Source organism: Nitrospira sp. (assembly GCA_024760525.1).
Taxonomy (GTDB): Bacteria; Nitrospirota; Nitrospiria; order Nitrospirales; family Nitrospiraceae; genus Nitrospira_D.
This window is the reverse complement of record CP060499.1, coordinates 1,672,164-1,729,834: the sequence shown is the minus strand read 5'-3', so window position 1 is coordinate 1,729,834 and position 57,671 is coordinate 1,672,164. Positions and strand designations below refer to the sequence as shown.

Genomic DNA, 57,671 nt, shown 5'->3' with positions numbered 1-57,671 from the left:
GAAGACGTGACGATCGCAGCGAGGCGGGCCGTCGCCTGCTCGGCGCGTTTGCGTTCCGTCACGTCGCGGATGACGACGGCGTAGGCCTGCAATGCTGCCCTTTCGTCCCTGAGGGCGGTCACCATGACATTCGCGATGAACCGCGCGCCGCTTTTCTTCACCATTTGGCGATCGATCTCCACCCGCGCCGCTTGTCCCGTCACCGCATCCATCGCCTTATTCAAGTCGTGCTCAGGTTGACGCGAGAGGACATCTTCGGACGGATAAAAGCAAGAGTACGGCTGACCAAGAATCTCTTCGCCTTGATAGCCCGTCAGGCGCTCGGCTCCCCGATTCCAGGTGGCGACCTTGCCGTCTGGGTCCAGCAGGACAATCGCGTAATCCTCTATACCCTCGACCAACAGGCGAAATCGTTCCTCGCTCTGCCGCTCGACCTGTTGTTTGGCCCATTCACGAAGCTGAAACAACTCGACGAACGCGTCCACTTTGTGCCGAAGAATCTCGGGCAAGACCGGCTTGACCAAATAGTCCACGGCTCCGCTTGAAAGTCCTCGCACCACATCCGCATCCATGGTGTCGACGCCCGAAAGAAAGATGATGGGCGTGAAGCGCAACCGCTCCCGCTGCCTGATCAACTTGGCCAATTCCAGACCATCCATCTGAGGCATCCGCACATCGAGAATAATGACCGCACAATCATGGCGTAACAGCCGCCGCAAGGCATCTTGGCCCGTTTGTGCCGTGAGGATGGTGCGGCCGGGGCCTTCAAGAAGCGCTTCCATGGCGATCAGGATGCTCGGGTCGTCATCGACGAGAAGAATATTGGCGGGGATCTCCGTCAGCGCCGTGACATCGGGCACATCCCCAATCGGCTTGATCGTTTTCATGGATCAGTTTACCGGTGTCTCACACACACGGGTGTCAGCGCACCACTTTTTTCTTTCCAAAGAGCCAAATGCGCATGAGCGACAACAACTCGTCCGTGTTGACCGGCTTGGCGATGTAATCGGAGGCTCCCGCGTGCAAACAGCGCTCCCGATCTCCCTTCATGGCCTTCGCCGTCAAGGCCAGGATCGGGAGCAATCGATGGGCGGGATTGCTCCGTATCGTGCGCATGGTTTCATAGCCGTCCATCTCAGGCATCATGATATCCATGAGCACCATGTCGAGATCGGAATCCGATTCGACCCGTTGGATGGCCTCACGACCCGTTTCACAACTCGTGACCGCCATGCCGTGCAACTCGAGCAGACTCGTCAGGGCGAAAATGTTCCGCACATCGTCATCCACGACTAAAATCTTTTTTCCAATGAGGGAGTCGTCGCTCCGGCGGACCCGTTCGAGCATCTCCCTCTTTTCAGGCGGCAATTGTGCCGTGAGGAGATGCAGAAAGAGCGTGGCTTCGTCCAAGAGCCGTTCAGGCGACTGAACGCCTTTGAGCACGATGCTTTGGGAGAGGTCTCGAAGGCGCAGTTCTTCATCCTGGCTCAGTTCCTTCCCGGTAAACACGATGACCGGCATATTCTGCAATGAGGCTTCCTGGCGGATCCGCTCAAGGATATCGAATCCCGACATGTCCGGCAGCCGTAAATCGAGCACGACGCAGTCGAACGATTGTTGGGTGAGCGCCTCCCATGCCTGAGCTCCATTGGCGGCCGTCGTGATATCCACATCGTCGTGCCCGAGGAGCAGCGCCAAACTCTTCCGCTCGATCTCATTGTCCTCCACCAGCAACAACTTCTTGCGGCGCAACTGCGCAAACGTCACCAACCGATCGAAGGCATCCCCCAAGCCTTGCGTCGTGAGCGGTTTCAGAATATAGGCATAGGCGCCATGGCCCAGGCCGTGTATCCGTTCTTCCTCGACACTCAGAATCTGAACCGGGATATGACGCGTCTCCGGATCCTGTTTCAGATGGCTCAGCACCGTCCACCCCAACATGTCGGGAAGAAAGATATCGAGCGTGACGGCGACCGGATTGTACTGGCGCGCTAACGAGAGCGCCAACCGTCCGTGGGCGGTGACGATACCCTTGAAGCCTTTCTCTCGGGCCAAACCGAGCAAGACTCTCGCGTAGTGCGCGTCGTCTTCTACGATCAGGATGGTCGGTTCGCCGGGCACCAGGGTTTCGCGGTCATCGGGGATGTCGTCGAATCGCTCGGCCTGTTGGACCAAGACTTGTTGTACCAGCGAGGCGGCCGGTTGATTCATTCGGGGAGTCACACGGACCGAGCTTACCGCATCTCCCATGTACATTTCCGGCAGGTACAACGTAAAGGTGCTGCCTTCATCGGGCACACTGTTGAGTCTGATTTCACCCCCAAGGAGCATGGCCAATTCACGGCTGATCGCAAGACCGAGACCGGTGCCTCCGTACCGCCGGCTCGTGCCGGCTTCGGCTTGCTGAAAGGCCTCAAAGACGATCTTTTGTTTTTCTTGCGGGATGCCGATGCCGGTGTCTTGCACCTCGAACGCGATTACGGAAGGAACGCTCGTGAGAATATGATGATCGAGGGTCCACCCCGTTGTCGCCCGCCTGATTCGGAAGGTCACATTTCCCTGCGAAGTGAATTTGAACGCATTGGACAGCAGATTCTTCAACACCTGCTGCAACCGTTTGAAATCGGTGACCATGCCCCGCGGTAGCGTCGAGTCGATGTCCACATTGAACGCCAAATGCCGGGACTCCGCCACGTGCCTGAAGCTCCGCTCCACGGCTTCGCGAACTTTCACGAACGACACCTGTTCGGGCTCCACCGTGACGGTGCCCGATTCGATCTTCGAGAGGTCGAGAATATCACTGATGAGGTTGAGCAAATCGGCGCCGGCCGCATGAATATTCTTTGAAAATTCCACCTGCTTCATCGTGAGATTGTGCTGAGGATTGTCGCCGAGCTGCTGCGCCAGGATGAGGATGCTGTTAAGGGGCGTTCTCAACTCATGCGACATATTGGCAAGAAACTCCGACTTATACTTCGAGGCGAGGGCAAGTTCGCCCGCTTTTTCCTCCAGCGCGTGCCTGGCTTGTTCAATCTCGCGGTTCTTGCGCTCCACTTCGGCGTTCTGCTCAGCCAATTGTTGTGCCTTATTGGCCAGCTCCTCGTTGGTCTGCTGCAACTCGCGCTGCTGCGTCTGCAGCTCACCTGCCAACTTTTGCGATTGTTGCAGCAATCCCTCGGTTCTCATCGTGGCTTCGATCGTATTCACGACTACCCCGATGGTCTCCGTCAATTGTCCGATCAGCGCCAGGTGGGTCGGCGTAAACTCCGAAAGGGATGCCAACTCGATCACCGCCTTGGTCTGCCCCTCGAACAACACAGGCAACACGACCAACGTCCGTGGTACCGCCTCCCCCAACCCGGAACGGATGGTCACATAGTTTGGGGGAATATCCGTCAGCAGCAACCGTCGTTTTTCAAGGGCGCACTGGCCCACCAGTCCATTCCCCTCGGAGGCGTCGCAGACCGATTTCAGCGGGCGATCGGACGCGAAACTCGCCAACGGTTTCAGCACCGACGCGCCGTCTATTGTTTGCATCTGATACACGACGCCGTACTGGGCGTTCACCAATTGAGTCAACTCCGACAATAACATCTGCCCGACCGTCACCAGATCCCGTTGTCCTTGCATCATGCGGGTAAACTTGGCCAAATTGGTTTTCAGCCAATCTTGCTCCGTATTTTGATCGGTGGTGGCGCGCAACGTTCGAATCATCGCGTTGATATTGTCCTTCAACTCCGCCACTTCTCCACGGGCCTGAACTTGGATGGACCGACTGAGGTCTCCTTGCGTCACCGCAGTTGCGACTTCCGCAATGGCTCGGACCTGCGTCGTCAGATTGGCGGCCAGAAGGTTGACGCTTTCCGTTAAGTCCTTCCACGTGCCGGCCACGCCGGGAACAGCCGCTTGCCCGCCCAACTTGCCTTCCGTGCCGACCTCGCGCGCCACCCGCGTGACTTCCGAGGCGAATCCGCCGAGCTGATCGACCATGCGATTGATGACGTCCTTGATCTGCAGAATTTCTCCCCGCACCTCAACGGTGACCTTGCGGGTCAGGTCGCCGTTGGCGATCGCCGTCGCGACTTTGGACATGTCCCTCAGCTGCACGGTCAAGTTGCTGGCCATCGCGTTGACGTTATCGGTCAAGTCCTTCCAGGTGCCGGCCACGCCCGGCACCACCGCCTGCCCGCCCAACTTGCCTTCTGTCCCGACTTCCCTGGCGACGCGGGTCACTTCCGCCCCGAAGCTCCGCAGCTGGTCCACCATCGTGTTGATCGCTTCTTTGAGCTGGAGAATTTCCCCGCGCACGTCGGCTGTGATCTTTTTCGACAGGTCGCCGCTGGCGACGGCAAAAGTCACCTCGGCGATGTTCCGCACCTGCCCGGTCAGATTGCTGGCCATCGAATTCACGCTGTCGGTCAAATCCTTCCATGTGCCGGCGACCCCCGGAACGGTCGCCTGCCCGCCCAACTTGCCTTCCGTGCCGACCTCCCGCGCCACCCGCGTGACTTCCGCGGCGAAGCTGCGCAGCTGGTCCACCATCGTGTTGATCGCTTCTTTGAGCTGGAGAATTTCCCCGTGAACGTCGACGGTGATCTTTTTCGACAGGTCGCCGTTGGCCACGGCAATCGTCACCTCGGCGATGTTCCGCACCTGCCCGGTCAGATTGCTGGCCATCGAATTCACGCCTTCGGTCAAATCCTTCCACGTGCCGGCCACACCCGGCACGGTCGCCTGCCCGCCCAGCTTGCCTTCCGTGCCGACCTCCCGCGCCACCCGCGTGACTTCCGCGGCGAAGCTGCGCAGCTGGTCCACCATCGTGTTGATCGCTTCTTTGAGCTGGAGAATTTCTCCGCGCACGTCGACGGTAATCTTTTTGGACAGATCGCCATTGGCCACCGCAATCGTCACGTCCGCGATATTTCTGACCTGCGCGGTGAGATTTCCTCCCATCAGATTGACGCTTTCGGTCAGGTCCTTCCACACACCGCTCACGTCGCGAACCTGCGCCTGCCCGCCCAATTTCCCTTCCGTGCCGACCTCCCGCGCCACCCGGGTGACTTCCGCCCCGAAACTGCGCAACTGGTCCACCATCGTGTTGATCGCTTCTTTGAGCTGGAGGATCTCCCCCCGCACGTCGGCCGTGATCTTTTTCGACAAGTCGCCGTTCGCCACCGCCGTGGTGACGTCCGCGATATTCCGCACCTGGTTCGTCAGATTGCTCGCCATCGAATTGACGTTTTCCGTCAGGTCCTTCCAGGTCCCGGCGACACCCGGCACAGTCGCCTGTCCGCCCAATTTCCCTTCCGTGCCGACCTCCCGCGCCACCCGCGTGACTTCCGCGGCGAAGCTCCGCAACTGGTCCACCATCGTGTTGATCGTGTCCTTGAGCTGAAGAATTTCCCCGCGCACATCGACGGTGATCTTTTTCGACAAGTCGCCGTTCGCCACCGCCGTGGTGACGTCCGCAATATTCCGCACTTGACCGGTGAGGTTGCTGGCCATGGCATTGACACTGTCGGTCAAGTCCTTCCACGTTCCGGCGACGCCCGGCACGACCGCCTGTCCGCCCAATTTCCCTTCCGTGCCGACCTCCCGCGCCACTCGGGTGACTTCCGCCCCGAAACTGCGCAACTGGTCCACCATCGTGTTGATCGCTTCTTTGAGCTGGAGGATCTCCCCCCGCACGTCGGCCGTGATCTTTTTCGACAGGTCGCCGCTGGCTACCGCGATCGTGACGTCTGCGATATTCCGCACCTGGTTCGTCAGATTGCTCGCCATCGAATTGACGTTCTCCGTCAGGTCCTTCCAGGTCCCGGCGACGCCCGGCACGACCGCCTGCCCACCCAATTTCCCTTCCGTGCCGACCTCCCGCGCCACCCGCGTGACTTCCGCGGCGAAGGCATCGAGCTGACGGACCATTTCATTGACGGTTCTGGCGGTCTTGAGGAATTCGCCTTTAAGATGATGATCTTCCGTTTCTAACGCGACAGTTTGTGTCAGATCTCCCTTTGCCACACCACCGATCACGCGCGCCATTTCATTCATGGGGCGAACAAGGTCGTTGATCAGCCCGTTGAAGGCTTCGATCTCCGACTTCCACGCACCGGTCGCGTCAGGAATAGACACCCGTTCGGAAAGTCGGCCCTTTTTACCGACGACATGACTGACTCGCTTGATCTCGTCGATGATTTTTCCGTTATGCTCAATGATGGCGTTCAGTTCGTCGGCTATCTTACCGCCGATCCCTGTCCACTCAACGGGCACCTGCGCCGTGAAATCTCCTCTTCTCACGGACTTCAAGACCTGCAAAAGGACTTTCGGGTCCAGATCTTCCTTAACGAGTGAGCGTTTCACCATGGACATTCTGCTTCTCCTCTATGGCGAGGTGGCGATGAATGGCGTATTGAAGCGTGCACAGCTCTACCTCCAAAATCGCGGCACTGGCGTTGTAGTCGACTGCGGGACGGAATAAAACTAGGGTAATCCCCAGCTTACGGCGTTGGGCCGGGGATTCTAGAGTAAACAATCTCCCGGGATCGATCAACGGCCTCTTTCGGCGTTCAGAATTCGGAGCCGCACAGTATTTTAGCGAACCAGCGGAAGCACCAGAGTCGCCTTGGTGCCCCGGCCTCGAGCTGAGTGGATCTCAAAACTTCCACCAAGCGCTTTCATTCGCTCTCGCACACTGAACAGCCCGAACTTTGACGATGCATGGCCATGTGATGTGTCGGCAGCCGGCTCGAAACCCGCCCCCTCGTCGCTGACCGTAATCGTCAGCGCTCCGTCGCTGTCCTCTAGCAAGACGGTCGCCTTTCCCGTCCCGGCATATTTCCAGGAATTGAACAGCAGCTCGCGAACCGACTGGAACAACAGCAGCATCTGATCTTGCGACAACCGGAGGGGATTGTTGTTGGGCACAGCGACCGTCACCGTCAGGCCGTGTTTCTCTCGCATGGATTCTCCCAGCCACTTCAGACCGGCCGCGAATCCATTATCGCGCAGCACCGGCGGACTCAGTTCCGTGACGAGAGTCCGGGTATAGCGCAGCGAGTCGGAAAACACGGCGTCCGTTTCTTCCATGATCTTCGCGAGAGCCGGCATCCCGAGTGTCAACCGTTTGGCTTGCCCGACTTTCAACTTCCCCAGCACCAACGTCTGCTGCAAATGGTCGTGAAGTTCCTCCGCCACCCTCTTCCGCTCGCGTTGCTCTGTAAGGTTCAACTCCGTGGCCAGCGCACGCAGCCGTTCTTGCGAGGCTTCCAGCTCCTTCGTGCGTTCCCGTACGCGGACCTCCAGCTCGGTATTCAATCGATGGAACTCCTCTTCGACCAGCTTCCGCTCAGTGATGTCCATGACCGAGCCGACATGGCCGAGAAACGTACCCTGATCATCGAAGCGCGGCCGGCCGGTGTCGATGCACCAGCGATATTCGCCATCGGACCGGCGGAGCCGATAATCCAGGGTGAACGGCACGTGCCTGCGAATCGCGTCCAGAAAGATACGCTCGGATTCTTCACGATCGCCGGGATGTACGGCCTTCAACCAGCCGGCTCCGAGTCCTTCCGTTTCGGTTTGTCCCGTATATTCGTACCATCCACGCGAAAGGAACGAACAGCAGCCGTCGGATTCGGTGACCCACAGCATGGCCGGCGCGGTATCGGCGAAATTTCGAAAACGCACTTCGCTTTCGTGAAACAACGCCATGGCTTGCCGCCGCATGCGGGCCAGTTTGACATGCGTCTCGACGCGCGCTACTAACTCTCCGGCGCTGAAAGGTTTGATGAGATAGTCGTCCGCGCCCTGCTCTAAACCCTCAACACGGGATTCCTCGCCGGCTCTCGCCGACAGAAGAATGACCGGAATGGTCTTGGTCGCCGGATCATCGCGCAACGCACGGAGCAAACCGAAGCCATCGAGCCGAGGCATCATAATGTCGGTAAGGACCAGCTCCGGCGGATTGGCACGCGCCGCCTCCAATGCGGCCTGTCCATCGGCAACCGTTTGTACTTCGAATCGGCTCTGCAGCAATCGGCTCACGTACTCCCGCATGTCGGCATTGTCGTCGGCCAGAAGGACGCGCGAACGAGCGATGAGTGATGAGGGAGAGAAGTCAGACCCGATCGCGAGCTCAGCATTCTGAACTCCAGACTCAGGCACTTCCTCGGATGGCAGCCAGCGCACGGCTTCTTCCACGAAAGGCGTGGCGCCCAACGCAGTCGATGTCTTGCCTCGAGCGGCGACGATATGTTTGTACGGCAGATGGCTCTTGCCCAGGGGAATGAACACCCGGAACGTGCTTCCCTTCCCATAGGCGCTGTCTACAGAGACGGAGCCGCCATGAAGTCGCGCCAGCTCCTGCACGAGCGCCAGACCGATACCCGTGCCTTCGTGGGTACGGCCTTGTGAGCCCGCGACGCGATGGAACCGTTCGAAGATCTTTCCGAGTTGGTCGTCCGGAATGCCTGTTCCTGTATCGCGAATGGAAAGTTCCACATGTTTTCCGCTTGGTCGCAGCGCGATCTCGATCTCGCCGCTGAACGTGAACTTGAAGGCATTCGACAAGAGGTTCAGGACGATCTTTTCCCACATGTCGCGATCCACAAACACAGGCTCCGGTAGGGGAAGACAATCGACAATCAGCGATAAACCGGCCTTCTCGATGGTGGAGCGAAACACGCTCGCCAGGTCGATCGTGAACGCGGCGAGGTCCGTCTCTTCATACACCACCTGCGCCCGGCCGGCTTCGATGCGTGAAAAATCCAGCAGGGTGTTGACCAGTTTGAGGAGACGCAGGCCGTTGCGATGAACCAAATCAATCTGTTGATACTGCGAGGCGTCGAGCGAGGACGTTGAGCGGCCAAACTGAGCTTTCAAATCTTCCAGTGGTCCGAGCATCAGCGTGAGCGGCGTGCGCAATTCGTGGCTCACGTTCGAAAAGAATGCGGTCTTGGCGCGGTCGATCTCGGCCAATGCTTCGGCGCGTTTCTTCTCATCTTCGTAGGCGCGGCCGTTGGCGAGCATGGTTGCGACGTGGCCCGCGACCAGTTCGAAATACCGCTGATACGACTCATCGAGCCGCCGTCGCGGGCTGACGCCGAGGATGAGCAGCCCCGCACACTCCGATTGTCCTGATTTTTCAAGCGGCCACACCATGGCGGTATGCGAAGGTTCAGGCCATGGTCGCCCCGGCAGCGGACCGAATCGCCGGGCCAAGTCCGTCACAATCGTCGGCGCGCCGGCCGTGACGGCCAGCGCCAACGGCCACGTACCGGCATCGTCGATGGCCATATCCACGACCGGCGGCGCAGCACAACTGTTGGACGGAATTCCGGTGTGGGCGGCGAGCCGCGCAGTTCGGCCCTCTTGCTCCAATAGATAGACCAATGCAAATGGGATGTCGACCTGTCCGTCGAGGATCTGCGCAGCCAGCGTAGCAGCCTCCTGCGGGCTTTTCGCATCAGCGGTCAACTCTCTCAAAACGGCGAGACGGCGTTCATGGAGCACGCGCTGCGTCGTCTCGGCCACGGCGCAAAAGATACCGGCGACCTCCCCTTGTTCGTCTCGACCTGCCCCAAAGGAAAAGGTGAAATAGGTCTCTTCTACATAGCCATGTCTCTGCATGACGAGCAGTTGATCGTCGGACCAGGACGGAATCCCGGTCTCCATGACTCTTCTGAGCATGGGCCCCAATGCGTCCCAGATGTCGGCCCAAGCCACTTCAAACGGCTTACCCAGCGCCCACGGATGCTTTTCTCCCCAAATGGATATATAGGCATCGTTGTAGAGCGAGACGAATTCTTTGCCCCAATAAAGGACGATGGGAAAACGGCTGTTCAGGCAGATACTCACGGCGGAGCGCAAGCTTTGAGGCCAAGCAGAGACAGGTCCCAATGGCGTCGTAGAGAAGTCGAAGGCGCGCATCCGCTCGCCCATCTCACCGCCGCCGATGAGAAAATCTTTTGAGTGTTGTGTCGATGGCTGGGGCCTGTCAGTCACAAGATCGCCTCTGTGATTTGAGCTTTGAAACGAAACGTTCGGCCGGAGCGTGGCTGGTCGCACTACCCTTTCTTCACCGCTTCCTGGATCACATCATGGAGTTGTCCGACCGCCGCCTCCTTGGTCATGAGCAGCGAGGCGCCGGCCTGTGTCATGGCTTCGTGATTTCCGTTGTCGGCATTGACGGACAAGCCGATGACCGCGACCTCAGGATAGCGGCTCTTGATGAGTCTCGTCGCCTCGACGCCGTTCATCTTCGGCATGTTGATGTCCATCACGACCACCGCCGGCTGCAGTTGGTCCACCAGCCGTAGCGCCTCCTCCCCGTTCCCGGCTTCACCGATCAATTCCACATCGGCATACGCATCCAGCACCGCTCGGAGGCCTTGGCGAACCATGACGTGGTCGTCAACCAGAAGCACGCGAATGCGGGCGTTTTTTCGTGGTAACGAATGATGAATTGCGAACGGCGGATTGCCGGCATCTGCTGCGTCCATGATTTGCGCGCTCTTCACCGCCAGCTGTTCGCTTTGCCTGTCGCAGGGAGCCAGCGGCAAGCTGAGCGTCGCCTTGGTCCCCTGTCCCGGAGCCGATTGCAGGTCGAAGGACCCCCCCAGCGCCAGCATCCGTTCCCGGATGCTGAACAGGCCGAACTTGGACGAAATGCCTGCGGGGGAAATTTCACCACCACCGTCGGCGGCAAGATTGAACCCTACGCCTTCATCGCAGACTTCGATCCGCAAGCGAGCATTGTGCTGTTCCATTCGTACAGTGGCTTTGCCGGTGCCGGCATGTTTGGCCGAGTTGATCAGCAACTCTCGCACCGATTGGAACAATAATATGACTTGGTCTTCAGGAAGTCGAAGGCCCTCACTCACATGTCCCGTCACCGTGACGGTCAAATTGTGCTTTTGCATATAGTCGCCGAGCCACTCGAGCGCCGCCGCCAGTCCCTGATCCCGGAGGACGGTGGGACTGAGGTCAGCGACGAGTGTGCGCGTATAGGTGAGTGCCTCGGAAAAGATGTCGTTTATCTTCTTGAAAACCTGTTCACAGGCAGGCAACCCGACTGCTGCGCGACTTCCCCGTCCGATCGTGAGCTTCCCCAATACCAAGATCTGTTGTAGATGATCATGCAGCTCGGTCGCCAAGCGTTTGCGCTCTCGTTGCTCGGCGAGGTTCACCTCTGCGGTCAGCGCGCGGAGCCGTTCCTGAGATTGCAGCAACTCAATCGTCTTAATGTTCACCGCCTGTTCCAGCTCCACATTCCACCGTTGCAAGCGCACCTGTGCCTCCTGCAACGCCTCGTCCGCCTGCTTGCGTTCAATAAGATCGGCGGCATAGCGCGCGACCACGTCCATCATGCGCCAATCGCGATCGGTCGGCTCATGCGGCTTTCGCCAGTGTGTCGAAATCATGCCGATGAGACGACCGGCTCGCGACTTCAGCGGAGTGGATTGCACGGCGCGAATGCCCGTTTGCAAGGATATCGCCCGATCCGGTGTTTCTTGCATAAACGCACAAGTTTCGAGGTCGGACACAAGCGTGCGCTCTCCATTGTGCAGGGCCACGCCGCACGCGCATGTCGAATCGGCGCGCACCCATTCCCAGAACTCCGCCGCCTTGGGATTGAATCCTCGGAATGCCAGGAGGCGGAGCTCGCCGCCCTTGCCGCGTTCCGAGTAGAGCATTTGCATGCTCGCGAAGTCGGAATGCATGATCTCGACTGCCGCGTCCATGATAATTTGGTACAGTTCGACGGTCTTCTGCGGATTCGCCAGATCGGCGCTGAGGCGCTGGAGCAGCTTCGTGTCGTCGAGTTCCTGTTGAAGCCTTACTTCGCTGTGCCACAGCGCGTCTTCGGCCCGCTTGCGCTCGGTGATGTCCCGCGCAATTTTAGACGCGCCGATGACCCGTCCATTCGCATCGATAATAGGGGAAACGGTCAGTGAAATGTTGAGCAAGGTACCGTCCTTGCGGCGACGGATCGTTTCGTAATGGTCAATCTTTTCACCACGGCGGATGCGCTGCAGAATGCCCGGCTCTTCATCCACCCGGTCCGGAGGCATGAGCATAGTTACGGGCTGCCCGATCGCTTCTTGTGCTGCGTAGCCAAAGATACGCTCAGCTCCACGATTCCAACTGGTGATGATGCCATTGAGATTTTTGCTCACGATGGCATCGTCGGACGATTCGATGATCGCTGCGAGGTTGGCTTTCACATCCTCGGCCAGTGTTCGCTCGGTCATGTCCACACGCATGTCGCTTTTGCTCAGCTCTTCTGCAACCAGCACGTGCTCGGTCTCTTCCTCACTCCCGTTCAATTCGGGTGGATTGTGCTCCCCTTTAAAGCCTTCGGCTTGGATTTCATTGCCGTTCATAGATTGCTCCAGTGTCCAGCGGTGTATTACTTCGTCGTTCGTATCGCCTTTCCCATTTCACCGTCGTTCATACACCAGCTGACACTGCCACAGATCAGACGCTCGGTTTGGCATCGTCACCTACCCGCCGAAGGACACGTTCCGCTGACAGCCTGAAGAAGAGAGACTGATGATCGAACAAGACCCCTCTAGTCAGGGGGTACAGCTTACTGCTCGCGTAAGGTCCAGTAAAGTCCAACGCTACGAAACTGGGTGTTTCCCTAGGCCGAGGTGTTTACGAGGGAATCGAGATCTGTTTGGCATCAACGAGGGATCTTCGCATCCAGATGCGGAAGAACATGCGGTTGTAGAGTGAGTGTGTTTGGAATGGAGAAGTTTGCGCGTAGGGGCTATTGTTCAAAGACCCCTCAGTAACGGTATTCTGACGCTGTTTATGGGCGTTTTATGCCGTTTTACGTCGAGATCGAACCGTGTGCTCCCTCGCTCGTCGATGGTTGGAAGGCAATCGGCGTCCCATCGACTTAGTCTGTACGCTTCGCTTGAGCAACGCCATCAAATCCACGACATCCCCGCGCTTCGGCTCTTCCTCTGTTTCTTCGCCCTCCGAGGCGGCGATGACTTCGGTCTGTCCCGCCTTGATCCGTTTGTCGATCAGCTTGAGCAGGTCTTCATGATAGGTATCGTGATAGTCTTTCGGATCCCAATCTCCCGTCATTTCTTCGACGAGTTTCATAGCCATGTCGGCTTCTTTGGGCGTCACTCCGACGGTTTTGAGACTTTTCGGCAGCGCGTCCAATTTCCCGGCAGGCTTGACCTCATCGGCATAGCGAAGCGTATTCAGCACAATCACGTCGTCCACCGGAAGCAGCGCCGCCACGTACTGGCGCGTCCGGATCACGACATTGGCGATCCCGACCTTACGCGTCTGCTTCAACGTTTGCCGCAACAGAGCGTAGCCTTTTTCTCCCCGCCGTTCAGGCGCCAAATAGTAGGGCGTGTCGAAGTACATCGGAGCGATCTCGCTTTCGTCGACAAATCGCAGAATGTCCACGGTCTGCGTGGCCTCGATATTGGCGCGCCGGAAATCTTCATCAGTCAGCACGACATATCGCTCCTTCTCATATTCGTACCCTTTCACGATTTGGTCCCAGGGCACCTCTTCTTCCGTCTCTTTGTTGTATCGCATGAATCCAACGGGCTTCATATCGCGGCGATCCAGAAGGGTCAGATCGAAGCTGTTCCGCTCTTCCGCGGAATAGAGCCCGACGGGAATATGGACCAGTCCGAAGCTGATGGCGCCTTTCCACAGAACTCGTGACATCATGTGCCTCCCAGACCTATCGGCGGGATATTCGAGACCTCGTCTGCAGAGAGCCGAGGAGCGCCGGGACGATCTGTTTGGCCGCATCCCGGGCAAATGCCCGAAGACTGTACATGACGGCTTTTTGTGAGTGCCGGATCTCGGATCGAAAACTATGTTTGATTTCACTCCAGGCGCCTGCTGGAAATGAAGACCGGTCCCTTCGCTCCGGGAAATACGGATAGACACCGGATTTCATCTGTTCGCCCTCTTTCGATCCCGAGGGCATGATCGGCACGCCTTGCGTTTCCGGCGGATAGTAGGGGTAGACTTTCGGCCTCCGCAATCTCTTCCCCAACATGCTGATGGCGTAACCGAACAGCACCACTCCCGCGAGCACGGCCATGGGCCGTTGGTCCAACTGTCGCACAGGATTCAACAACCTCGTGGCGGCAAGGCCGGCGTCTTTGGCGATCGTCGCGGCAATCGTCGCAATTTCCGACGACGTCACTGTTATCCCTTTCACTTGCGCCCGGACTTCCTCATCGAGCAAATCAAGTTTGCGGCTGATCTCCGCCCGTGTTTCAGCAATGTCCTTCAGATCTTGTTCGATGGCATATGATCTTTGATCCATTGAGCGTCTTCCTTCATTGAATGGAGGGTTCGGCGCGGGATGAGATTGAAATCCTGCAAGGCTTGCGTTGCCCTGACCAGGAGCGCCGAGCCGACGGCTAAGAGGATGACCCCGATCGCTCCATAGCAGGCCCACAATGGAAGATCGGCGAACTGGTGCAGCATCTGAGCTATCATGATGAGAGCGAATACACCGCCGATGAGGGTCAACCCAATTCCAACCCCGATTGAAACCGCCGCTTGACAAGCCTTTCTCGTCTCGGCATGGAACTCGTCCCGCATAAGCTGGAGCTCTTGACGGAACAAGGTCCGAACATCTCCGATCAGACCCATAAAAAGCCCGATCAGTCCGTTCCTTGACGAGCGCGTCTCTTCTTGAGCCGTCACGTGTGCCTCCAACTCCTCATGTGGCAGCTATTCTAGCAAGTCCGTTCAGAAGGACCACTCGGTAACGCCCTAGCATACGGCGTTCTGGATCGATCATGACAGCGAGCCCAGTCGGGATGGTTCCGGTAGATCCCCCTCCAATAACCCTATAGGACAGACAGCGAATAGATCCGCGGCACGCACCACGGAGCGGTCTCCCTTGCGCAGGCAATCGATCGAACGACCGCTGAGAAGTTCCTGGAGCTGCTGGGGTCTCCACTCCGGAGGCATGACGACGCAGGTCTCATCCCATACCGAATCGGCTGATTCGGCCAACCGCATTGAGATGAGCCGCGGCACCACCGCCATCACCACCTTGGTCCCATGATGGCGCATGAATGCCACGAGATGGTTTGCGGCAGGCCCTTCTGACTCAAGCGGGACATATCGGCCATGCACGAACACGTCAGGATGTATCCGCCGGCAATGAAGTCCCATCATGATGAGATACAGCTTGATACGGCCGTCATTGGCATGGTCCATGAGTCCGCGCACCAATTCCGCGCGGTCGTCCCGGAGTCGGATAGCATGGAGCTCTTCCAGCAATTTTCCTCGAAGCGCATAGTCGACGGGCCGTCGATTGTCCGGATCGACCAGATTCCAATCCCAGAGTTCAGTTCCTTGGTACACATCCGGAGTGCCGGGTGCGGCCAGCTTGATCGTCGTCTGCGCAAGCGAGTTGATGAACCCCGCGCGCGCCACCTGCTCCTTGAACCCGAGAAAATCAGGCAAAAATTTGTTGGTGTGGCTCGGGGACAGGACGGCTTGCACAAAACGGCGCACGCCTTCCTCATAGGCCTTGTTCGGATTGACCCAGCTGGTATGGACTTTCGCTTCACGTGTGGCCTTCTCCATATATTGTTCGATCCGGCGGCACACATCGCCGTGCTCGTGCTCCGTGAGTTCACCGGGCGGCCAGACGCCCATGCAAGTTTGATAGAACAGATATTCGTCGTTGGCATCCGGGACCGCCTCGCCGTCGACTTCGATGCGATGCCTGGCATTCCATTTTGCCCACCGGTTCACTTTTGCTTTCCATTGGTCCGGAATCTCGGACAGGGCGTTCAGCCGTGCGCGCGCATCTTCGCCGCGCTTGGTGTCATGCGTGGCCGTGGCGGACAGTCCCTTGGGCCATCTGGCCTGTCGCTCGCTCATCCGGCGGTGGAAGTGGTCCGGAGAAAGGCCGAATTGCTGCGGCTCGCCCCCGACCTCATTGAGAGGCAGAAAGCGATTGTACCGATAGAACGCCGTGTCCTCGATGCCTTTGGCCGTCACCGGGCTGGTCGCCTGCTGAAATTTCATGATGAAACGCGTGACTTCGTCGCTGTCCCGCACGCAGAGATCATGCTGCTTCAGCAGCAACTCGCGAATGAAGCTGAATACCTCGCTTCCGATGGCGGGATTGCGGCGTTTGGCGTGAGCCACGGCCTTCTGGATGCACACCCGATCCCGCTCGCTCACCGGCTCGGCTCCTTCCCTGACGTAGGTGCGATAGACCGGGAAGCTGGCGATGATTTCCCGGATCGCGTTCGTCAAACTGTTCAGCGTGAAGTCTCTCGACCCCCGATCCCGTTCCGAGATCACGTTCAGTTGATGGCCGAGGACGTTGATCTCGCTGGCCATGGAAGCCCGCATGATCAGCTGTTTCGCTTCATAGGCCACTTCGGCGTAACCTTGCCGCCGCCCGGTCATCCGGTGATAGAGGTCGGTGAACGCCCGCTCATGCGCCTGGTTGACGAACAGGCCGTTGACGGTATTGAGAAACTCGTACCCGGTCGTGCCCTCCACAGGCCAAGCCTCGGACAGTGTTTCATCATTCGCCAGGATTTTTTCGACGACGATAAAGAGCGGAAGGTGTGTCGTGTCGTGCCCCCATTCGCGACGGGCCCAGGATTGGAGCTGCTCCAAATACACCTGTGGATCATAGAGCCCATCGACATGGTCGATGCGCAGGCCGACCACGGTCCCATCCCGTAGGAGCTGAAACACCATCTGATGCGAATCATGGAAGACTGAGGGCTCTTCCATGCGAATGGCGGCCAACTCGTTGATGTCGAAGAACCGCCGATAGTTGATTTCCTCGGATGCGACTTCCCACGAAGCCAATCGGTAGGACTGTTCATTCAACAGTTCGTCGAGCAAGTCAAAGCTCTGGGGTATTCCCCGCGTGCCATTGAAGAGGCGGACGTTTTCCCCCACAAACGCAGCGACGGCCGGACTATCCCGCATCAAGGTGGCCAGACGTCTACGGATAACCCCTGTCTCGCGTTCCCGCTCTTCCAGCTTCGGCTCGCTGGTGTCATCAACTCCCGGAAGATTGCGAATAGCCGTCAAAATGCTCTGCAACTCCATGGCCGCCTCGCCATGCTCGGATTGGCCGTGGTCCTGCACCCACTGGTCGAGCCTGTATGCCAGCACCTTTTCCCAGGTTCTGGTCGCCAAGGGCAGACGGCATGCTCCACACCGGACCACCAGGTGTTCATCTTCATAGGCCAACGCAATGTGTTCACGCTCAAGCACCTTTCCGTATTGGTCCGGCAGGATCGGCAGCAGAACCTTATTCTTAAGTTCTTTTTTGAGCGGCTGCCAATTGATATCGAACACGCGCGCATGACGGGACGCCGGCCCATTTTCCAGCACGTCGTACCATCTTTGATTCAACGCTTGGGAAATGCCCATGTGATTCGGCACGACATCCAGGATCAGGCCCATGCCCAGCGCGCGGAGATCTACGCTCCAGTCACGAAAATCCTCTTCAGTTCCAAGTTCGGGATTCAACCGCGACGGATCGATGATGTCATAGCCGTGCATGCTGCCCGGCACGGCGGCCAATATCGACGAACTATAACAATGGGTAATCCCGAGATCGTTCAGGTACGACGTTACGGATTGCGCGTGCCGGAATCCGAATTCTCCGTTGAGTTGAAGTCGGTACGTGGCGAGCACGGGAAGGTCTGTCATCATGACCCTCGGCGTGTCATGCGAGCGGCTGCATCGCTCTTGCCGGCACGGTTGTGTTGCGCGGAATGACGACGAGGCCTGTCGGGGAAATATGACAACCCGGAACGTGAGAGGGTTCGCGATGATCGATATCGCTTTCGGCAGGGATGCTGCTGAAACGATCCGCAATCACCCGGGACAGGCGTGCCTGCGCTCCGATATGGACCCCGTCCATGATGACGCATTCGTCCAAGCACGCTCCGGGCTCAATGCGGACCCCACGTCCGATGACCGACCGCTTGATCTGGGCATCCACGATCTGACTCCCCTCTCCGATCATTGATTCGTCGGCCCGGGTTTGGACCACCGACGCCGAGGGGCCGTCATATCCCGCAGCGAGAATCGGCCACTCTTTGTTCCGCAAATCAAACCTCGGCGTTTGCCCCAAGAGATCCATATTCGCCTGCCAGTAGGCATCGATGGTTCCGACATCACGCCAATACCCCTTTTCTTCGTAGGACCGCAGGCCCGGCACGTCATTCCGTAGAAAGTCATACACATACGCTTTTTGGCGTCCGATCAGGTCGGGAATGATATTCCGGCCGAAGTCGTGTCCTCCGGACCGGGCGGCATCTTGCTCGAGAATGCGCAACAAGACCGACATGTCGAAAATATAGTTGCCCATCGAGGACAGCGCCATCGTCGGTTGCCCCGGAAGAGGCTTCGCGCGATGAGGTTTCTCATCGAATCCGATCATTCGATTATTCGCATCGACCTCGATGATGCCGAACTGAGAGGCTTGTCCGATCGGTACCGGCAGGGCCGCCACCGTGACCTCCGCCCCGCAGTCCCGATGAAATTGGATCATGTGCGAAACATCCATCCGATAGATATGGTCGGCCCCGAATACCGCCACCACATCGGGCCGAAAGTCCGCGATCAAGTTGAGATTGTGATACACCGCATCGGCAGTCCCCTCGTACCATCCGCCGCGCGCGCGCATCTGAGGAGGCACAACGGTAATGAAATGATCTCTGATCCGCCCGGCGATGCGCCAGGACTCGCGGAGATGTTCGATCAGCGATTGCGAACGATATTGGACAAGCACATAGTTTGCGGTGATGCCGCTATTGAGCATGTTGCTGAGGACAAAGTCGACGATTCGATACTTACCTCCAAAAGGAATGGCCGGCTTCGTGCGTACCGAGGTGAGCGGCATCAGGCGCTCGCCCTTGCCTCCCGCCATAATCATCGCCAGCGTCCGGACTCGTCTCATGACGAGCTCAATCTAGACTTCCGCTCATCCATTCGATACTGGGAGAATCCCGAGCTTGCCAATCCAGCGGGATCGTCATTGGTGTCTGTCAGAGTGGAGGCGAACTAGGTTGGACCCTAGTCCCCTTTTCCTCGACAAGAGCGCACCTTCGATGCAGTCCGGATTGGCGCCATCGCATAACAAGAATTCAGGGATCTACATGACCGTGGCCGAGCTACTCGTGAGGTGTCTCGAAAATGAAGGGGTCCGGTTCTTGTTCACCATCCCCGGCGAAGAGACCCTCGGGCTGATGGATGCACTCACCGGTTCGTCGATCCGGGTGATTGCAACTCGGCACGAACAAGGGGCCGCGTTCATGGCGGATGTGTATGGGCGGCTCAGTGGGAAAACCGGTGTCTGCCTTTCCACGCTGGGACCGGGCGCCACGAATCTCGCGACAGGTATCGGGGATGCGTTCCTGGATCGAGCGCCGTTGCTGGCCATCACCGGGCAGGCGTCATTGAACCGGCGCCACAAGGAATCTCATCAGTACATCGATGTGATGTCGATGTTCAAACCCGTGACCAAATGGAGCACCTCCATCTCGAAACCCGAGGTCATTCCCGAAGCAGTTCGCAAAGCGTTCAAGATCGCCCAAACTGAAAAGCCGGGCCCGACCCATCTCGAGTTGCCTGAGGATGTCGCCGATGAACACATTGGGAACGCCGGTGCCGTCGCCCCTCTCTTCGTACAAGCGCCGGTCATGCCTGAGCCGGCTCCCAGTCAGGTTGCCCGAGCCGTTCGGACTATCGCCGAAGCCAAGCGCCCGGTGATTCTTGCGGGGAACGGCGTCATCCGTGGAGGAGCGTCCGATGAAGTCCGCCGGTTCGCGCGGCGGCTCCAGATTCCTGTTCTCCACACCTTCATGGCCAAGGGCGTCCTGCCGGACAGCGAGCCCCTCTCGCTCTATACCCTCGGCCTTCAAATGCGGGACTACACCGCGATCGTTATGGAGCAGGCCGACGTCGTGCTCGCCCTCGGCTATGACTTCGTAGAATACGCACCCTGCTTCTGGAATCCTCGGCGGGACAAGCGGATTGTGCATATGGATGTGTCGCCCGCGGAAGTGGATGAACATTACATTGCCGAAGTCGGCGTATTGGGAGATTTGCGCCTGTCGTTGGACTTGCTCGGCTCAAAGTTGGCAACGTTTCAATCCTCCTGGGTCCGCGATGCCCGCGCAATCGTCCTCGAGGGTTTCGAAGCGGAACTTTCCGAAGCCACGTCATGGCCCATTCGTCCACAACATCTTATCCGGGAACTGCGGGCGGCGCTTGGGCCGGATGATATTGTGATATGCGACGTCGGCGCCCACAAGCTTTGGATGGCTCGCATGTTTCCGTGCGACGCGCCGAACTCCTGCATCATCTCAAACGGGTTTGCCGCCATGGGGATCGGTGTGCCGGGAGCCATCGCCGCCAAATTACTGTTCCCCCAGCGTCGGATCGTGGCCGTCACCGGCGACGGAGGCTTTCTGATGAATTCGCAAGAGCTGGAAACCGCGGTGCGTCTCGAATTGCCGATCGTCATCCTTGTATGGCGAGACGACGGATACGGCGTGATCCGTTGGAAGCAACAGCTCCGGTATGGCCGAACGTCGGGCGTCGAGTTCACTAATCCCGACTTTGTGCGCTTCGCGCAAAGTTTCGGCGCAGCCGGGTACCGGGTCAAGGATCTCTCGGAATTACGATCAATTCTTCGCGAAGCCCTTGAGGCGAATGTGCCTGCCGTCATCGATTGTCCCATTGATTATCAGGAGAATCTCAAGCTGGCCGAACGCCTGAGTCGACTTGGGTAACGCCGGCTTTTGATCATGGCTCGACGCACGTCATGGAATATCTTCCGGCCGAACACACGTTCTCCTCCTTACGCTTTTCAATTGCTCCCACCTGACTAGGGGTTTGCCTAGGAGCTATCTCTGGAGCAAACCCGGTAATGTACGTTATTGGTAAAACAGCAGGAAGTTGGAACAAATTGTGACCATCAACACTACGGAACGTGATCAATCGCAGGTCCGGATTCCTGCTCCGCATGACCAGCTGACTCAATCTCTCATCGTGATGCGCATGAAGCTCCGCCCGGCGGTGCCGTTGGTACCTGACAAGAGAGCCGCAGGACTTCTGAATGATCTCGATCAGGCTCTCATAGAAGCGCTGAACTACACACGGTCCTTGGTCGTTGAACTGCAGCCGCCGACAGATTGCGCGACGGTATCCCTGTCGATCACGCCAAGTCATGATCTGTACGCGCCTGCGCATGCCCAAGGCAAGAGCCATGCGCGCTCAACGCCCGGCGACGAACAAAACAGGACGCCCTCAAATACTCAGCCTGCCACATCACCGAGCAATTCTGAATTCAGCACTGACGTACACCATCAGAAATTACCCATCCGTGTTTTGTTGGTGGACGATCACTCGATGGTGCGGCAAGGTTTACGCAGCCTTTTGGAGGGCTATTCCGATATTGAAGTGGTGGGTGAAGCGGCCGACGGTCAGGAATCGCTTGCTTGTGTCGAACACCTGCGGCCTTCGGTCGTCGTCATGGACCTGAATATGCCAAAAATGAACGGGGTCGATGCGACCGCGGCCATCAAATCACAATATCCCGAGACGATCGTTCTTGGATTGTCGGTGAACGCGGGTCATGACAACTATGCGGCGATGACTCAGGCAGGCGCGTCGGCCCTCTTGACGAAAGAAGCCGCGGTAGATCAACTGTACGACCTGATTCATCAAGCCCTGACAGCCAAACCATGACTCTAGGCATTCGATGAGCTGTCGTTTGTACGTGATCATCCAGCGGTCTAGACAAACCGTTTCAGTGATCAGGAGTTGATTCGCCGTCCTCCCAGAATACAAGCGAGAGTGACGGTGGGCGTTTCCCGAAAGGACCGGAAGTGTGTCTCATGCATCGATCACCGCTTTCTTACAAAATTCCGAATACGTACAGGAGGACCAGCAAGCTGGCCGGCACCCCTAATAGCCAAAGAATGAAATATCGCATGTCGTCCTCCCTTCAACAACGGTGGCCCAACACTGTATGATGTATGGCGTTCTGATACCGTTTTCCCTGATCATCGATGCCGGTCGCCGTCCGGATTTCTGGAATTGGAGGGCGAGCCGGCGGCACAGGCGTAGGACATGGGGGCGGTAATGGAGGCTGTGGAGACGGAAACGGATTGGGATCCGGGGGAATAGGATCAGGACCGGGTCCTGGATCGTGCCTGCGCTGTTGTAGATCAGTGATCCGACAATCAATCGATATCATGATTGCACTGTAGCAATCTTATCTTTTTCATTCATCTAGGAGAGTCCCTTGCACATCGACCGCATAGGTTCTGTGAAGCATCAAACCATCATTGACGAGGTACAACAATGAATACACGGCCAACCATCCTGCTGGCGGATGATCACGTCCTTGTCGCGGAAGGCCTTCAGAAACTGTTGGAGCCTGAATTTACACTGTTAGGCATCCTTGCGGACGGCCGAGCGCTGCTGAAAGCCATCGAAGAATGTCCGCCGGACATCGCGATCGTGGACATTTCCCTACCGTTGCTCAATGGATTGGATGCGTCTCGCCAAATCCGCAAACACAACCCATCCATCAAAGTCATCGTTCTCACGATGCACTCGGAGTCGAGTTATGTGATGGAAGCGTTACGCATCGGGGTGTCAGGCTATGTGCTCAAGCAGTCGGTCGGAGATGAGCTGGTACAGGCCATCAAGGAGGTGCTCAAAGGCAATACCTACATCTCTCCCATCGTCCCGCAAAGCGTAGTCGAACAAGCGATGCATCCACTCCCCACGGAAAGCGAGGCAGAAGAGGGAGGTTTCTCGCATACCCTCAGCCTGCGACAGCGGGAAGTGCTGCAGCTCGTGGCCGAAGGCAAGTCCATCAAGGAAGTTGCGGCGGTGCTGAACCTGTCGACCAAGACTGTCGAGTTTCACAAGACACGGATCATGAGACAGCTTGGTATGCGGTCCGCCGCTCAGCTGACGAAGTATGCCATTGCAAACGGCCTCATCACCATTCACTAATGTCACTGATATGAACGATTCGAGATCGGTAGGATCTCACACGTGACGACGGAATGCCGGATCACAACTCCGTTATTCCCGAGGCGAGCGCAAAGCGAATCAAATCGGATGTGGTACGGACACCAAGTTTGCGGGTAATATTGGCTTTGTGAAACTCGACGGTCTTCATCGAAATATTAAGGTCTTTGGCGATATTCTTAGTGCTGCACCCATTGGCAAGCAGGACAAGAATTTGCCGTTGCCGCTGGGTTAAGTCGGTCGTATACCCTTCCGGCCTCGACCATTCGCACTCCATGGCTTCGCGAATTTCCACGTTGAGCTTGGTAGACACGTACCGCCGATTCATCATCGCGCTCTTGACCGCCTCGTGCAGTTCATCCGAGGCCGACTGCTTCAGCACATAGCCCGCCGCTCCCGCGCGAAATGCTTCGCTCACATACACAGCTTCGGTAAGCATCGTCACAAATATGACCTTCACGGTGGGAAGCAGGGATTTGAGCTTTCGCGCCGCTTCAAATCCGCTCATTCCCGGCATATTCGCGTCGAGGAGCACGATATCCGGTCGCAACTCCTTGGCGGCATCGAGCACCTCCTGTCCTGTCCTCGCGGTTCCCACCACTGAAAAGGCCGGCTCGAGCAATTGCTTCATGCTCTCCAGTACAAGGGGGTGATCGTCAGCGAGCAAAATATGTGCACTATACATTGGAACTCCTTCGATCTATCCGGACGGTCAGTGCAAACTCGCCTTGTCCATCATCGTACATCCAGGGCTCATATTCAACAGTGAGGACTCGTTCGAGCTCTGCGGCAAATGCTGGTGCCGATTATGGCATCACTGATGAAACCATCAGACTAGCGATGTCCCTAGCTTGATCCCATCCGCCTACCCGGCCTGACAGCGAGTCGTTGGTTTAGATTCCACCCTCACCCGCTCGTGAGTCAGGATATCGGAGCGATACAACTTTCGAAGCATTCCCTCCCGCAGAAAGCATGAATTGTCATGTTTCTGTCCGCATGGATTTCCCTCGATTCAATGATACTCAACCCCGTTTTGCGTGTGTATTCATCGCTTTATCGGATTCTCACTAGGGAACAAGCTAGTCGATCCACAGCGTGCCGTTCGATATGAACTGACAAGGCGCGACGAAATTGGAGGGAGCGATTTCAGTTCAGTCCATCACTGTTCATCAAATCACAAGGAGGGTCCTGACATGAATGCGGACATATTCAAAGGCAAATGGAATCAATTCAAGGGAGAGCTCAAGCGGCAGTGGGGGCAATTTACCGACGACGATCTCATGCAAATCGAAGGGAATTACGACAAATTCAAAGGGAAAGTCCAGGAACGTTATGGCGACCGCAAGGAGGCTCTCGAGGCTTGGACAGATAAATGGTACGGCGGTCAATCAACCCCTACCGGAGGATCGTCCGCAACCAATCTTCGAAAATAACCGGCACGCAAAGTCATGGCCCCTGACAGCAATACAACTGCCCTACTTATAGCCAAGGAGCACCACGTATGTATACACTTTTTGGTAAAGCCTTCGCGGCCGCCACGCTATTCGTCAGCCTCACTGTCCTTCCATTCATCGGTGCGGCGCAAGCCGAAGACGGCACGGTGAACTGGGCCGGCATGCCCCAAGTCGATATCGGTTTCTTTTCTGTGGGCGGCCGTGCAACCTACTTTGATCCCAAAGAAGGCGATGCGAAGTGGTTCGGCGGCGCGCAACTTCGCATTCATCCCTTGCGGTACCTCGCGATCGAGGGCTCGGCAGATTATCGACGGGAGGAGTTCGCCGGGGGGACTAAGTCCCACACGTATCCCGTGCAGGGATCGTTGCTGATTTATCCATTGGGGACGACACGTATCGCTCCTTTCCTATTGGGCGGCGGTGGTTGGTACTATTCGACGATTGACGGCCCCGGAGGTTTTTCAGACACGCAACATCGCTTTGGAGGGCATGTGGGTGGAGGCTTACAGTTTTTTGTCACCAACCACTTATCCATCGACAGTACCTATCGCCACATTTGGCTGGAACGGATCGAATCCAAGGGAGCGAACCTCGAGGACAAGAAATTCAACGATAATGGTCACATGGTTACGATCGGCCTCAACGTCCACTTCTAGCATTCATGTCGGCCTTGATGGCGACCGGGCAACGACGACGGGTAGACTGTGCCAGTCTCCCGTCGTCCATAGCAAGCCAAGCCTTTTGCCCAAGGGGTCTTCCGAGTTCCGGCTCTATCAGAAGCACGGTAGCGTGATCATTATGATTCGCACCTTACTCTCACTACAACTTGGGGCGATAATCACGGTCTTCAACTGCAGTCCCGGCTGGGCGCAAGTGACGCTCTGGGAAAGCTATCAGTCGTCCGGGAATCAAGCCATTCAGGAGCAGCGAGCCGCGGATGCCGAACGGCTATTGCTTGCAGCCGTCAGACATATCGAGGTGTTGAACCCCGAGGATCCTCGATTGGCCAAGAGCCTGAACAACCTGGCTGTCCTATACGGCACACAAAACCGGGAAGTAGAGGCCGAGCCGCTGCTTCAGCGCGCATTGGCTATCAATGAACACGCATTCGGATGGCAGCATCCCGCCGTGGCATTGACGCTTCAGAATCTGGGAATCATCTACGCCGCACAAGGCAATTTCTCAGAAGCACATGATGTCCTGAGCAAAAGTCTCGGAATCTCGCTGCTCGTTTTTGGCAGTACTCATCCGCGTATCGGTTCAACTCTTCGAACGTTCGCGACAGTGTACGCCCTGGAGGGGGACTTTCAGGAAGCGAAACGATTCGCGGCCAACTCAATCTCCGTATTCGAGCGCGCGCTTGGAGAACGGCATCCGGAAACTACCTTGAGCATGGAAATGATGATTAAGCTCCTATCGATCATGCATCGCGAACCTGAAGCCGAACAACTCGTGTCGCGCCTCAGCAGAATACGCCAAAAACCGACTGCTCCAATTGACGTGCCCGAAGACGCCGATTCGAACCGGGATAGTGCCCTGTTGAAATGACATTCCACCACTGACCTGAAGGAGGTCTACCATGCTGAGCTGGGCCGTAACTTTTCTCGTCATCGCTATCATAGCCGGAGTCCTGGGGCTCTCAGGGGTCGCAGGAACGGCCACCTCCATCGCCTATGTCCTCTTCGTCGTTTTTCTGATTTTTGCCTTGATCGGGTTGATCATGGGACGTAGACCGCCTGTCACATAGTCGGTGCTGTTCACACCGGAGGGGGGCCGCTCCCCCTCCGAAATGCTGATTAATACCTCGCCGCCATGGCGACGCCTGCTTCAACCTCGACGGCCGACGAATCACCTTGTTTCGCCTGACACGTGCCCATCCGTCGACTGACTAGCGGTTATTGTCCTCCGGAAGAAGATGGAGGGTTCGGCAGTTCGACCGGCGGGGTTTCGATGACTTTCACCGCTTGCCCCTGTTCATTGATCCCAATCGTCACTCGCTGACCGACTGAAAAACGCTTGAACAATTCGGGGCGCACCATTTCAAAAAAGACCGGTTTGCCAAGATCTGTTTTTATCAGCCCCTTCCTCGTCTCGTAATCCAACTGGTCCAATGTGCCCGACACCACATGGTCGACCCGAGGATCATCAGTGTCTCGTGACGCTTCGACCGTCTCCACGGCAAGGCCATATCCCGCGTAACCGGTGTTTCCCGCGAGAAAAGCGAGACAGACACAGATTATTTTCCATGACGAGTGCAACCGCCTGTCGAACGACTCAAGCGATCTGAAACGACGCAACGAGTCTAAGTTCCGGTCATAGATCGACCAGTCAACCGGATTGACTCGATTATTGGAGTTCATCTCGCTCACATGCATTGTTGCTTCCTCCTCGGGGTACACCCGATCCAATGCTGACGTACTCTAGTCAAAATGCGGCATTGTGATACTAGGAAGGGCTCTAGGATTCCGCCGTTGGAGATAGCTGACGTAGGAGCATTTGCCCGAGGACACGGATGATTGCAGCGCTCTCAGAAGGGCCATGGTGGGTTACCCTCGAAGAGTGAATCATGGAAAGGATGAGCCATTATTCAGCAGCGCCGCACGGCTTGACGTGCTCTCTCGTAAACCGATTGCACTCCATCGCGACTGTGGACATTCGCTAGGGAATCCACCAGTAGGCGATCGCGATATCTTCGATCACACTATCGCGTAAATGCGGTGGGCCGGCGGTGAGACATACTATGCGCAGCGATAAGGTCACGACATTGAGCTCGTGGTTGTTGATGGCCGGTGTGCTCGTCCCCTGGTGTCGCTACCGCCCGGTTAATCACAAGGCCATAAAGACGGTAAACGACACCTGTTTGCGCGCACTCGTGCGTGGGCGCGGATAGCACACCGCCACGCGCCGTTAGACTCTTGCATTGACTTGACGTGTCCGCTTTGTCGCTTGCCTGGCGCTAGGGTCGCTGGAGTTCATAGGGTGAATCTTGGTGATCGCCCCACAATTGATACACCGCAGGCCGTGACATTGCCACGCAAAGTAGTCTGTGGCCCCGTAGAAATAATCATGGACCTTAAATCCACCGCATCGTTCGCATACCATGAGAGGACTCCTTCTTTTGATTGTGGTAAGGCCGGATTCGGGATCCATTCCCCGACGTACTTCATGCTAAGCACAAAAACTGCCACGCAGAGCGTCGGGCGCAACTCATTGACAAATCAGCAATCTGACGATGAGAGGGATCAACAACACCGGTTGAGCAAAGTGGACAACTTGTCCTTCGCGAGATAGAGAGGAACCGGAAAGGTCACAGAAGTGGTGGAATGAGAACTTTATGGCCATCCATCGAGCCGATTTCCGGAGGGCGTCCAGCCATGCGATATGTAGTCGCTATATCCAGGGAGGTCGAGACATGCATAATCCGAATATCCTGATCGTCGACGACGACGCCGAGGCCCAAACTCAGCTTCGAGGAATCCTGTCAAAAGAAGGGTACGAAGTCGATACTGCCTCCAACGGACAGGCCGCCCTAGGTGCTGTCAGCAGACAGACGCCTGATCTTGTTCTGTCCGATATCAACATGCCGAAACTCGATGGCCTCTCTCTGCTTGGAGAGTTGCGATCCCGTGGACTTGAGATGCCGGTCATCCTGATGACGGCCTACGGCAGCCTCAAAACCGCGGTAGACGGCATTCGAGCGGGCGCGTTCGACTACATCAGCAAACCGTTTCTCCAGGAGGATGTACGGCTGGTGGTCCGCCGGGCGCTCGAACATACTCAATTATCCCGCCAAGACCATGAATTGAAAGAGCAGCTTCACAATCTCTCCCATTCCGATCATCTGGTGGGTAGCAGTCCTGCCGTCGTGTCCGTCTACAAATCCGTTGCCCGAGTGGCGCAGACGGATAGCACCGTGTTGCTCGAGGGGGAAAGCGGAACCGGCAAAGAGCTCATTGCCCGCGCCATTCATGCCAACAGCGCACGCAGCGCGGGGCCTTTCGTCACGGTGGATGGAGGAGCGTTGACCGAAACCCTGCTCGAGTCCGAACTGTTCGGCCACGAACGCGGCTCGTTCACCGGCGCAATCGGGGTGAAGAAGGGGCTGCTGGAGAAAGCCCATCTTGGCACATGTTTTCTTGATGAAGTAGCCGATCTCTCGCCGGCACTGCAAGGAAAGCTGCTTCGCGTAATCCAAGAACGGGAATTCCGGCGCGTCGGCGGTACTGCGACCCTGACGGTCGACGTTCGCATTATCGCCGCATCAAAAAAGAACTTAAGTTCTCTTGTTCAGGCCGGAACGTTTCGCGAGGACCTGTACTACCGACTCAACGTGGTAGCGATCGGCATTCCTCCGTTGCGAGAACGCATGGAAGACATCCCGCTCCTGGCTCAGTACTTTGTACGGATGTACGGGGCGACCAAATCAAAGCCCGTCACGGGGTTCTCCACCGAAGCCATGAACGTGCTGACCCGCTACTGGTGGCCGGGAAACGTGCGTGAGTTGGAGAATGCCATCGAGCGGGCAGTGGCCCTGACTCCACATCCAATCATCTGTCCTCAGGATCTGCCTCAGGTCGTCCAAGCCGCCCCCGTACAGTCCGTGGCTCATGCCCGAGGATGGGTGACCTTGGCCGAATTGGAACGGGAACATATCGTGCGCGTGTTGAAACACCACCGTCAAGACCTCGGCCGATCTGCCACAATCTTGGGAATCCACCGCAAGACACTTCTACGGAAGCTCAGGCAGTTTGGCCTTGCAGATCAACCGCGGACAACCTATCTGACTCCGGACATGTTGTCTGAGACGTTATCGACGGAATCTTTGTCGACAAATCACAACCCGCATGAATTCGATTATTCACCTTCATAAGCGAGTGGACCGTTCTTTGCTAATGTTCTATTTCTCAGTGAGTCAGCTCAACGTGGGACACGCGACATGGATGGGTACGGCAAACGGGTGCTGATCATCGATGACGATCAAGATATTCGCTTCGTGACAGGAATGGCATTGATGGATGCCGGGTATAATGTCTACTCGGCATGCGACGGCATCGAAGGATCCGAGGAAATGAAAAAACGCCGCTACGATGTGGTGCTCGTGGATTACCACATGCCACGATTGAACGGCTTACAGTTCATCCAACTCTGCCGTGCCATGTGGCCGGCGACGCCCATCATTCTGATGTCCGGTGATAGGTATCTGACGGAGCATTTCGATAAGGTTGACGGCGCGTACACGTGCATGGCCAAGCCCTTTGAGTTGTCGAAGCTGCTGACGCTCGTCAACCAAGCCTGTGGAGAACCGCAGCCGATCGTCGGAACAGCGCAACCCTTCTGAACGATACGGCTCGGCATTCACTCAACAGTCGCTCAATCCTGCGATTCGCTGAGATCCGGATCTGTGAGCATCTGGTGGCCACTCCATCCATTACAGACCCGTTGCGGGAACAGTGTACCTCTCCTCGATCACCGACCGTATCAATCGGCGGCTGCGTTCGGCGCTGAGAGATGGCTGCTGTTCAATCCGCCGAGCGGCATCGGCCAACTGGGGATCCTTAATGCCTTCCGACATCCATGTGCTGTAATCCCCCCGTCGAAGATGATGCAACCACGTGTTTTCATCCACACCCTCCGCCAGCTGCATGAATTGGATCAGGTTATGCGCGCGCAGGTTCAGCGCATTTTCAGGACCCCGAAAGTAGAAGCTTCGATCGGCGGGCAACTCGCCTTCGGCATATTTCCGGCGATGACGTTGACGGTCTGCTTCGCACGGAGCAATGCGTACCCGGTGGGGTGGCTCGGTGGATCGTCGATCCCAAAACACCGCTTCACCATGATTCAGTGCCGCAAGTTCCTCCTCGGGTATAGCCAAATCAAGCGTCTCACAAAACCTCCTGATTGTACCCGCCGGATCCTCTCCCAAAGACACGACTATATCCACCGTACGCAGCACCGCTTTCGCAACCTGGTCCGGATGCACCGTGACATAGACCATACCGGTCAAGTCTTGCGCCAGGACTGCCTGAACCGGTTGCCATTCGCGGGGCAGCAAATGGTGCGCTTCATCGACGAGTATCCAATGAGGACGTCCGAACTTCGCTCGACGCTCCTGAAGGGCAGGCAAGAGGGCCAAGAAGAAGGCCGGACGATCATGCAGCGGTACACCCACAAGATTGACGACCACATTCGTGCTTGAGCCTTCAAGGGCAGTGAGAATTTCAGCGACGCTGGGACCTCGTTGAGGAGTTCCAAACATGACCGCTCCGGCAAAGCCCTCATAATCTCCCTCCGGATCGATAATACAAAACTGATAGCCCTGTTCCATCACTCGCTCAAGAATCCCGATGGCCAAGGTCGATTTTCCGCTTCCGGAAGAGCCCGCCAGCAAGAGGTTTAATCCGGTGGCGGGAATGGCGACTTCTGCGCCGTTCTGCCGTGTACCGATCAGGACATTGCGGCGGCTTGTGTTGAACGGTGACACCTGCATGTCGTGCTTGACGAGTTCATCGATGATTTCGGAAACCCCACATCCTTCCGCACCGATGGTGACCCAATCGGCGCTTTCCTTGAGCATCGGCACAGCATTGGCCACCGCCACCGCATATTCACACTGATTCAGCAAGGCATGGTCGTTTTCCGCATCCCCGATCGCAACGACGTTGCGCGGCGACAACGCCATCTCACTCAAGGCGGCCACGAGACCGCTGGCTTTGTTGATGCCGGCCGGAACGACCATGACCGCATCTCGATTGAAGATGACTTGCAGCTCAAGTCCCAAATCGCGAATGGCCGCAAGGAGCGTCAGCTCATGCGGTCGAACCGTGCTCACGATCGACTCCGCAACCGAGAGTTCCGGCACCTTCCGGCGCCGCAGCTCGTCGACGAACGCCGCAGGAATCTGAGGAGCCAACGACAGCTGTTCGCGTGTCGCGGGCCGATAGAGCACGGCACCATTGTCAGCGACGACTCGTTCGCACAGCGCGACTTCAGGAAAGATATTGAGAATATCCGGCAGCAAACGTCCGGTGACCAGAACGAGTTTCCGCCCGGATTGGATAAGCCGTTCGAGTGCCGCGATCGTCTCAGGTTTCACCCGTCCGGCACTTGCCAGCGTGCTGTCATAATCAGTTGCGAGTGCCACATATTTCATAGGAATTGCACCATGCAAACAGGATTTTCTCTGAGATAGATATGAATAGTCGTGAAGGAGTACTGATGCGAGACACGCACGGGAATCGAATTGCAGCTCAGAGCGCCGGTCGAAACGTGCGACCCATCACCGCGACGCGAGGGTCCGTACTTCCTCAGAGCCAAACCCTAATAACTCTATGGAACTCAACTCCCCGAAACACGAGTTCCCTCCCAAAATGTATATGGCCGGTTTCCATAGTAGCCGTATCCGTAATAACTGTAATAGCCGGCGAATGGATAGTTCGACTTGGTACGTCCATCCCAGACGGTCATGTCACGTATGACGATCACCGGATAGTCATACATCGCCTTTTCACGCGTTTCTGTCCGGGAGCCTACGATCTCACCAATCACGGTGATTCGTGAGCCTTCCTCAAAGATTGCGGGATCGATGATTTCACCACGACTGTCCACTGCGAGAAATCGTCCTCGTGACGAGGCCCGGTTATCAAGCGGAATGTGATCCTTGTTCAGCGGCAACTGGAGCACTTCGACTTTTGTACGATCCGTCTCACGCGCCGCAGTGAGTACTTCCCCGCCCCATACCACTATCTGCCCTTTATATGCATCGGGAGAAGCTTTTACTTCCTCATACGTCAACTTGTGATTGACCTGGGCCGCCAACCGCTCCGGAATGACCTGATACCGGTTACATCCGCCAAGGAAGACTGAGAGAACCGCATATGCGACACACAATCCAGGCGTGACTTTCATAGATCACCTTTCCAGTTTACTGCTCGGTTGATCACCCTTCTAACGAGCGCCGCCGGGCAGAAGTGCCGACGATCATTTCACCACACGGTACTTTATTAGGTCTGCAAAACGCAGACCCGTTTTTACCTAGCGCATCCCATACGACCTCAGCGGCAAGGGTATATATCACCTGCTTGCTGTAGAAATCCCACGTGAGGATGAGCGACTTGAAACATGAGATGGGGCACTGCCGGACAAGATGTCTGCGCCAAGACAACTCATCCTAGGAAAAGAGCTACGAACTTCATTACGGGGATATGTGCTGCAGATATGCGGGCACTGTGCTTGCAGACCATGAGTCATAAGTATGGGAGTGGAGCGAACGTGATGAATCAAATTACCTTCGCAGAAGCCGGAGACGCATTGACTCCATGAGTTCTCTTCATCACGCACCGGCACCCCGGACTCCCCTGGCACCCACTCCACCACCGGCTGAGTCCGCTCCACGCACGTCCGGCATCGACAGACACCTGTGGGAAATCCGCCCGATTCGCGACCTTTTTATCCTCGGCGCGATGGTCGCTCTGCTCTGGTTTGTCTTCGCGCTACACCAGGTCTTTTTACCCGTGTTTGTCGCGCTCCTATTGGCCTATTTGGTCAATCCGTTTGTGGACTACGCATTCACGCGGTGGAAGACTCCGCGCCCCGTCACGGTGGGAGTACTGATGCTGTTCCTGGCTCTTGCCGGGGTCGGCATTGGTCTTTGGCTCATTCCGCTTTTGGTGGAGCAAGCCGAGACGTTGATACAGAAAATCCCCGTCTATGCCAGGAACTTCTCACAGCGCTATGAGACACTGTTCGGCGGCTGGTCGATCAGTCTAGGAGACTTTCTCGGCCGTCTGCACGATGATCCCCTAGCGACGATCCAACCGCTTCTCTCAGGAACCGGTCAGGCATTTGGCCTCTTGGGGCAGCTGCTAGGGATCACTGCCAATGTCGCGCTTTATGCGATCTTGATTCCAGTCTACTTTTTCTTTTTTGCATGGAATTTCGAAAGCATGAGCCGGACCATCGTTCGCCTCGTCCCCGTCTCGCATCGACCGCACACACTGCACGTCTTGCGTCGAATGGATACGGTCGTGCGAGGCTTCTTTTTTGAGCGGCTTCTTATCGCGGTGATCACCGGGGTGCTGTATGCGGGAGGCTGGTCGTTTGCCGGGGTCCCCTATTGGTTCCTTCTCGGCGTTGTCACAGGTTTGGCGTCCCTCGTCCCATATCTTTCCGCCATCGGATGGCCGGTGGCGGTGGCACTCAAATATGCCGATGCCCTCACGACCGGCCAATGGGCCACCACCGATTGGATGACGATCGTGTTATGGCCGAGCGTGGCCTACCTGATTGTGCAATTTGTCGAAGGCTGGGTCCTGACTCCCTGGTTGCAACGTCACTCCACCGACATGAGCGCCGCGACCATTCTGATCGTCGTCTTCTTGGGGGGCGCCGTCGGCGGACTGTTCGGACTGATCTTTGCGATTCCCGTCGCGGCATGTCTCAAGATTGTGGTCGATGAATTTGTCAGACCGCGGTGGCTTCGATGGGTGCACGAGGCCTAGGGTCATGATAGTGACCGCCAGCTGATCTCTCTAGGGACTATCCGAGTACAGGGACGGTGAGGAATCGGCGTAGAGTCATGGATAAGACGTGGTTGCATTCGATTGAAACGAAACGGAAGCGAATGCACTGATCCTTCAAGCAAGGAGACGATGATATGCAAAAAACACAGCCCATAGCAGACCAACAAGACTGTATCAATGCCTGCTTCTCCTGCGCCCAAATGTGCGAGAGATGCGCGGACGACATGATCGGCATGACTCATCACGGCCACGATGATTTAATGACACGCTGCATCCGGCTTTGCCGCGATTGCGCAAGTATCTGCATGCTTGCCGCCCAATGGATGAGCCGATCTTCCCAGCACGCTGAGTCTCTTTGTCGTCTCTGCGCGGAAATCTGCGATCAATGCGCCGAGGTATGCGAACGTCATGCGCCCGATCATCCATTGTGCGGTCCTTGCGCGGAGGCGTGCCGGCGATGCGCGGAAAGCTGCCGTGAGATGGTAGGAAGTGGGGTCCACACGACATGATGACCGATCGTCGGGAAGAGCGGAAACGCATTGAAGCCTCGGCCTTCCCACTCCACTGGATACGGGATTTCTGCTTGGTTATGGGAGTGCTGGCCATTGCTGTGAGTGCTTTACCGACCGATTCACCAGCCATGACTCCGATCCAGACCGCTCTCAACGCCGAACAGGCAAATCCGGATCCGAAGCCGTCCGGCCCCATGCCGGCTCCGCCGACGGATCCAAGCCCGGGGCCGACCGACCCGACTCCGAAACCCTCAGGACCGATTCCGGTTCCTCAGCCTCCCGTTCCAACTCCGAACCCATCGCATCCGCCACCATCATCTGGCCATGGTTCCCAGTAAAATTCATGATTGGAGGGCTTCGATGACACCATTATATGAGCATCAATCCAGATGGGACGAATCATTCTTCGGCGCGGGATTATGAGTGCCTTCTTGCGCTCCTTGATATCAGACGCGTCGCAGCAACCTGGATGTCTATACCACTATCAACCTTATTGATGGAGTTTCCCCATGTATGCGCCACTGCCGGAACGGATCTATGAACCACGACCCTACGATCTCCATGGTCTCCACGGAATTTCAGATCGCACGCTCGATGCACACGTCCATCTCTACGAAGGTTATGTCAAAGAAACCAATACGCTGACCGCGCAAATACGAGACATTCTTGAGAGCGGCAGGGCGGATCAGGAGGGAATGCCGGCGTATTCGGAACTCAAGCGTCAATGCGGCTTTGAATACAACGGCATGGTGCTGCACGAATACTACTTCGACAATCTCACGATCCAGGGATCGCCCGATCCCGGTGCGCATTCACCGTTCAGAGAGGCGACGGAAGAGAGCTTCGGAACGTATGACGCGTGGAAACTCGACTTTGTGAGTGTCGGGAAGATGCGCGGGGTCGGCTGGGCCATATGTTATTTGAATCCACATCATGGCAGGCTCTCCAACCACTGGATTACCCTCCACGAGACAGGCCATATCGCCGGCTTCGTTCCGGTCTTGGTCATGGACGTCTGGGAGCATGCTTTTCTATTAGACTACAAACCGGCTGAGCGCCCCTCATATATCGAGGCATTCTTCTCCAATATCAATTGGAAGACGGTGGAGCAGAGGTTGAATCGCGCCTATGTGCCGACGCCCGTTTCACGATGAGTCAACCAAAGAGAGGGCTCACCGCACCTGCTTAGAGTTGAACTTAAGCCAATATTCTGCGCAGCGCGTTTGAGAGGTAGGGTTGTATCGATGCCGTAGGACCTACACTCTATGCGGTACCTCGGGCTAAGTGAATCATAATGCCCAAGTAATCCTGCACATGCCGTGTGACCAGGAAACGGTTGCGCGCGAACTCCTTCGCCTGGCGCCCCATCGCTTCCATCCGCTCCGGCTCGTTGAGCAGACGTTTGATATAGAATGCGGTGCCGGCCGGAGAATTGACGGTGTAGCCGGTGTAGCCGTGTATCAATTGCACAGTGATGCCTCCGGTATCGCCGCCGATGACGGGCTTGCCTTTCCACATGGCCTCGGTCACCGTCAGACCAAACCCTTCGCGCACTGATTTCTGAATGATGATGGTCGCCGCCCGCTGCAGGGCATTGATTTCCAGGTTGGCCGTGGGTGGCAGCAACAGGAGTTGGACATCGGGGTCCATACCCACCGCCTCCTGCACCTCGGCCAGAACGGCCGCACCTTCGGGATCGTCGGTCGCCGTGCCGCCTGCCAGCACCAGCCGGCAATCGTGACTCTGCTTGACGATACGGTAGGCGGCAACTACTCCAAGTGGGTCTTTAAACCGATCGAACCGGGATACTTGCAGCAAGATCGGCTTATCGGTCGGCACTCCGAGCTTCTCCAATATCGATGAGATTTCTTCAGGCGCGAGCTCACGGTTTTTGTCGCTGAAAGGATCGATGGACGGATAGACGATGAACTGCGGCACCGGCAGACGACGGGCAAACTTCGGAAGCGACACAATCGCCGCGTCGTATTGCGACACGAACGGACGCAGAAACTGCCACACCGTCGGCTGGGGAGTGGAGACATCGATATGGCACCGCCATAACCACCGCGCTCCAGATGGACGGGAACCGATGAGGGCCGCCGGCTGCGGGTCGTGAATCATGGTGAAGTCTGCGTCGAGGTTCAGATCCTTGGCATTCTCGCGATTGATCTCAAGGTAAGCATCGAGCATGGCTTTGGTAATGTGTTGGGACGTTCCTTGCAACGCGTTATGAAAGCTTTTCGTCGCGTGATAAAAGGCATCGGAGCCGGTCATCACTTCCCAGCGAGTCTTGATTCCCAATTCCTCGAAGAGAGGCAGCAACCGATGCAGCATCTCCGCCACACCCCCGCCGTAGCGGGTGGAATTGACATGGAGCATCCGCGTCCCTTCCAGCTGACGACCCAGCTGACGAAGAAATTCCACCGTACCGGGCGGCGTGACCGCCCGATATTGTTCAAGCAGTTCCGCCATGCGTCCTCATCAACTCGGCGTCGCATAAGGCGACAATCCGAGCTCTCATACCTTCCAGATTAAGGCCCAAGCGCACCACGCGTTGGATGTGAGCCGCCAACTCCGGCATGTTCAAACCGTCTTCCGCAGACAGCCAATGAGAAAAATCGTCAAAACCTGGTGTCTTGCGCATACGCGCCTCGCAGAGATGGAAATAGAGCGCGCCGGCTTCGACCTCATGCACGGCGTGACGAAACTCCAAAAGCGTCCATGCATGGCGGTCCAATGGCGCTTCAATCACGTGGGACCGTATGAAGTCGAACGGCTCCGCACTCATCGCGCGAGAAATCGTAGGGTGAGAACTCAGATGGTCATCGAGAACGGTGACAATGTCCTGGCGTAGGGCTTCAAGAGAAAGATACGCGAAGGGATCCAGCACACCCAGACGCTCACCGAGGACGCGATCATGAGCGTACAGGGCCGCCCACGTGGCGAAGTCGTTGGGGTACAGCGTTTGGACATACGCATGGCGCAGGTAAAAACTGTGCGTATGATAATAAATGGCATCGGATGGAACTTCTTCCATCAGCTCCAACAGACGTCCCACATCCGTCGCGCGTTTCCCCAAGACTTCCCGCAATTCCATACAACTGACGAACTGAAACGGACGGACGGCGCGATGGTATTCCGGCATCATGACGTTCAGGCCGCCGGCTCCCCTATCGTTAACATTTCCTTCTCTACCATTCGCATCGTCGATCCTCGCTCAGGTGAGTACACTGCGCCTCTCCAGCAGTCGATCAACCGCGAGATCGTGCAGCCTCCTTCGCCGTTTCCGTCATCGAATCCTGAGCCTGTTTGGCGAATTCCTTCGCCGAACGCCCGGCTTCATGGACAGCCTCCTGGCCTTTGTCGTAATACTCCCTACCTCGCTCCACCGCCGTATCCCAGGCTTCCTGGCCGCGCTCGAGTATATCGTCTTTCGTGCGGTCGGCATAGCCGCGCAGCATGCCGCGGAGTTCGGTCCCCGTCTGCGGGGCAAATAGCAGCGCGACACCGGCCCCGATCAAGGCTCCGGCCATGAAGGCCGACCACCCGGTCGCTTCGCCCATTTGTTCATCGTAATAATTCCTGCTGTTCATGGTCGAGTCCTCCTCTAATGAATAAAATCTTCTGTTTATCTCACGTTCACTGCATCTTGACTTCGCGTTCCGCCTTAAACCAATGTTCCAAATCGTTGCCGTGCCTGCATCCGCTTTCCAGGTACAGAATAAAAGCCTTTGCCGCGATGCGGCGGTGCATCGACGTATCTTTGCTGTAGCTGGATTCTTCCTCAGCGGTAGACATCGTCAGTCGTGCATTCGTTGAGGCGCGCATTGACGGCCCTTCCCGTTTCTCAGGTCCTCCGGTGATGGAGTCCGCTCTTTCAGACGCTCGCGGAGAGTTGTCTGCCGGTGGCTCTTTGGGCGCCGACGGTTTCTGGGTCGTCTGCTTGGTCGATCGAGTGCGTGCCATGATCTCTACGTGCCCCCATGAAAGGTAAGGTTGACCGCCCAGCTCTCCTCTCAGCGCATTTGGGCTGCTTGGTTTTTCGTCTTCCACTTCATGCACCCTAACGCAATGATCGAACTGTTCAGAACTAGGAGACAACCTAGCCAAGATCGTTGTCTCGCCTGGGATAAGTCCGAGTTATCATCCCTCGCTCTTTAGGTCATGATAACGCAGGGTAAAAGAAAGAAGGGCCTGCATGAAACGATACCTCGGCGCAGCGGCGACATTCGTGCTGGCGATCGCAGCATGTCAGACGCTACCCACCATGACGCGCAGCGGCGACGTCAAGGACATCTTCATTGAAGACGCACAATCGACCGCTACCTATGTGCACGGTGATGTTGGGGACGAAATCCGGTGGACCAATAAGCGCACGGCATCGGTTCGGATAACCTTCTTGAACCGGATATCGGATCAGTTGTTATGCCGGAATAATTTTGATGGGTATTTTACCGGCGGAGTTGACACGACGCTGAAACCCGATCAAAGCGCCAGCCTGTGCTTTGGAGATCGCGCAACGATTCCCTACATCGTCAGAATATATTCGACATCGACAAACACAGAGGTCTCGCGATCCGGGCAGGTTCATATCGAAGCAGCTCTTCTCCATCCATTGGCGAATGACAAATCTGCGACAGACAGGACAGGACCCTGAGGACACCTGATGCGGATCTCCGTCCATCCGGCGAATTGCGGCATGTGCGCAGACAGGCTCATATTGAACGCCCTATGTCCAGTCGAACTTTCGAACTAGGGGGTTCCCCCGTTTAATCCTTGACCGGGTTCACGCATAAAAGTGTCAGCATGCTTCGAGAATGTTCGTCCCCTAGACACCGGCGCTCTTCCGTGCACACAGGCCGACGGAGTCATTCACACCGACCGCTCTTCCGAACGTAATCGTCCATCAGAAAGGGAAAGTCTGATATGAAGATCGCACAAGTGGCGCCATTATGGGAAAGTGTTCCTCCTCGGCGATACGGAGGCACGGAGCGTGTCGTATCGTATTTGACGGAAGAGCTCGTTCGACGCGGTCATGAGGTGACACTGTTTGCCGCCGGTGATTCATCGACATCAGCCACCTTGCATGCCATCTGCCCATCGTCTTTGCGGGCCAATCATTTATTGTTTCCTGATGCGGTGGTTTCTCTTCTCCTAGAACGCGTATTCGGAACCCACGCTGGAAGTTTTGACCTGATCCACTCACATATCGAGTTCGTAGGTTTTCCGCTCACGCGTCGGTGCCGAACGCCGGTGCTGACGACATTGTACGGTCGGCTCGACCTGCCGGAACTGGTTCCCGCGTTTCAACAGTTCTGCGAACTCCCGTTGGTTTCAGTATCGGATGCCCAACGGCATGCGATGCCAGTGGGCAATTGGCAGGCTACCATCCATTACGGACTGCCGCGGGATCTGTACTCCATGCATGACCGGCCCGGCACGTACCTCGCATTCTTGGGCCGCATCTCGCCCGAGAGTGGACTGGAGCGAGCCATTGAATCGGCCAAACGGGCCGATATGCCGATTCGCATCGCGGCGAAGCTAGATCCGGCGGATCGCGATTACTTTCAGCACATCGCGCCTCTGTTGGAACACCCACTCGTGGAGTATGTCGGCGAAATCACGGATGAAGAGAAGAATGATTTTCTTGGTGAGGCCTACGCGTTGATCTGCCCGTACGAGGGACCGGAACCCTTCGGCTTGGTCATGATCGAAGCGCTCGCTTGCGGGACACCTGTGCTCGCCTATCGGCGGGGAACCGCGTTGGAACTCGTGGATGACGGATACACCGGCCATTTATGCGATACGCTGAGCGAGATGGGGAAAGCCATTACGCGTGTCTCGACTCTCGATCGGCACCAATGCCGCGCAGCGTTCGAGAAGCGGTTTACCGTCGAGCGCATGGCCGACAATTATCTGGCCCTGTATCAGCTCTTAGCGCTCAAACAAGAGGATCAGCTCGTCACCCAGAGCTCTTTTCCGAGCAACGACGCCGTCGCCATATCCGATGTCTAATGGGCCGATTGACGATGGGCACACTCTGCCGGAACGACAACTCAGAGCGAGAGTCGGCGAGAGGTACCGAGACCGGTCATCATACTCGTCGTGACATGCTGTCGGACCGTCTCATACCCAGCCCACGGATCGTCGGCAAGCTCCGACAGCCGTTCCTCGATGTTGTGCATGGTGAACTGATCTGAGCGCAGCGATGGAGTCAACTCGTCCCAGGCCAGCGGAGCAGAAAGCGGAGCCCGCGGTTTGGCACGCGTCGAGTACGCTGCCACGGCAGTCGCCCCTCGCCCGTTCCTGAGATAGTCGATATACACCTTGCCTTTGCGTACTCGTTTCGACATGTTGTCGGTAAATCTGGCAGGAATCGTTCGTGCCATGTGTCCGGCCACTGACTTCGCGAAGTTCTTCACCTCGTCCCATGAGTGCCGTCGCTGTAATGGCACCACGACATGCAACCCTTTTCCACCCGTGGTCTTGACGAATGACGTCAACCCCAACTCTTCGAGCAGGGTTCTGACAAGAAATGCGGCTTCGACGACTTCACGCCACGGCACATCCGGAGCCGGATCCAAATCCAGCGTCATACGGTCGGGACGATCCAGCCGATCTTGCCTCGCTCCCCAGGTGTGGAATTCGAGGACGCCGAGTTGCACGAGCGCAACCAAGGCAGCGGTTGTGTTCGCCACCATATTGCAGGCGCGTCCATCCGATGCATCGACCTCGACTCGATCGATTGCCTCATGGATCTGATCCGTCGCGTGCTTCTGATAGAAACACCCTGTGTCGTATCCTTCCGGGCAACGGACCAACGTCAACGGACGTCCACGAACATGAGGCAAGATCGCGTCTCCGATCCGCTGATAGTACTGCGCCAGCTCGAGTTTCGTGATGCCGTCATGTGGAAACAACACCCGATATGGATTCGTGATCTCGATACCCGCCACAATCGCCGCACGCATCGGCTTCCGATCTTGACGAGGATGTCTCGTGCGGTGCACGCGGCCAGCTGCGCGCTTCGATTCGCGGGCCGCCTCGCCGGCCGATCGATCTTTCGTCGGCTGATTCGCGGGGGGGTGCACCGCCGACTCACGGACAATGGCGTTGGCCGGCTTGTCATCGCGCAGACCCAGGAACGCGGCCTGGCGAAGGAGGCCTTCGTGTGTCCATTCGGCAAAACGTACTTCAACGACCAATTCCGGTTTGACCCAGTGGACTCCTTTTGCATCCCCACCCGTCGGCGGATCGATAAATGCCGGCCGTGGTTGTTCATGTCGCTGCAAGACCCTATGGAGTTGAGACAATCGATCCTCTGAGAATCCCGTCCCGACTCGTCCGACATAGACCAATCCTCCCGGTTTCTCATATACACCGAGCAAGAGCGCTCCGAATCCGCGCCGGGAGCCCGACGGTTCGGTATAGCCGCCGATGACGAATTCTTGGCGACGTCGACACTTTACTTTGACCCAGTTTCGATTTCGGCCTTCGGTATATCGCCCGTCCACTCGCTTGGCAATCAGCCCTTCGAGTCCTCGGCTACAAGCCGTCTCGAAGACTGTGGGTCCCTGGCCAAGGGTATGGGCGCTGTATTCCACCAGGCCGCTCTCCGGCTGCCCGCGTAGAAGCGACGCTAAAAGGCGCTTGCGTTCGTGCAAAGGGGACGATCTAAGGTCTCTCCCGTTGAAGAACAAGAGATCGAAGACATAGTACACACGCCGGCCATACCATCCACCGTCAAAGGCATTCTGCAATGCTTGAAAGCTCATCGACCCGTCCGATTTTATGGCAACGAGTTCGCCGTCCAGCCATGCATTTTCAACGGACAATCGGCCGGCCGCCTTCACGTGCTCGGGCAACTTTTTGGTCCATTCCCGACCGTTTCTTGAAAAGAGTTGCACTACGCCCAGCTCGATTCTGCACAGCATGCGATACCCGTCATACTTCAGTTCATGGATCCAACCTTCTCCCTCCGGAATCTCATCAACGAGCGTTGCCAGCTGAGGCGATATCCATTCGGGGCACTTGACCGTATCCACGCTGGTTCTTGATCCCCGTTTCTTCTTGAGGTTCCGGGAAGTCTTGCTACGCTTTCCGTCACCGGACGCACGATGAGAGTGCCATACGTCGGGTTTGGTCTCCGCGATCTCTTCCATGCTCTTTCCGCTTATGACGCTGTGGGACGACGTGAGACTTGAATTCGACCTAGTCGCCGTCCGCGCATGCTGGTCTCGTTCCTTGATCAGAAGCCAGTTTTTACCGTCTGCGTTTTCTGTTCCGCTCATCCGCACCAGCGTCCAGCGGCCTTGTAACTTTTTTCCGAACAGGGAAAATTTCATCCGGCCCTTGTGATAGGCCGTTCGGGGATCTCCATCCGGTTTCCACTGACCCTGATCCCATACCATGACCGTGCCGGCGCCATACTGTTTCGGCGGGATGATGCCCTCGAAAGCGGCATATTCCATGGGATGATCTTCGACGTGCACTGCAAGCCGTTTGTCGGCCGGATTCAGACTGGGTCCCTTGGGAACCGCCCAGCTTTTCAGCGCCCCATCCAATTCAAGCCGGAAATCATAATGCAGGCGGCTTGCAGCGTGCTTCTGGACGACGTAGATCAGCGGTGAGGAAGGTTTCTCTCTCGACCGTGAGCCTCGTGGTTCAGGCGTCCGGGAGAAGTTTCTTTTCTTTCTGTATGGTGTCAAACCCATAAAATGTTCAGACCCAAGCGCAAGCAGCCGATGTATGGGCGGAACCCCCACCGATACGTTGAAGCAGAATCGGCTCCTGCTCCCCTACGCTTCGACAGGAACGATGAGGGCCATCGAAAGAGCTTGCCGAACCATCTGGCTTGCATAACCCCACTCATTGTCAAACCAACTCATGACCTTGACCAGATTGCCGTCCACAACCTGCGTCATGTCCACATCGATAATCGAGGCGCGCGGATCCTGGATGATGTCGGACGACACAACCGGATCTTCCGTCACTCCCAGGACCCCCGCATAGCGGTCACTGCGCGCCTCCTCCAAAAACATCGCGTTCACCTCCCCGACGCTCGTCTCCCGTTCCGTCAGCATCACGATGTCGGAGAGCGAACAAATCGGGATGGGAACTCGTATGGCCGCCGCCTGAAATCGCCCTTTGAGAACGGGCAAAGCGCGGGTTGCCGCCAGAGCGTCCCCTGTCGATGACGGCACAAGGTTGGTCGCCGCCGCTCGCCCCCGGCGTTTCCTCGTATGCGGCCCATCGACCAATGCTTGGCCGGCCGTGTAGGCATGCGCAGTCGTCATCACCGCCTTCACCAACCCGAGATGGCGATGAATGATTTCCACGACCGGTGTCACGCAATTCGTCGTGCAATCGGCGCACGACAGGATCGGCCCGGCCTTTTCGTCATACGCATTCACACCGTAGATGACGGTGGGAATCTCCTCGTCCTTGGCCGGCGCCGAGAGGATGACCCGCTTCGCTCCGGCTTCGAGATGTTTGGAGAGCGCGGCTCTGGTATCGAACTGCCCGGAACATTCGAACACCACATCGACTGCCAGTTCCTTCCACGGAAGATGAACCGGATCGCATTCCGCAAGCACGGGATACACACGGTCGGCCATCGTGATGCCCTTCCGATCGGCTCCTACTCGATTGGGATAGCGGCCGTACACCGTGTCATGGTTGATCAGGTAGGCCAACTCGTCGGGCGAAGCCGGATCGTTGATCGCGACCAGCTCAAGCTCCGGTGTGGTCGCGAGAATTTTGAACGTGGCGCGCCCGATTCGCCCCAGCCCGTTAATTGCGACTCGCATCATTCCATGGCCCTTTCTCCGGAGTTGAAGTTGATGTCCGTCTTCTCCAAATCCTGTATGATGCCATGCGCATGGTCCGCCTCGTCGCCCTACCCTCACTCCTTCCCGTAGTGCTTAAAGAGTTCTATTTCATAGTCCGGGGTGATGAGTTTCGATGGATCATAGTCCGGCGCCGACTGGATAGCATGCCGGGTGAGCGGAATAGTAACCGATCGGCTGGGCCAATCGATTCGTTCTATCCGTCCGGTTTGCAGCAACACCTTCTTGCCCGGCAGCCAGTTTCTCGTGTCGATCTCCGCATACCGCACAACCCAGTCCTCATCATCTACGACCAGGTCCTCGATGTGGCCGATCTCCCCGTCTCGCGCATGGATTGCATAACCGGTCACTTCGGCACTGCTGCGAAGATGTCTCAGTTCCGAAGGTTCCGAAAGGAAAGGCTCATCCACACCCGCCGTAGCCGTTTCAGGATCTGGAACCGGACTTTCCCACACCGTCGTGCCTGGTTGCCAGTACGGTGCCCATCGAAAGTGCCGATAGTATGCCTCCTCATACTGTCGTGATATCGGTTTCACTTCATCGATCGGTGGAGCCTGCTCGATCTGTTCTTTCCGCAGATTGAATTTCATGGATGCGTTGGTATCGTCGATACCAGCCACTGCGATCGGAGCAATGAGCACGTTCCTGCCAAAAAGCCAATTGCCTGTCTTTACGATGAGATATCGGACCGCCCAGCTGTGATCGTCAAAATAGAGTTCTTGCACGCTTCCGACTTGGCCATCCATCGCGCACAGCGTCAATTCGGTGATTTCCCGCACGCGTCTGAATTGTTTCATGTTCTCTTCCCATTGATGAAGAATTGAATATGCACCCTGTTTTCCTGCTGACGGGGCAACCCCTTGTTCATAAGAGATGCTCGATCACCGTTGCCAGGTGATGAAGAGCAAATTTCGCAAAGGCCATACCAGAGACAGGATGTCTGCATAAGGATCGTTTGGCATGGGACCAGTGGCCGATTACTCACTCATTTGGGTATCGATATTGCGTCTGCACAAACCTTATACGGCAACCGGTTGCAGCAGTCACCGAAGGTCATTGTTCTCTCGCGAAAAGCTGCGCTGGAATCTTATGTAAATTCCGATTCGCCGGACTTACGGTCTTCGTTCCCTAGAGGACTATCTTGTCCTCAGAGAGACAATTAGTCCGGTCGGTTGCGGTGCTATTTCTTGGAACACCATCCTATCCTTCTGACCTCCTCGACATTATCTGATGAGAGGCACGTATGATTTCGGACCTCCTTGCCGCCCGATCTCAGATGGCCATGTCGCTGGGTTTTCACATCGTCTTTGCCGCGCTGGGTATCGCCATGCCGGTATTGACCGCTGTTGCCGAGTGGCGCTGGCTGAAAACGAAGGATGAACAATTCCTCGCGCTGGCGAAACGATGGTCGAAAGGCACCGCGATTTTGTTCGCTGTCGGCGCTGTGTCGGGGACCGTTCTCTCGTTTGAGCTGGGCTTGCTCTGGCCTTCGTTCATGGAACGGGCAGGTCCCATCATCGGACCTCTGTTCGGACTTGAGGGGTTCGCATTCTTCACAGAAGCGATTTTTCTCGGGATCTATCTCTATGGGTGGTCGCGCATCTCGCCTCGCGCACACTTCATCGCCGGGCTGATCGTTGCGGCGAGCGGAACTGCATCTGCGATTTTCGTCGTCACGGTCAATGCGTGGATGAACGCGCCCACCGGGTTCGACCTCGTCGACGGGACGTTCACCAATGTCAGACCCCTATCCACGTTGTTACACCCGGTTGCATTTCATGAAACCTTGCACATGTTGTTGGCGGCATTCGCCGCGAGCGGGTTTCTCGTGGCCGGGGTCCATGCATTTCTCCTCCTGCGCCACCCATTGAATCGATTCCACAGGAACGCGCTCGTCATTGCGCTTCTGGTCGGAGGTATTCCGGCCGTCCTTCAACCGTTGAGCGGAGATTTGATCGCTCGGGCGGTCGCCGATCACCAGCCCGCTAAGCTGGCCGCGATGGAATCACTGTTCACCACGAAACCGGGAGCGGATTTCGTAGTCTTCGGCCTTCCCGATGTTTCCACGCAAACCGTCGACTTTGCGTTGCATATTCCCAACGGATTGAGTCTCCTTCTGCATGGAGATCCGCGGACGGTGGTACCGGGACTCGATCGGATTCCCCGTCAAGATTGGCCGCCCATCGCCGTCGTTCATGTCGCCTTTCAACTCATGGTCGGCTGCGGATTGGCGATGGCCGGAACCGCCGTCTGGGCCGCGTGCCGCTTATGGAAAGGACAACTGGAAACTGACCGGAGTCTCTTGCGCACGTTGGTCGTCATTTCTCCGCTTGGATTCATCGCCATTCAGGCCGGTTGGGTGGTGACCGAAGTGGGGCGGCAACCGTGGATCATTCAAGGACTCATGCGCACCTCCCAAGCCGTGACACCTATGCCCGGCCTCTGGATCCCCATGGTGACTTTCTCCGCCTTGTACATCGTCCTGGCCGGAGTCGTCGTCTGGGCGATGTGGCGTCACATCGCGGCTGCGGCTGTCGTCCCTCGCGAGCGGAAGGCAGAAAGGAATGCGGCCTAACGATGCCCCCGTATGAACTCATCCTCGCCGCCGCGCTGGTCGGGGCCCTTACCTTTTATCTGCTGTTCGGTGGAGCGGATTTCGGAGCAGGGATCTGGACACTCTTCGCAATGGGGCCGCGCGGGCAGCCTCAGCGTGCTTTGATCGACCAGGCCATCGGTCCCATTTGGGAAGCCAACCACGTCTGGCTCATCATTGCCGTCGTGATTCTCTTTACGGCCTTTCCTCCGGCTTTTGCGGTGATCTCGATACGGCTGCACATCCCCTTGACCTTGATGCTGATCGGCATCGTATTGCGAGGCACCGCGTTCGCGATCCGGACTCACGACATCACATCGCGTCCGGACGGATTCACGGGTGCGCCGCCGATTTGGCACAGGATTTTCGCTTGGTCCAGCGTGATCACGCCCACCATGCTGGGAATCGTCCTTGGAGCGATCGCATCGGGACGCGCTGCCGGACCGACCGATACCATCCGAGAAACGTTCGTCGATCCGTGGCTGGCGCCATTTCCCTTCGCGGTCGGCCTCCTCGCGACGGCATTGGTCGCCTATCTCGCCGCCGTATATCTCATCGTGGAGAGTCGAGACCCGTCCTTAAGCCGTCTCTTTCGTCACCGCGCCATTATGAGCGGTGCGCTCGTCATCTTATTGGCCGCCATCGCCCTGTTCCTTGTCCGCGAAGGAGCTCCGGAAATCTATCGGGGCTTGGCGGACACTGCGGTGGGTCGTGCAACGATAAGCGCCACGGCGCTGGTGCATTTTGCGGCCCTGTGGGCGCTCGTCACTCAACGTGATCTGTTGGCTCGATTTCTTGCTGGGACAGGGGCGATCGCCATCCTGTGGGGCTGGGCTCTGTCGCAGTATCCGTACCTGGTTGAGCCGTCTGTCACCATCTATGATGCCGCCCCGCAGGGAACATTGGACATTTTGCTGGCAAGCCTGCTGTTGGGATCCGTCGTCCTCTTTCCCTTTCTGTTTTACTTGTACAACTTATTCAAGGGAGACGTGCTCTCGCGCCCGGCACAGTTCAAATCCTGAGACCGCCGACTCGTTGCCCGGCTTCAGGATAAGCAAACGCACGCCACGTGTCGGAATGGGATCGGAAGGGGGGCCGCCGTGGTTTCAACCCCGAGTGCTCAGGTGAGATTGAAGGCTGATGCGCCGACTTCATGAATAATTGCGTCGTGAAGCTGGTCAACGGCCTTGTCTTTTGTGAGGACGGTGATTGCTCCGGCTCGTTTCATTGCGTCGCTGTTGTCGTCGCCGGTGTTGACCGAGATGCCGATGACGATGGTCCCGGGCCACTTGGCTTTAATGCGCGCCGTGGCGTCAATCCCGTTCATCTTCGGCATGTTGATGTCCATCACCACGACTCTAGGCTGCAGCTCTTGGACGAGTTTCACGGCTTCTTCCCCATCCCGTCCCTCCCCGACCACTTGAAGATCCTTGTAGGCATCCAGCACGGTACGAAGGCCCTCCCGCACCATGGCGTGGTCGTCCACCAGAAGAACCCGAGTGGCCGTGTTCTTCAGGTGCGATGAATGTTGGAGGCCAAGCGCTGAGTCCGGCGCTTCGAATCCTTCAGAATTCAATACTGTTGAATCAGGTCTTCTCGGCACACGCAGCATGATCGTCGCCGTCGTCCCCTGGCGCGGCGCCGAGTCAATCGCGAACGACCCTCCCAGCGCTCTCATACGTTCTCTAATACTGAAGAGCCCAAACTTGGAGGAGAGCCCGCTGCCAGAAGTCCCTGCGGCGGCAAGGTCGAACCCGTTCCCCTCGTCGCGCACCGTAATCTCCAAACAGTCATCATACTGGACTAGCCTCACCGTGGCTTGCCCTACTCCCGCATGCTTGGACGAGTTGATCAACAGTTCCCGCACGGATTGGAACAAAAGGATCTCTTGGTCTTCCGGCAGCTTGAGCCCGTTGTCCTCCGGAACGATAACCGCCACCGATAGCTCATGTTTCTTCATGGACTCGCCCAGCCATTTGAGTCCGGCAATAAGCCCGTGGTCACGCAGCACCGGAGGACTGAGTTCCGAGACGAGCGTGCGGGTATAGCTCAGAGCATCGGACAACATCTCGTCGACTTTATTGAAAACCTTTTCGCAGGCGGGTATTCCGATTGCCGCCTGCTTACCCTGTCCAATGGTCAACTTACCGAAGACGAGCATCTGTTGCAGATGGTCATGCAGCTCTGTGGCAAGTCGCTTGCGTTCACGCTGCTCGGTCAGGTTCAGCTCGGTGGCCATGGCACGCAGCCGGTTCTGCGACTGCACGAGTTCCTTCGTGCGCGCCTCGACCTCTCGTTCCAATTCCTCAGTGGACTGCTCGAGACGCAATTGGGCTTCTTTTCTATCTGTAATATCCATGTTGACGCCTACCATGCGAATCCGCCGGCCCTCCGCATCGCACAACGTCTTGGCCTTCGCGTAGACCCACCGAAGGGCTCCATCAGGGCGCATGATGCGATACTCGTATTCCTGAGGCTTGCTAGGATCTTCCATGGATCTTGCCGCTCCCGCTTCAGCGGCCGCGAGATCTTCCGGGTACACCAAGCGACGCCACGCGGCATAACTTCCGTCGAAGCTTCCGGGCAGCAACCCCCATATTCGTTCCAGCTCGGGGGACCACACCCCGCGCTGCGCCACGATATCCCAATCGAAGGTGCCGACGCCTCCGGCCGTCTGCGCCAATTGCAACCGTTCTTCACCTGCACGGATCGCTGCTTCCATCTTCAGACGATCGGTGATGTCCAGCGCAATCCCGCATAATGCGTACGGGTTGCCGTCGGCATCGCGCCGCAGAAACTTCTGAACCAATGATGTGTGCCGCCCGTCCACCTGTGGAACATATTCTTCGATGGTCAGCAATGTGCCGGATTCCCACACCTGTCTATCATTCGAGACAAATTGGTGGGCCAACTCGGCAGGAAGCAGCTCCTCGTCAGTCTTGCCATAGGCGGATTCTCTCTCGAATTGGAACAAACGGGCAAACTGGTCATTGAAAAAGAGATAGCGCCCTGCGCGATCCTTCAGAAAAATCGCCGCCGGGGCGCGATCCAAAATGGAGCGGAATTGCTCTCCGGTGTTCCGTACGGCCTCTTCCGCCCGTTTGTAGTCGGTGATATCCTCCGCGACTCCGGCCACAAGGTTCCCGATGCCCAACGGTTTGCCACAATCCCGCACCCACCGGATCGTTCCGTCCGGTTGCACCACCCGATACTCACTGTCATACCCTCCTGCGTGGATATGCGCGAAGAACTCGTTTCTGACCCGTTCGCGATCTTCCTCGTGAATCGCTTCGAACCAGGTCTGGAAATAGTCGTAGAGCTGCTGTACGTTTCGCCCCCATATTTCTTCAAATGCCTGGCTGGCATAGATCACCTTGCCTTGATTCGGATCGACAATCCAAAATACGTCGCCGATTCCCTCTACCAGCGTGCGAAACCGTAGTTCGCTCTCGCGCAAAGCTGCTTCAGTCTTCACCTGCGCCGTAATGTCCGTCAGTGTGACCAGAACACGGCGCCACTGAGGGTCTCGTTTCGGCGCCACCAGAGAGAAGCGAACGGTCAACGGTTCGCCGGTCAACGTCTGAAGCGGCGCCTGGTGGTCGAGCATGTCCCGGCCTTCCGCTATAGCCACCAGCTCTTCCAAGAACACATCAGCGGTCTCCGGCACGAAAATCTTTTCCAGGGATGTAAGCAATTCCTCCTTGGAATTCGCTTTGAAGAGCCTGACGGATTCTGGATTCACATCGCGGATCTTTACCAGGGGGATGGTCCCACGCACGACCGCCGGGTGACTCTCCAGATACTTACGTAGATCCGTCATGGCTTCCTGTTCGCGGAGTTCGTCCAACGCGACCTTCACGGCCGACCAATCTTCCTCCCAAATCGACACCGCAGCGCTCTCGAAGATATATTGATACTTGGCTTCGGTTTCGCGGAGCTCTTGTTCGCGCACCAGTGCCAACTTCGTCTGGAGTTCCGCCTGTCGATGAACTCGTCCGGTTATCTCAACGAGAAAGATCATCAAACCGTTTAACCCTAAAAACACCAGAAGGGCGGTGGCATGTTCTGCATTCGTCATGGGGTCGAGGAACAAAATCCCCGACAACACCATCGACATCAATGTGGCAGCCAAACCGTATTTCCATCCGGCGATGACCGTGCTGAACATGATCGCGGGATAAAAGGCTATGAAGGTGTATCCCGATCCGAATATGGGTGTCAGCGCAAGGCGAAAGACCGTCGCCGTCGCGATGGCGGTCATCATCAGGAGAATAGAATGCGTCGTGCTGAGTCTTGAGAAAAGTCGATGCATTCGCGCGCCGGTTTGGGAATTGCCGCACGGCTGCTCCCGTGCGGAGCTGAGTGCGCTACAGTACCGGCCGTCAGCTTTAGAGCCAGCCAACAGACGAGTTCATACGCCATATGAAAAGTGGCGGTATTGTACGCTCCTGCCACAAGTTGCACAAACTAGGGTTCTTCCTAGGGACGCGGCACCTGGGGACGATCCTAGTGCGTGATCGCGTCTTATGCACGTATGGTGCGGAGAGTCGACAATGTCCCTTAATAGAATGGAGGCGGTAATGAAGACGAAAATGTTGCTGGGTTTGGCGGTTGCATTCATGTCACTTTTGAGTCTTGTGACGATCGGTACTGCCGGTGAGACAAAGGCCAAGATGGAAAAGGCCAAAGGAGAGGTCAAGGGCGAGATGGAAGAGGCCAAGGGCGAGGTGAAGGCTCTCACGGAAGAAGCCAAAGGCAACGACATGAAGGCAGCGGGAGAGCGGGCGAAGGGCAATATCAAAGGTGCGGTAGAGAAAGGAAAAGGACAAGCCAAATCATTGAAGGAAAAAATGAAGGACTAGGCTTGATGATTCCGGCATTGCTGCCGGAGCGGCGGAGATCGCCACCCCTGTGATTAGTCCTGACCATCTTCGCGTCCTACTGATCACAGGGGTATGTGACACGAGCGCTAAAAATGACAGTACCTTGGCGACTGATCCATATGAGACGCGGATGAGCACAACACCCTTGATCACTTACTGGCTGCCGATTCTTTGGTAATGTGCGACTCCTGCCAAAGGGCAATGCCGCCAAGGACTCCGTTGAGATTGGACACGATCGTGACATTCCCGGGAAGTAGTCTGATATCGACCATTGCGGCATTGCCTCCACCGATATAGAGTCGGTCATACTGAAACATCCGCTCCAGTTTGGCGACGACTTTTCCCAGGCGCCGGTTCCATCGTTTTTTGCCGATGCGCTCTAATTCTTCCCTGCGAAGTCTGTTCTTTCCGACTCTCACGTTCGGGACGAGCCGTCCATCGACGAACAGCGACGACCCGACTCCTGTACCCAAAGTGAGAACAAGTTCGAGTCCATTCCCGGATATGGCGCCGAAGCCTGCCATATCCGCATCGTTCGCCGCTCGCACCGGCTTGCCGAAAATGGCGCTGAGTATCTTTGTCAGATGAAAGTGGTCCCATTCCGGCCCCAAGTTCACCACACCGGTAGTGACACCCGAACGTACGGTTCCAGGAACTCCTACCGATACACGATCGAATTTCCCTGCCTGCTTGGCCAACCTCTTGATGACCTTAACAACGGCGGCAGGCGTAGTCGTCTCCGGGGTGGGAACCCGAAGGCGCTCGCCCATCGGTTCGCCGATTTCATTGAGGACCAGCGCTTTGATGCCGGTCCCTCCTATATCGACCACGAACGTGCGGATAGGCGCGGAAGGGACATGGGCAGGAGCTGGTGTTTTCTTCGCGTTGATGTTGCGGACTTTGCTGTTCATGTGGCTGACTACAGGGAAGGAGATTCGACATTCACCAGCTTCGGCTTGGAAACCGGCGGCCGCCATATGACCTGATCGGAGGAAGGCCACTCCTTCTTTTTCGGCAATGACAACCGGACTGGACGGCCGGTTCGCGCCGAGCGATAGAGGGCCTGAACGATCATCACATCAATAAGCCCTTCCCGGCCGGATGGTTCCGGTGTGGTGTTCCGGAGGATGCAATCTGAGAAGTAGAGCAGCTCGGGCGCAAATTGATCCCCTGCCTTGTAACGATGCGATCGGCTTGCTCCGTTCAACACGCGCTGTTGATCGAGAGATCCGGCATATTCGAATGCTGGACACAACCTGACCTGCCCTTTCGTCCCTATCACCTCGTACGACGACGCATCGGCCGCGCCAAAACTGCAGATGAATGTGGCCACCCGATCACCGGGGAAACGGAGCCAGACGGCGGCCATTTCATCGATCTCACGAAATCTTCGATCGGTGCCTCGCACGATGGAGGCGCTCGCTTCGACGGGGTTGTCCTTGAAAACATATCGGGCGGCGTTAATGCAGTAGACCCCGATATCATACAATGATCCACCGCCAAGCCCGGCTTTGACACGAATGTCACCGGGGCGCACCTGCATTGCGAAGACCGAATTGAAGAACCGCAGATCGCCAAGCTTTCCGGATTGAGCCAGATCCACCGTACTCATATTGGCTTCCTCGAAATGAAGCCGATAGGCGACCATGAGTTTGACGCGTGCCTTCTCCGACGCCTGAATCATGCGCCGGCATTCCTGTTCCGTAACCGCCATGGGCTTTTCGCAGAGCACATGAATTCCCGCCTTCGCGGCACGGACTGCAAAGTCACAATGAACACTGTTGGGAAGCGCGATGTACACGGCATCGAACGCGCCCTCTTTCAGACATTGGTCATATTGCCGATAGGAATATCGATGAGGCACATCATATCGCTTCGCCAATTGTTTCAGCTTATTGGAATCGTCGGATATCAAGGCGGTCAGCTGGGAGTTCCTGCCGGCGTGAGAGAAGGCGGGAAGGACTGCCACCTGAGCGATATGGCCGAGCCCCACGACTGCATACCGGACACGCTTCGACTCTGCGCGATGGCGCCTGCGAGTCTTTCTTGCACTATTCAAACTGATGCTTTTGGATCCCATGTTTCACTTATCCCCGCCGATGCTCACGATAGCACGCACGACTGAATGTGCCACCTGCCAGGTTCCCTAGGTAATCAGCATGCAATAACACTGTTTACGGCGTGGTGACGTATAGGCCTTAGCGCGTTGCGGATTTCTGGGTTTGAGGAGATGGTGAGCGGTCTATACGGCCGCTTCCCGTCCGGGGTTACCTAAAGTGGCGGCCTTGTCGATCTCGGAATTGATCTCTCCACCTACCAGAAGAACCATTCCGCTCCAATAGAGCCACAGCATGAGCACGATGACACCGGCGATGGACCCATACACTTTGTTGTAATCGCCGAAATTATCGACATACAGCTTGAACCCAAGCGACACCACGAACCACATTGCCACGGCAAATACCGATCCGGGCGATACCCAACGCCAATTCTGGCGGATATCTGGGCATACGTAATAAATTACCCCCACGACGACCAGCATGATAGCGGCTACGACAGGCCATTGCAGGAGGTTCCACGCCGCGACAAATACCCATCCCATTCCGACCACATCGGCAATCCATATGCTAAGGCGGGGTCCATACAACACCAAGGTCAAAGAGAGAATGACGAAGCCTGCGAGTCCAATGGTGAGCAATATTGCCGTGACGCGCACCCTCCAAAATGGCCGACTGTCCGTTTTGATGCCATACACGACATTCAGCGCATCTATCATTGCCGTTACCCCGCTCGATGAGGCCCAGATCGCCCCCACCCCGCCGAGTGAGAGGATATTGATACCGCTGCCCTCCGCGACCTGCTTCAAGAATCGTTCAACCATGGAAAGAGCGTCATTGGGCAATACCTGGCGGAGGTAACTCATCAGTTCGGGCATGTAATTTTGCACCGAGAACACTCCCATGAGCGCCGTGAGGAAGATCAGCGCGGGAAACAGGGCCAGCAGGATGTAGTAAGACAGTTGAGCGGCGCGGCCCAACAGTTCGTCTTGAAGAGTTTCGTGCCAAAGTCTTCGGCTCAGTTCCCGAAGCGACAACCCTCCGAGCTTCCAGGGATTGTACATGGGCGATTCGCGGGTGAGTGAGGATTCGGCTGATGCTCGACTCATGTGTGGCCTTCGAACCCTGGAAGAATGGCTTTGAAGAAGGCGTTCTGTACGAGTTTCTCGATAATTTGCCAGGTGTTGGCCTGTGGATTTTCGACCGGCCCCGACACGTCGCCTTTTGTTGCGACTTCGTCATGCGACACATTCTCCAATAATGACATCACTCCATCCACCACGGCCCTGTACATCTTTTCAGATAGGGCCTTGTTTCGATCCTTTTTCGGATCGTACACCTCGACATCCTGGAGCAGCGGCTTGACATACCCATCGATGCGGTTATTCTTCACCGTGAGTTCGCTGAACAGCGCAAACTTACCGTGGTGCGTATCGACATTGCCGTAGGCTCGCAAGAGGTCGTTGAGCGTGGCGACATCGGTTTTGATGATTCTCACCGCTAGATCGAAATCCGGTCGTGGCTTTTCCGGTCGAAACCTTCCGATGACGACCATTGGGCCGCTGGCCATGAACTTACCCGTGATCTTCACCACACCGGTGCCTTCCTCGAGCCGGTTACTGAAATTGTCCAGATCTCCGTTCAACTCCGATAAGAACACGCGATACTCTGGATTAGTCGACCGATTGACGAACCCCACCTCGCTATCGAGAATCTTTCCATGCCCGACCTTGAACACGAATGACGGATCGCGGTGTGCCTTCGCCGCCTCCTCAGCTCCCCGCTGAAGTTGACGCCGCTGTGTGAGTTTCGTCTCCTCCCTATACAGGTAGCCGATCTTGGCGCCTTCCAGTACGAACGATTCCAATGCGATGACCATCTGCTCTCCATATTTGACTCTTCCTTCCGCCATGAACACTCCGTCCCCGATCATCAGATTGTGGCTTCCGGCAAGCGACATCAAATCGGCAATGCGCAGCCCGTTGAGCTTGACCGTCGCATCGACCGAGGGAAACGGTTTGGCCAGTAGATTCGCACGTCCGTCGATCTCCATGCGCGCATCAGCGAACAGCCTGGTCGTGATATGGACCTCCACGGGATAGGATTGATCGTCCGTCGGTCGATTGGTAAGGTTGCGCGCCGTGATGTTGAGCTCCGTCATGCGGATTGGTCCCCCGGCCGGCTGTCCGGCATACCGCACTTCACCATTTCGAATAAAGAGCGCCGCTTCGACCGGCGCCAGGTCAGAAATCCGGTCCTGCCAAGAAACACGTTTCTGCTGCACAGCCCCATCGTCCATAGTGGCGGATGAGAAGTGCTGCTGCGTCACAGAAAGGACGGGATCGTTGAGATAAATATCGACCGCCATCTCTCCGGCTAAGAGGGTAGTGAACTGCACATCGAGCACGATTTCCGGCACGCTCGCCAGCGGCGGATCCGGATGAGCCTCTTGCCGGACAATCACGTTGCGAAGTACTACAGACAGGGTGAGTGGGTGTAGATCGAGCCTGCCGATATGGAAGCTGTATCCATCTACCGCCTGATTGACGTATTTCTCAACATACCGACGAAGCGGCTCTTTCGTGAAGTATGCGCCGCCTAGGAGAGCCACCATGAGAATGGCCACACTGATGACCGTCCACACGGGCCAAGACGGTGTTGTCTGGGGTGGGTCCATATATAATCAGCGGCACAGGTCCCGAGCACAAACAATACATCTCATCATCGCCTGGAGCTTGTCGCAATCCACCTGGTAACGTCCCTTGGGAGGGCTGGCAGGAGAATTCAGCGCTTTCCGGAATCGCTCAATTCGCCGGAGAGAAACCTAGAGGCGATGATCTTGCTGCAACCGGTGTGCACACGCATGGCCATACTGATGATTCCACTATGTTTCCTCTTCTTCCGCTGCTTGATGGATCAGCACTTCGCGCAACAATGTCTCCAGGTCCTGATGCATCAGTTGAACGCTGGATTCAAGTTGCTGCAACATCGCTTCTCGGATGTGCAGATCGTCCGCATCATAGATTCCCCCGGGTCCAAGAAGCAGAGCCATTCGTTCTTTTTCCAGTCGAGAACCGGGCTCGCCGAGCCGGCCTTCCGCATGCCAGTCCTGGATCAATACGTCCCGTAAACTCTGCCCATGGAGGTCACGTCGACTGGGTTTCGTTAGGAACTTCCAGATACGTGCAGAGTAGTACTCCTGACTCTCCTGTCCGTGCCAAAGCTGTTCGAGATGGTTGTGCGGATGCCTGAACTCTTGCCTCACTTTTGTGAAGTTCGCTGATGTCCCGAACAATACCTCCATCGTGCCACCGGCTATGGAAATGATATGAGCCGTATTACCGGCGCCCGTCGCGATACCGAGTCCCCCTGTCATCACGTTGACGAGACCGCCGATCACGACCGATAAGATCGTTTGCGACTTGCTGCGCGTCTCCTGAATGTCCTTGAGCCGGTCCTGAACTTCATCGGCGCGGCGGACTTCACATTCCAATTCCGCAACCAGGCTCGAAACTTCCAGAGTTGCGAGCTGCACTCTCGTGAGCAACCTCCGTCTGACCTTATTGGTTTCGATCTTGTCACCGCGCTTTACTTCCAGACGTGCAAGATCATTGAGCAAGGGAAGCATTTCCATCGTATCGGCTATCTCGATCGCGGTTGAGCTATAGACCTGAACGGCTTCCCCAGCTTGCAACATCGTGGCGTCTGCAGAAGAGGATTGAGCTCTATAGACGGGCATGTTTTTTGAGGCAGTCTC

Annotated in this window: 44 protein-coding genes (1 of these 44 only partly in view); 18 read left to right on the top strand and 26 right to left on the bottom strand. The window is 56.7% G+C overall.

Annotation, left to right across the window (positions count from 1 at the left end):
• The 9 genes from H8K04_08120 to glgC form a co-directional block, all read right to left on the bottom strand.
• Nucleotides 1–887: the 5' end (the start) of a PAS domain S-box protein gene (locus H8K04_08120; protein ID UVT17488.1), read on the bottom strand. It extends 1,075 nt beyond the left edge of the window; 887 of the gene's 1,962 nt are visible here — the first part of the coding sequence; it begins with the start codon at nucleotides 885–887; its stop codon lies off the left edge, out of view.
• 34 nt (nucleotides 888–921) lie between these two features.
• Nucleotides 922–6,366 carry a HAMP domain-containing protein gene (locus H8K04_08115; protein UVT17487.1) on the bottom strand — a complete coding sequence of 1,815 codons (5,445 nt, stop codon included), beginning with the start codon at nucleotides 6,364–6,366 and terminating at the stop codon, nucleotides 922–924.
• Between the two features lie 222 nt (nucleotides 6,367–6,588).
• Complete coding sequence (locus tag H8K04_08110) at nucleotides 6,589–9,999, bottom strand: response regulator (protein UVT17486.1); 3,411 nt, start codon at nucleotides 9,997–9,999, stop codon at nucleotides 6,589–6,591.
• Between the two features lie 62 nt (nucleotides 10,000–10,061).
• The gene (locus H8K04_08105; protein ID UVT17485.1) at nucleotides 10,062–12,380 is read right to left on the bottom strand and encodes a PAS domain S-box protein; all 2,319 of its coding nucleotides are present in this window, start codon (nucleotides 12,378–12,380) and stop codon (nucleotides 10,062–10,064) included.
• Nucleotides 12,381–12,822: 442 nt separating this feature from the next.
• On the bottom strand, nucleotides 12,823–13,701 hold the full coding sequence (locus H8K04_08100) for a Ku protein (protein ID UVT17910.1): 879 nt from the start codon (nucleotides 13,699–13,701) through the stop codon (nucleotides 12,823–12,825).
• Between the two features lie 16 nt (nucleotides 13,702–13,717).
• The gene (locus H8K04_08095) at nucleotides 13,718–14,314 is read right to left on the bottom strand and encodes a hypothetical protein (protein UVT17484.1); all 597 of its coding nucleotides are present in this window, start codon (nucleotides 14,312–14,314) and stop codon (nucleotides 13,718–13,720) included.
• Nucleotides 14,278–14,700 carry a phage holin family protein gene (locus H8K04_08090; GenBank protein ID UVT17483.1) on the bottom strand — a complete coding sequence of 141 codons (423 nt, stop codon included), beginning with the start codon at nucleotides 14,698–14,700 and terminating at the stop codon, nucleotides 14,278–14,280. Before H8K04_08090 ends, H8K04_08095 begins: the two co-directional genes overlap by 37 nt.
• A 93-nt stretch (nucleotides 14,701–14,793) precedes the next feature.
• Nucleotides 14,794–17,703: a malto-oligosyltrehalose synthase gene (gene treY / locus H8K04_08085; protein UVT17482.1), complete on the bottom strand. Its 2,910-nt coding sequence runs from the start codon at nucleotides 17,701–17,703 to the stop codon at nucleotides 14,794–14,796.
• Between the two features lie 13 nt (nucleotides 17,704–17,716).
• Nucleotides 17,717–18,955, bottom strand: coding sequence for a glucose-1-phosphate adenylyltransferase (gene glgC, locus H8K04_08080; GenBank protein ID UVT17481.1), 1,239 nt, complete (start codon nucleotides 18,953–18,955; stop codon nucleotides 17,717–17,719).
• A gap of 199 nt (nucleotides 18,956–19,154) precedes the next feature.
• Between glgC and H8K04_08075 the strand changes: the two genes are divergently transcribed.
• From H8K04_08075 to H8K04_08065, 3 genes are all read left to right on the top strand, one after another.
• Complete coding sequence (locus H8K04_08075) at nucleotides 19,155–20,792, top strand: acetolactate synthase large subunit (GenBank protein ID UVT17909.1); 1,638 nt, start codon at nucleotides 19,155–19,157, stop codon at nucleotides 20,790–20,792.
• 178 nt (nucleotides 20,793–20,970) lie between these two features.
• Nucleotides 20,971–21,750 carry a response regulator transcription factor gene (locus H8K04_08070; protein ID UVT17480.1) on the top strand — a complete coding sequence of 260 codons (780 nt, stop codon included), beginning with the start codon at nucleotides 20,971–20,973 and terminating at the stop codon, nucleotides 21,748–21,750.
• A 618-nt stretch (nucleotides 21,751–22,368) separates the two neighbouring features.
• A complete protein-coding gene (locus tag H8K04_08065; protein ID UVT17479.1) occupies nucleotides 22,369–23,031 on the top strand; it encodes a response regulator transcription factor in 663 nt (220 codons plus the stop codon).
• 61 nt (nucleotides 23,032–23,092) lie between these two features.
• Here the strand turns inward: H8K04_08065 and H8K04_08060 are convergent, their stop codons facing one another.
• Nucleotides 23,093–23,734 carry a response regulator transcription factor gene (locus H8K04_08060; protein ID UVT17478.1) on the bottom strand — a complete coding sequence of 214 codons (642 nt, stop codon included), beginning with the start codon at nucleotides 23,732–23,734 and terminating at the stop codon, nucleotides 23,093–23,095.
• A 508-nt stretch (nucleotides 23,735–24,242) separates the two neighbouring features.
• Here H8K04_08060 and H8K04_08055 point away from each other — a divergent pair.
• From H8K04_08055 to H8K04_08040, 4 genes are all read left to right on the top strand, one after another.
• Nucleotides 24,243–24,482 (top strand): CsbD family protein, encoded by a 240-nt coding sequence (locus H8K04_08055; protein UVT17477.1) that lies wholly within the window; start codon nucleotides 24,243–24,245, stop codon nucleotides 24,480–24,482.
• A 68-nt stretch (nucleotides 24,483–24,550) separates the two neighbouring features.
• Complete coding sequence (locus tag H8K04_08050; GenBank protein ID UVT17476.1) at nucleotides 24,551–25,159, top strand: porin family protein; 609 nt, start codon at nucleotides 24,551–24,553, stop codon at nucleotides 25,157–25,159.
• 133 nt (nucleotides 25,160–25,292) lie between these two features.
• Nucleotides 25,293–26,051, top strand: a complete 759-nt coding sequence (locus H8K04_08045; protein UVT17475.1) for a tetratricopeptide repeat protein — start codon at nucleotides 25,293–25,295, stop codon at nucleotides 26,049–26,051.
• 31 nt (nucleotides 26,052–26,082) lie between these two features.
• Nucleotides 26,083–26,250: a DUF1328 domain-containing protein gene (locus H8K04_08040; protein ID UVT17474.1), complete on the top strand. Its 168-nt coding sequence runs from the start codon at nucleotides 26,083–26,085 to the stop codon at nucleotides 26,248–26,250.
• Between the two features lie 148 nt (nucleotides 26,251–26,398).
• On the opposite strand, the gene H8K04_08035 is transcribed toward H8K04_08040, so the two are convergent.
• Nucleotides 26,399–26,872 carry a hypothetical protein gene (locus H8K04_08035; protein ID UVT17473.1) on the bottom strand — a complete coding sequence of 158 codons (474 nt, stop codon included), beginning with the start codon at nucleotides 26,870–26,872 and terminating at the stop codon, nucleotides 26,399–26,401.
• A 1,043-nt stretch (nucleotides 26,873–27,915) separates the two neighbouring features.
• Here H8K04_08035 and H8K04_08030 point away from each other — a divergent pair.
• Both H8K04_08030 and H8K04_08025 read left to right on the top strand, forming a co-directional pair.
• Nucleotides 27,916–29,373: a sigma-54-dependent Fis family transcriptional regulator gene (locus H8K04_08030; GenBank protein ID UVT17472.1), complete on the top strand. Its 1,458-nt coding sequence runs from the start codon at nucleotides 27,916–27,918 to the stop codon at nucleotides 29,371–29,373.
• Between the two features lie 66 nt (nucleotides 29,374–29,439).
• The gene (locus H8K04_08025; protein ID UVT17471.1) at nucleotides 29,440–29,841 is read left to right on the top strand and encodes a response regulator; all 402 of its coding nucleotides are present in this window, start codon (nucleotides 29,440–29,442) and stop codon (nucleotides 29,839–29,841) included.
• 90 nt (nucleotides 29,842–29,931) lie between these two features.
• Here the strand turns inward: H8K04_08025 and H8K04_08020 are convergent, their stop codons facing one another.
• Together H8K04_08020 and H8K04_08015 are read right to left on the bottom strand one after the other, a co-directional pair.
• On the bottom strand, nucleotides 29,932–31,653 hold the full coding sequence (locus H8K04_08020; GenBank protein UVT17470.1) for an HAD family hydrolase: 1,722 nt from the start codon (nucleotides 31,651–31,653) through the stop codon (nucleotides 29,932–29,934).
• A gap of 185 nt (nucleotides 31,654–31,838) precedes the next feature.
• Nucleotides 31,839–32,408 (bottom strand): Slp family lipoprotein, encoded by a 570-nt coding sequence (locus tag H8K04_08015; protein UVT17469.1) that lies wholly within the window; start codon nucleotides 32,406–32,408, stop codon nucleotides 31,839–31,841.
• A 410-nt stretch (nucleotides 32,409–32,818) separates the two neighbouring features.
• Here H8K04_08015 and H8K04_08010 point away from each other — a divergent pair, with 410 nt between their 5' ends.
• The 4 genes from H8K04_08010 (at nucleotide 32,819) to H8K04_07995 (ending at nucleotide 35,687) form a co-directional block, all read left to right on the top strand.
• On the top strand, nucleotides 32,819–34,000 hold the full coding sequence (locus H8K04_08010; protein ID UVT17468.1) for an AI-2E family transporter: 1,182 nt from the start codon (nucleotides 32,819–32,821) through the stop codon (nucleotides 33,998–34,000).
• Nucleotides 34,001–34,155: 155 nt separating this feature from the next.
• Nucleotides 34,156–34,530, top strand: a complete 375-nt coding sequence (locus H8K04_08005; GenBank protein UVT17467.1) for a four-helix bundle copper-binding protein — start codon at nucleotides 34,156–34,158, stop codon at nucleotides 34,528–34,530.
• Complete coding sequence (locus H8K04_08000; GenBank protein UVT17466.1) at nucleotides 34,527–34,871, top strand: hypothetical protein; 345 nt, start codon at nucleotides 34,527–34,529, stop codon at nucleotides 34,869–34,871. The genes H8K04_08005 and H8K04_08000 overlap by 4 nt, the downstream gene beginning before the upstream one ends.
• Nucleotides 34,872–35,054: 183 nt before the next feature.
• The gene (locus tag H8K04_07995) at nucleotides 35,055–35,687 is read left to right on the top strand and encodes a superoxide dismutase (protein UVT17908.1); all 633 of its coding nucleotides are present in this window, start codon (nucleotides 35,055–35,057) and stop codon (nucleotides 35,685–35,687) included.
• A gap of 109 nt (nucleotides 35,688–35,796) precedes the next feature.
• On the opposite strand, the gene H8K04_07990 is transcribed toward H8K04_07995, so the two are convergent.
• The 4 genes from H8K04_07990 to H8K04_07975 all read right to left on the bottom strand — a co-directional run bounded on the left by H8K04_07990 (nucleotide 35,797) and on the right by H8K04_07975 (nucleotide 38,499).
• Nucleotides 35,797–37,005 carry a glycosyltransferase gene (locus tag H8K04_07990; GenBank protein ID UVT17465.1) on the bottom strand — a complete coding sequence of 403 codons (1,209 nt, stop codon included), beginning with the start codon at nucleotides 37,003–37,005 and terminating at the stop codon, nucleotides 35,797–35,799.
• A complete protein-coding gene (locus H8K04_07985; GenBank protein UVT17464.1) occupies nucleotides 36,989–37,681 on the bottom strand; it encodes a hypothetical protein in 693 nt (230 codons plus the stop codon). The genes H8K04_07990 and H8K04_07985 overlap by 17 nt, the downstream gene beginning before the upstream one ends.
• A 103-nt stretch (nucleotides 37,682–37,784) precedes the next feature.
• On the bottom strand, nucleotides 37,785–38,126 hold the full coding sequence (locus tag H8K04_07980) for a YtxH domain-containing protein (GenBank protein UVT17463.1): 342 nt from the start codon (nucleotides 38,124–38,126) through the stop codon (nucleotides 37,785–37,787).
• A 46-nt stretch (nucleotides 38,127–38,172) separates the two neighbouring features.
• Nucleotides 38,173–38,499: a DUF2934 domain-containing protein gene (locus tag H8K04_07975; protein UVT17462.1), complete on the bottom strand. Its 327-nt coding sequence runs from the start codon at nucleotides 38,497–38,499 to the stop codon at nucleotides 38,173–38,175.
• A 232-nt stretch (nucleotides 38,500–38,731) separates the two neighbouring features.
• On the opposite strand from H8K04_07975, the gene H8K04_07970 reads away from it, so the two are divergent.
• Both H8K04_07970 and H8K04_07965 read left to right on the top strand, forming a co-directional pair.
• Nucleotides 38,732–39,190 (top strand): hypothetical protein, encoded by a 459-nt coding sequence (locus tag H8K04_07970; protein UVT17461.1) that lies wholly within the window; start codon nucleotides 38,732–38,734, stop codon nucleotides 39,188–39,190.
• A 269-nt stretch (nucleotides 39,191–39,459) separates the two neighbouring features.
• On the top strand, nucleotides 39,460–40,548 hold the full coding sequence (locus tag H8K04_07965; GenBank protein UVT17460.1) for a glycosyltransferase family 4 protein: 1,089 nt from the start codon (nucleotides 39,460–39,462) through the stop codon (nucleotides 40,546–40,548).
• A 41-nt stretch (nucleotides 40,549–40,589) separates the two neighbouring features.
• Here H8K04_07965 and ligD read toward each other — a convergent pair whose 3' ends face one another.
• The 3 genes from ligD to H8K04_07950 form a co-directional block, all read right to left on the bottom strand.
• Nucleotides 40,590–43,247, bottom strand: coding sequence for a DNA ligase D (gene ligD, locus H8K04_07960; GenBank protein ID UVT17459.1), 2,658 nt, complete (start codon nucleotides 43,245–43,247; stop codon nucleotides 40,590–40,592).
• A gap of 84 nt (nucleotides 43,248–43,331) precedes the next feature.
• Nucleotides 43,332–44,345 (bottom strand): aldehyde dehydrogenase, encoded by a 1,014-nt coding sequence (locus tag H8K04_07955; GenBank protein ID UVT17458.1) that lies wholly within the window; start codon nucleotides 44,343–44,345, stop codon nucleotides 43,332–43,334.
• 92 nt (nucleotides 44,346–44,437) lie between these two features.
• A complete protein-coding gene (locus H8K04_07950; protein UVT17457.1) occupies nucleotides 44,438–45,178 on the bottom strand; it encodes a PRC-barrel domain containing protein in 741 nt (246 codons plus the stop codon).
• Nucleotides 45,179–45,627: 449 nt separating this feature from the next.
• Between H8K04_07950 and H8K04_07945 the strand changes: the two genes are divergently transcribed.
• Nucleotides 45,628–46,956: a cytochrome ubiquinol oxidase subunit I gene (locus H8K04_07945; protein UVT17907.1), complete on the top strand. Its 1,329-nt coding sequence runs from the start codon at nucleotides 45,628–45,630 to the stop codon at nucleotides 46,954–46,956.
• Nucleotides 46,957–46,958: 2 nt separating this feature from the next.
• Nucleotides 46,959–47,996 (top strand): cytochrome d ubiquinol oxidase subunit II, encoded by a 1,038-nt coding sequence (locus tag H8K04_07940; GenBank protein ID UVT17456.1) that lies wholly within the window; start codon nucleotides 46,959–46,961, stop codon nucleotides 47,994–47,996.
• A gap of 98 nt (nucleotides 47,997–48,094) precedes the next feature.
• Here the strand turns inward: H8K04_07940 and H8K04_07935 are convergent, their stop codons facing one another.
• Nucleotides 48,095–51,286 carry a PAS domain-containing protein gene (locus H8K04_07935; GenBank protein ID UVT17455.1) on the bottom strand — a complete coding sequence of 1,064 codons (3,192 nt, stop codon included), beginning with the start codon at nucleotides 51,284–51,286 and terminating at the stop codon, nucleotides 48,095–48,097.
• Nucleotides 51,287–51,593: 307 nt separating this feature from the next.
• Between H8K04_07935 and H8K04_07930 the strand changes: the two genes are divergently transcribed.
• Complete coding sequence (locus H8K04_07930; protein UVT17906.1) at nucleotides 51,594–51,836, top strand: hypothetical protein; 243 nt, start codon at nucleotides 51,594–51,596, stop codon at nucleotides 51,834–51,836.
• A 170-nt stretch (nucleotides 51,837–52,006) separates the two neighbouring features.
• On the opposite strand, the gene H8K04_07925 is transcribed toward H8K04_07930, so the two are convergent.
• From H8K04_07925 to H8K04_07905, 5 genes are all read right to left on the bottom strand, one after another.
• Nucleotides 52,007–52,768 (bottom strand): ROK family protein, encoded by a 762-nt coding sequence (locus tag H8K04_07925; protein UVT17454.1) that lies wholly within the window; start codon nucleotides 52,766–52,768, stop codon nucleotides 52,007–52,009.
• A gap of 8 nt (nucleotides 52,769–52,776) precedes the next feature.
• Nucleotides 52,777–53,937, bottom strand: coding sequence for a Gfo/Idh/MocA family oxidoreductase (locus H8K04_07920; protein UVT17453.1), 1,161 nt, complete (start codon nucleotides 53,935–53,937; stop codon nucleotides 52,777–52,779).
• A gap of 162 nt (nucleotides 53,938–54,099) precedes the next feature.
• Nucleotides 54,100–55,023 carry a YihY/virulence factor BrkB family protein gene (locus H8K04_07915; GenBank protein ID UVT17452.1) on the bottom strand — a complete coding sequence of 308 codons (924 nt, stop codon included), beginning with the start codon at nucleotides 55,021–55,023 and terminating at the stop codon, nucleotides 54,100–54,102.
• Entirely contained in the window at nucleotides 55,020–56,591 is a 1,572-nt protein-coding gene (locus H8K04_07910; GenBank protein UVT17451.1) for a DUF748 domain-containing protein, read from the bottom strand. The genes H8K04_07915 and H8K04_07910 overlap by 4 nt, the downstream gene beginning before the upstream one ends.
• A gap of 207 nt (nucleotides 56,592–56,798) precedes the next feature.
• Nucleotides 56,799–57,653, bottom strand: coding sequence for a hypothetical protein (locus tag H8K04_07905; protein ID UVT17450.1), 855 nt, complete (start codon nucleotides 57,651–57,653; stop codon nucleotides 56,799–56,801).
• Nucleotides 57,654–57,671 lie beyond the last annotated feature (18 nt).

Coding starts and splice junctions, on each gene's coding strand:
- H8K04_08115 (UVT17487.1), bottom strand. CDS start 6,366: ATGTCCATGGTGAAACGCTCACTCGTTAAGGAAGATCTGGACCCGAAA.
- H8K04_08105 (UVT17485.1), bottom strand. CDS start 12,380: ATGAACGGCAATGAAATCCAAGCCGAAGGCTTTAAAGGGGAGCACAAT.
- H8K04_08100 (UVT17910.1), bottom strand. CDS start 13,701: ATGTCACGAGTTCTGTGGAAAGGCGCCATCAGCTTCGGACTGGTCCAT.
- H8K04_08095 (UVT17484.1), bottom strand. CDS start 14,314: ATGGATCAAAGATCATATGCCATCGAACAAGATCTGAAGGACATTGCT.
- treY (UVT17482.1), bottom strand. CDS start 17,703: ATGATGACAGACCTTCCCGTGCTCGCCACGTACCGACTTCAACTCAAC.
- glgC (UVT17481.1), bottom strand. CDS start 18,955: ATGAGACGAGTCCGGACGCTGGCGATGATTATGGCGGGAGGCAAGGGC.
- H8K04_08075 (UVT17909.1), top strand. CDS start 19,155: ATGACCGTGGCCGAGCTACTCGTGAGGTGTCTCGAAAATGAAGGGGTC.
- H8K04_08065 (UVT17479.1), top strand. CDS start 22,369: ATGAATACACGGCCAACCATCCTGCTGGCGGATGATCACGTCCTTGTC.
- H8K04_08060 (UVT17478.1), bottom strand. CDS start 23,734: ATGTATAGTGCACATATTTTGCTCGCTGACGATCACCCCCTTGTACTG.
- H8K04_08055 (UVT17477.1), top strand. CDS start 24,243: ATGAATGCGGACATATTCAAAGGCAAATGGAATCAATTCAAGGGAGAG.
- H8K04_08050 (UVT17476.1), top strand. CDS start 24,551: ATGTATACACTTTTTGGTAAAGCCTTCGCGGCCGCCACGCTATTCGTC.
- H8K04_08040 (UVT17474.1), top strand. CDS start 26,083: ATGCTGAGCTGGGCCGTAACTTTTCTCGTCATCGCTATCATAGCCGGA.
- H8K04_08030 (UVT17472.1), top strand. CDS start 27,916: ATGCATAATCCGAATATCCTGATCGTCGACGACGACGCCGAGGCCCAA.
- H8K04_08025 (UVT17471.1), top strand. CDS start 29,440: ATGGATGGGTACGGCAAACGGGTGCTGATCATCGATGACGATCAAGAT.
- H8K04_08020 (UVT17470.1), bottom strand. CDS start 31,653: ATGAAATATGTGGCACTCGCAACTGATTATGACAGCACGCTGGCAAGT.
- H8K04_08015 (UVT17469.1), bottom strand. CDS start 32,408: ATGAAAGTCACGCCTGGATTGTGTGTCGCATATGCGGTTCTCTCAGTC.
- H8K04_08010 (UVT17468.1), top strand. CDS start 32,819: ATGAGTTCTCTTCATCACGCACCGGCACCCCGGACTCCCCTGGCACCC.
- H8K04_08005 (UVT17467.1), top strand. CDS start 34,156: ATGCAAAAAACACAGCCCATAGCAGACCAACAAGACTGTATCAATGCC.
- H8K04_08000 (UVT17466.1), top strand. CDS start 34,527: ATGATGACCGATCGTCGGGAAGAGCGGAAACGCATTGAAGCCTCGGCC.
- H8K04_07990 (UVT17465.1), bottom strand. CDS start 37,005: ATGGCGGAACTGCTTGAACAATATCGGGCGGTCACGCCGCCCGGTACG.
- H8K04_07985 (UVT17464.1), bottom strand. CDS start 37,681: ATGATGCCGGAATACCATCGCGCCGTCCGTCCGTTTCAGTTCGTCAGT.
- H8K04_07980 (UVT17463.1), bottom strand. CDS start 38,126: ATGAACAGCAGGAATTATTACGATGAACAAATGGGCGAAGCGACCGGG.
- H8K04_07975 (UVT17462.1), bottom strand. CDS start 38,499: ATGGCACGCACTCGATCGACCAAGCAGACGACCCAGAAACCGTCGGCG.
- H8K04_07970 (UVT17461.1), top strand. CDS start 38,732: ATGAAACGATACCTCGGCGCAGCGGCGACATTCGTGCTGGCGATCGCA.
- H8K04_07965 (UVT17460.1), top strand. CDS start 39,460: ATGAAGATCGCACAAGTGGCGCCATTATGGGAAAGTGTTCCTCCTCGG.
- ligD (UVT17459.1), bottom strand. CDS start 43,247: ATGGGTTTGACACCATACAGAAAGAAAAGAAACTTCTCCCGGACGCCT.
- H8K04_07955 (UVT17458.1), bottom strand. CDS start 44,345: ATGATGCGAGTCGCAATTAACGGGCTGGGGCGAATCGGGCGCGCCACG.
- H8K04_07950 (UVT17457.1), bottom strand. CDS start 45,178: ATGAAACAATTCAGACGCGTGCGGGAAATCACCGAATTGACGCTGTGC.
- H8K04_07940 (UVT17456.1), top strand. CDS start 46,959: ATGCCCCCGTATGAACTCATCCTCGCCGCCGCGCTGGTCGGGGCCCTT.
- H8K04_07935 (UVT17455.1), bottom strand. CDS start 51,286: ATGCATCGACTTTTCTCAAGACTCAGCACGACGCATTCTATTCTCCTG.
- H8K04_07930 (UVT17906.1), top strand. CDS start 51,594: ATGTCACTTTTGAGTCTTGTGACGATCGGTACTGCCGGTGAGACAAAG.
- H8K04_07925 (UVT17454.1), bottom strand. CDS start 52,768: ATGAACAGCAAAGTCCGCAACATCAACGCGAAGAAAACACCAGCTCCT.
- H8K04_07920 (UVT17453.1), bottom strand. CDS start 53,937: ATGGGATCCAAAAGCATCAGTTTGAATAGTGCAAGAAAGACTCGCAGG.
- H8K04_07915 (UVT17452.1), bottom strand. CDS start 55,023: ATGAGTCGAGCATCAGCCGAATCCTCACTCACCCGCGAATCGCCCATG.
- H8K04_07910 (UVT17451.1), bottom strand. CDS start 56,591: ATGGACCCACCCCAGACAACACCGTCTTGGCCCGTGTGGACGGTCATC.
- H8K04_07905 (UVT17450.1), bottom strand. CDS start 57,653: ATGCCCGTCTATAGAGCTCAATCCTCTTCTGCAGACGCCACGATGTTG.